This window comes from Enterococcus sp. AZ103, from assembly GCF_051714685.1.
GTDB lineage: Bacteria > Bacillota > Bacilli > Lactobacillales > Enterococcaceae > Enterococcus_A > Enterococcus_A alishanensis.
Genome location: NZ_JBIOSI010000002.1, coordinates 115,344 through 172,218, shown reverse-complemented (window position 1 = coordinate 172,218; position 56,875 = coordinate 115,344). Strand labels below are relative to the sequence as shown.

Genomic DNA, 56,875 nt, shown 5'->3' with positions numbered 1-56,875 from the left:
GATGTTTTAGGTGATTTAGTAGAAGTTGAAATGCATTATGATTATTTCCGTCCTGAAGTACCAGAAAATACACTGGCATTCAGTCAGATTAATAGTTATCTATATGGTCATGGCTGTCATACAATTGATCAGGTATTGTCATTTTTCGGTGAGCCGGATGATATTACGTATGATGTTCGTCAATTATTGGGGCCAAATCGGATGAATGATTATTTTGACTTAGATTTATTTTATGGCAAGATGAAGGTTTCTGTGAAATCCAGTTATTTTAGATTGAAGGAGCGCCCAAGTTTTGTTGTATATGGCAAAAAAGGTGTCTTTGAAAAAGTCACAAAAGATCGTCAGGAAGAAGATTTGAAACATTTTTATATGCCGACTAATGCTGATTTCGGCTTAGATTTTCCTGAACATTATGGTACCCTTACTTATATGGATGAACAAGGGCAATACCACGAAGAAAAAGTTGTCTCTGAGGTGGGGGATTACAGCCGTATTTATGAAGGCGTTTATCAGTCTATTGTTAATGGCGCTGATAAAATTGTGAAAGACCATGAAACGATTAGCCAACTTGAAATTTTGGAAACTGGAATTGAAAAGATGTTAGCTAAAAACAAACAGGAGGTTGAATAGCATGAAATTAGCAATTGTTGGATCAGGGATGATTGTGCATACCTTTTTGGAAATGGCGCAAGAATTACCAAATACAGAATTAGTAGCTTTAGTTGGACGAGCAGCCAGCCTTGAAAAGTTGGAAAAAATGAAAGCTGACAACAATATTCAAAAAATTTATACGGATTATGGCGAGAGTTTGAAGGATCCTGAGATTGATACAGTTTACGTTGCTTTACCTAATAATATGCACTTTCAAACAGCAAAAGAGGCTCTGATTGCTGGGAAAAATGTCATTTGTGAAAAACCATTTACTTTGACTTTGGCGGAGTTTTTAGAGTTGAAAGATCTTGCTGCAGAAAAAGACTTGGTGTTAGTTGAAGCAATTACCAATCAATATTTGGAAAATTATCAAGCTATTAAAGACAGTATCAAAGATTTAGGTGATCTGAAAATCATCGAATCTAACTATTCTCAGTATTCTTCTCGTTATGATCGGTTTAAACAAGGTGAAATTTTACCAGCCTTCGATCCCAATATGGGTGGCGGTGCTTTGATGGACTTAAATATTTACAACATTCATTTTGTAGCTGGTATTTTAGGTCGTCCAGAAAAGGTGGAATATTTAGCCAATGTCGAGCGAGACATCGATACTTCTGGTATTTTGCTGCTGGATTATGGTGAAACCAAAGCAGTTTGTATTGGCGCCAAAGATTCTAGTGGGAAAATTTCTTCGATGGTTCAAGGTACGAAGGGTTATGTACGAGTGGAAGGTGCAACTAATACCGTACCTGAAGTTGAAATTGCTGGTGAAATTCAAAATTTTAATACACATCAGCATCGGATGTTTAACGAATTTGTGGCTTTTGAAAAAATGATTCGTGAACATGACATGACAGAAGTCAATAAACAATTAGCCCATTCAGAAATCGTTATGGAGATTCTACAAGCGGCTAAAGATTCAATTTAATAAGACTTATCTTCCAGTGAGATTATTTCACTGGATTTTTTTTGTTTAAAAGTATCGTGTTGGTTGACAAATTAAAGCAATAGTTAACAATTACTCGATTGTTTTACTGAAAAACTCTTCGTATACTTATAGCGAGGAGTGATTCAGATGGATAATCAAATCGGACGACAAATATTTGAGCTGCGAAAAGAGCAACAAATTACTCAGCAACAATTAGCGGAATTTTTGAATGTGACTAAAGCAAGTGTTTCAAAATGGGAAAACGGACAAAGCTATCCTGATATTACCTTGTTACCGTTGATTGCTTCGTATTTCAACCAATCAATTGATAATTTACTAGGCTATTCTCAGTTAAGTAAAAAAGAGATCGAAAATATTTACCGACGTTTAAAAAAAGAGCTGTCAAAAAAACCTAATGAAACTTTACAACGAATTCGTCAAATGATAAAACGTTATTGGTCTTGTTACGATTTTGTCTTTTCGATGGCGTCATTGTTGATGAATCATTTAAGTGTATTAGATGAAGATTCAGCAGAAATTGAAGGGGAATGTCTGAGCTATTTGTTACATGTTTTTAAAAATACGGATGAGTTGACCATCAAAAATCAGGCAAAAATGTTGTTAGGTAGCATCTGGATAGAAAGAGGGGAAACCAGTAAAGTTTTTGAATTATTTGGTGACAAAGCTCCTACCATTAATGCCGATGAGATGATAATTGCGGCTGCATTACAAAGGGAAAGTCGTTTTGCAGAAGCCGAAAGTGTTTTACAAATTACCTTGTACCAATATTTGATTATTCAATTAAACATTTTTGGTAGTTATTTGTCTTTGCCTAACTTGTCTAAAGAGAGAATCAATCAGACGATTGGCTTTGCTGAAGGATTAATAGAGACTTTTAAGATTGAAACCTTTCATCCCATGATTGTATTGATGTTGAGATTGTCTTTGGCTCAAATGTTCGTAGCTGAACAACCAGAAAAAACTTTAAATCAGCTAGAAAAATTTGCGGAACTGTTTGAACAAACGAATTTTCCTATTCATTTAAAAGGGAATGGATACTTTAATAAAGTGGATGTTTGGTTTGATGATTTACTGCTGGGAGATCAGACACCACGGGATACGATGCTAGTAAAAGAAGATTTGATTCAAGGAGTTATTGCTAATCCAAGTTTTGAATCCTTAGCGGAGCAACCCCGATTTAAAGCTGTCATAGAAATTTTGTTAAGAGGTGAAAAAAATGACAAATCTAAATGAGTATTTACCGTTTTTAATTCCGTTGCTCATCTTGCAGTTATTACTAGCTTTAATTGCCTTGATTAAAGTAGTTAAGCAACCAAGTTTTCGTTATGGTAACCGATTATTATGGGGGATCGTTGTTCTATTTATTTCGATCTTCGGCCCGATTATATACTTTATGATTGGAAAAGAGGAGAAAAATGAATAGCTTGGTAATCCGTGATTTAAGCAAGCAATTTCACGGCAAGAAAGTCTTAGATCATATGGATTTGACGATACCTCAAGGAACTGTTTTTGGTTTTGTCGGGGAAAATGGTGCTGGTAAAACGACAACCATGAGAATTATTTTAGGTTTAATGAAAAATGACGGTGGTAAGATTGAGATCTTTGGCAAGAAAGTTCATTTTGGGCAAAACCAAAGCAATCAAGAAATTGGTTATTTACCAGATGTTCCCGAGTTTTATGATTATTTAACGGCTCCAGAATATTTAAAACTTTGTGGGAAAATCACAGGTATTAAAAACAGAGAATTAAAACGACGAATCGCTCAGACCTTAGCCTTGGTGGATTTAGTAGATAATCATCTAATAAGCGGCTTTTCTCGCGGTATGAAGCAACGTTTAGGACTAGCCCAAGCATTACTGAATCGGCCTAAAATTTTGATTTGTGATGAACCGACTTCAGCGTTAGATCCTTTAGGACGAAAAAAAATATTAGAAATTCTAGGTAACTTACCAGATACAACTGTTATTTTTTCAACTCATATATTAAGTGATGTTGAAAAAATTTGTCAGCAAGTAGCCATTTTAGATAAAGGCAAAATAGTCCTAACTGGTGATATTCAAAAGCTCAAACAACAATTTTCGAGTACTAATTATCAGTTAGTATTTGCTACTGAACATGAAGCAAATACAATTGCAGAAAAACTTCAGTTGAATCAAATAATATTTCAACAAGAAAAAAAATCATTAACCATTCCATTAATCTCTGAAAAAACGAAAGAACAATTGTTAAGTAGCTTGTCTAACAGCGGGATTTTACCACAAAAGATGGATTTAATGGCACCTACCTTAGAAGATGTATTTTTGGAGGTAATTAAAAATGATTAGACAAACATTTATTTGGCTAAAAAAAGAGAGTATTGAATCCTATCGTACGAAAAAGCTAATCATTATTTTATTGGTGTTTGCGATACTAGGGATCATGAATCCTCTATTGGCAAAATTGATGCCTGATATTATGAAAACTGCCATGCCCGCCAATATGCAAATTAATTTACCAGAACCAACAGCACTTGATGCTTGGACTCAATTTTTTAAAAATCTGACGCAAATGGGTTTAATCGTCTTTATTTTAAGTTTTGGTGATGTGATGTCTAAAGAAATTGGTAGTAGTAAATTGATTCCGTTAGTAACCAAAGGGTTAAGAAGAGGGAGTGTCTTAATCGGAAAGTACCTGTTTCTGATTATTTTATGGACAGTTGCTATCAGCTTGAATTTTTTAATTTCGTGGGGATATACGGTATATTATTTTTCCACTGAATTAGTTAAAAATTTATTTCCCAGTGTTCTAGCAATTTGGTTATTTGGCATTTTATTGATTAGTATTTTGTTGTTAGGCTCGACCATGTTCAGCAAATGGAATAGTTTGTTTGTTTTATTACTGAGTTTGGGTGTGATGTTGATCTTAAATTTTTGGCCTGCATTCAAATCAGGCAATCCCTTAAGTTTAGCTAGCCATAATATGGCCATATTAACCGGAAAAGTTGATTTGAGTGATTTTTATTGGAGTATTGTTTGGTGTCTGATGATTAGTTTAATCTCAGTTATATTAGCTGGATGGACTTTTCGAAAGAAAAATTTAGGAAGAAATTAAGCTTGGTGATGGACCAGGCTTTTTTTTGTAAAGAAAAATTAAATTTAAATTAGTCTTTTATCATTTAAGTACTTCTGTTATAATTCTAATCACATTAAAGAAGGAGTGAAAGAGATTATGACAATTTATAATTTTTCTGCTGGCCCAGCTGTTTTACCAAAACCCGTACTGGAAACTGCCCAATCCGAAATGTTGGATTACAAAGGTAGTGGTATGTCGGTGATGGAGTTGAGTCATCGGTCCTCCTGGTTTCAAGCTATTATCGATGATGCTGAAAATTTGTTGCGAGATTTAATGAAAATTCCAGAAAATTACCAAGTTTTATTTTTACAAGGGGGAGCAAGCTTACAATTTACGAAAATCCCTTTGAATTTCGCTCAAAATAAAAAAGCTCTTTATGTAAATACAGGTTCTTGGTCAAAAAAAGCGATTCAAGCTGCTGAAGCATTAGACAATGTTACAGTTGAAGTAATTGCTTCATCGGAAGATCAAAACTTTACTTATATTCCAGAAATACCTGCAAATGTAGATCAGAATGCAGCTTATGTGCACATTACCACTAATAATACAATTGAAGGTACAGCTTACCAAAGTATTCCTAATTTTGGCAAAGTACCAGTTGTAGCTGATATGTCATCAAATATATTGGCTAATGATTACAATGTAGAAGATTTTGGCGTGATTTATGCTGGTGCGCAAAAAAATATTGGGCCTGCAGGATTAACGGTGGTCATTATCCGTGATGATTTATTAGGTGAAAGTGATATCTCAGCGCCGATGTTAGATTATACTTTATTAGCTAAAAATGATTCATTATATAATACACCTCCGACGTACGCTATTTATGTTGCCAAATTGGTTTTTGAATGGTTACAAGAACAAGGTGGCGTTGCTGGTATCACTGCCCAAGATCAAGCCAAATCAAAACTTTTATATGATGCGATTGAAGCATCAGAATTATTTAAGAGTCCAGTTCGCGCTGACAGCCGCTCATTAACCAATATTCCTTTTGTGACTGGTAATGATGAATTGGATAAAAAATTCAATCAAGAAGCCTTAGCTTATGGCTTTGAAAATCTAAAAGGTCATCGCTCAGTCGGTGGTATGCGGGCAAGCTTATACAATGCTTTTCCGGTAGAAGGTGTCAATGAACTTGTGACATTTATGGAAAAATTCGAAGCTGAAAACGGAGGGAAATAGATGTATCATATTCAAACATTTAATGCGATTGCTTCAGAAGGTCTGGAGCGTTTTGAAAAAGAAAATTATGGAATCAACGATTGTGAAAAACCAGAGGGGATTATTTTAAGAAGTAAAAAGTTACACGATTATGATTTTCCCGATTCAGTTGTGGCGATTGCTCGCGCTGGAGCTGGTACTAATAATATTCCTGTTAAAGAATGTACCGAAAAAGGAATCGTAGTTTTTAACACACCGGGTGCCAATGCCAATGCCGTCAAAGAATTAGTGATTGCGTCTCTATTACTTTCAGTTCGTCCAATGGTAAAAGGGATTGAATGGATTCAAACACTAAGTGGATCTGATGTTGAAGAACAAGCCGAAGCAAATAAAAAACAATTTGCTGGTCACGAATTAGAAGGAAAAAAATTAGGCGTAATTGGTTTAGGAGCAATCGGGGCAATGGTGGCTAATGATGCTTATCGCTTAGGAATGGAAGTTACCGGTTATGATCCTTATGTGTCAGTTGATACAGCTTGGAGCATTTCAAGAAGAGTGAAACGGGCACAAAGTATTAAAGAAGTGTTGGCAAATTGTGATTTTATCACTGTCCACGTGCCTTTAAACGAAAACACTCGCCATATGATCGGCGCTCAAGAAATTGCTCAAATGAAAGAAACGGCACATTTATATAACTTTGCTCGTGGCGAAATTATTGATACTGATGCGATTTTAGATGCAGTTAACGAAGACCGGATTGCTGGATTTACGACTGATTTTGCAGAAGAAAAATTATTACATCATGAAAAAATTACCGTGCTGCCCCATTTAGGTGCATCAACTGAAGAAGCTGAAATCAACTGTGCCAAGATGGCAGCGCGAACGTTGAAACGCTTCTTAGAAACAGGTATTATCAAACGTTCAGTCAATTTTCCTAATGTTGAAATGGCTTTTGAATCACCTTACCGGATTACTGTAGTCAATAAAAACGTACCTAATATGTTAGGCTTAATTGCTTCTGACATTGCTGATTTAGATGTTAACATTGATAATATGGTGAATCGCGGGAAAGATGATTTTGCTTATACTTTAGTGGATGTCGATGAACAGGACGAAGCGAAAATCGAAGCGATTGAGAAAAAATTAAAAGAACATCCTGGTATCGTCCACGTACGGACAATCAAGCAAGAAGGAGTGGTTTTATAATGGTCAGAGTCGAACCTTTTAAAGCCATTCGTCCAGCTGAAAAGTTAGCGGATCAGGTAGCGTGTTTACCTTATGACGTCTTAAATTCTAATGAAGCTAGAGAATTGGCTAAAGATAATCCTTATAGTTATTTTCATATTGATAAAGCTGAAATTGATTTGCCTGAAAATTTGTCGCCCTATGATGAAAAAGTTTATCAAAAGGCCGCTGACAATTTAGCTGATTTTTTAACCAAAGAGTGGTTGAAAAAAGACCAGCAAGATTATTTTTATTTGTATCAGCTGACTATGAATGGTCGTAGTCAAACTGGGATTGTTGCTGCTACAGCTATCGATGATTATACTTCTGGTAAAATAAAAAAACATGAATTTACCCGTCATGAAAAAGAAATTGATCGCATGAACCATATCCGTGCCACCGATGCGAATACTAGCCCGATTTTCTTAAGTTATCGTCAAAAAGCTGATATTCAAGACTTATTAAAAGATTGGCAAGCTAATCACACACCGATTTATGATTTTACCAGTTTCCATGATGTGAATCATAAGGTTTGGCAAATTGACGATCCTGCCACGATTGAAAAACTAAAAAATGATTTTAAAGAAGTTGAGGCATTATATATCGCAGATGGGCATCATCGGACCGAATCAGCTGTAAAAATTGGTTTGGAAAAAAGAGCTCAGGGAAAAAATTCACCTGAAAGTGAACGCTTCTTATCAATTATCTTTCCAGATGATGAATTAGCTATTTTAGAATACAATCGTGTTTTAAAGGTTGCTCCACCAGAAAATTTCTGGTCAACGATTGAGCAATATTTTACAGTCACTAAAAACGGCGTAAAAAAACCAGTACAAGCTGGCGATATTTCCTACTATGATGGACAAGATTGGTATACTTTGACCATCAAAACAGAATTAGTTGCAGACGATCCAGTGGAAGGCTTAGATGTTGCGTATTTACAAGCCCATGTGTTTCAAGAAATTTTTGACATTCAAGACATTCGGACTGATAAACGAATTGATTTTGTTGGTGGGATTCGTGGAACGGATGAGCTAGAAAAACTAGTTGATGCTGGTGAGTTTCAGTTGGCTTTTTCAATGTATCCGACAGCTATGTCTGATTTACTAGCAGTGGCAGACGCTGGAAAAATCATGCCTCCAAAATCAACATGGTTTGAGCCAAAATTATTAAGTGGTCTATTTTTACATGATTTAGAAACGAAATAACAGTAAAGCGATGAGATTTCTCGTCGCTTTTTTGTATGTAAAGCTATTTTTATATCAGAGAAAGCCCGATGTAAGGGGATTTAGCTAGTAATCTACAAAATCGAATGCTATGGTTTTGTCAATCGAAGGGAGCGATCAGATGGAAATTGGAACCAGATTAAAACAAGCGCGTGTGGAAGCAAAGTTCACCCAAGAAAAATTAGCTGAAAAAATACAAGTTACGCGACAAACGATTTCAAGTTGGGAAAATCAGCGGAGTTATCCAGACATTAGTAGTATTGTGCAGTTAAGTGAAATCTATAACATTTCTTTGGATATTTTATTAATTACAGTAGAGTGGCAAATCATGTTGGCACGGGGAATGATTATTGTCGTTCTGATGATTCCAGCGATTTTGATTTTCAAGAAGTTGGGGTAAATTCTCACCGCATTTTCTTTATCTTATCATCTCAAATTGACTAAAAAACAAGGCTATCATATATTCTAATTGAGAGAATAATATAGAGGAATGGAGTTTTGAAAATGATGCGTTACATGAAGCAGCGACAGCAGTTGGTCGATTTTGGTAAAAAAATGATGACTGAAGGATTGACCACTGGTACTGGCGGTAATCTGTCAATTGTTGTGCCAGACGAAGCAGCGATGTTAATTACCCCTAGTGGGATTGCCTATAATGAGACAAAAATAGAGGATATCGTATTGATGGATCTTTTTGGCAATGTTTTAGAAGGAGAATGTAAGCCATCTAGTGAGTATCATATGCATGCTATTTTTTATCAAAATAATCCTGAAATAAAAAGTGTCGTTCATACCCATTCAGATTATGCGACGGCGGTTGCTTGTTTGCAACAGGATATTGAACCGTTCCATTATATTATTGCTTCTGTAGGAGATCGCGTGCGATGTAGTGGCTACCAAACGTTTGGCACACAAGCTTTAGCTGAAGAAGCTTATCGGGTGATGGGAAATAATAAAGGCATTTTACTAGGAAATCATGGCGTTTTAGCAGTGGGAAACAGTTGCAGTGAAGCTTTTTCTGTCGCAAAAGATATTGAATTTTTGGCAAAATTAAAAATCCGTGCCCAATCAATTGGTCGGCCTGTATTATTAAGCCCAGAAGATATTGCGATTACACAAGAAAAATTTGCCAACTATGGTCAACCAAAAAAAGAATTTTCAAAACTATAAGCATAAGAGATGAAGCGAAAAACTTCATCTCTATTTTTTTGCAAAAACTACTTTACAAATATATTATCTATGTTACAATTATATTACAAAAACATTACAAGAGGTGATCACGATGAAAAAAATTTTTTTAGTTTGTGTATTGAGTTTGGCATTTCCCGTAGCTGCAATGGCTGATACTACAGAATCTGTTACTAATTCTAGCATTCAACAGGAGCAAAAAGGATATGGTGCAATTGTTACAGACAAAGATGAAATAAATAGTGAAACTAGCAGTAGCAATAGTCTTGAAAAAGAAAAAACAGCAACGACTGATTCAACTGCGACTGATGCAGTAAAAGAGCAGATCGAAGAAACGACTCAATCTGCGCAATCGGAAAAATCTGAATCATCTACCACTTCTAGTGAAGAAAATGCTAAAAAAGATGATGTTAAAGATGTGGAAGATTATACACCAGCTTACATTCGAGAATTATTAACCGATTCAGCTTATCCGATTGATGCTAAAGAATTAGCTGGTTATTCTGATGAACAGTTGGCAAATGCTATGAAATTATTTGAACGTTACAATCAAGATGTTACTGGAATGGATATGGGCGGCTATGTCAGAGTATTACGAATGGTTTATAAAGACCATGTGATTTCTTGGGAGGCGGCCGAAAAAGCTTTAACTTTCAATCCTAATCAATATCAAACAATCGATGAATTATTGGCAAATGTCGATCAGTTATACGATTATGTTCAAGTACTTTATCCAGAAAACACCTTTTTCTCTCTGAAAAATCTATCGAAAACTGAATGGATCCATATTTTAAATTATTTGGCAGATTCAGGAATAGACATGAAACAATTTGGTGGTGGTTCTAGTGTCTTTTCTGGTGTAGCTTGGTGGATTCAAGATTCTTCTGAAGGTAATGCACCTTATGATAACGGTCCAAAGAAAACTGAAGAAGTGAAAAATCTTGCAACAACAGCTAAACCAGCGACTACTCAGGCTGAATTACCAAAAACTGGCACAAGAAACAACGTTTTCTTAACGGTTGCTGGCGTATTCATTTTGGGGCTAGCGGTCTTTGGTATTAGAAAAGTCCGTCATTAAAATAGTAAAAGCCAGCTGGTTAGCAGCTGGCTTTTTTTGCATAAATTGACTAAAGTTGTCTGGGAGCGTATATTTTTAAAAAGAACTTTTTTTGGAGGCTGAAAATGACAAATTATCAAGCACATTTTTTGATGGATGATGAAGCCATTAAAGATTTCGTTGTCAGTGAATTGCAACTTTTTCCTGATAAAAAAACTTTAGAGGTTGCTGAAATTGGCGATGGCAATATTAACTATGTTCATCAAGTAATAGATCAAGCAACTAAAAAAACAGTTGTGGTGAAGCAGGCCGATAAGTTTTTAAGAGCATCAGGTCGCCCATTAGATTTAGCTCGCAATCGAATTGAAGCTGATATTTTAAAAATTCAAGGAGAGTTGGCGCCACAATTTGTACCAGCAGTTTTCAACTATCACGAAAAAATGGCAGCTTTGACGATGGAAGATATCTCAGATTATCAAAATATGCGTTATCAAATGATTGAAAAAAACATATTTCCTAAATTTAGCCAAGAGATCAGTCAGTTTTTAGCTGAAGTTTTGTTGCCGACCACCGATTTGGTCTTAGCACGAGATGAGAAAAAACAGCGGGTGAAAGCTTTTACCAATATCGAAATGAGTGATATCTCTGAAGATTTGGTCTTAATTGAACCTTATTGGGATTATAAAAAGCGGAATATTATCACAGCAGGTAACGAAGATTTTGTGATGGAAAACTTGTATCAAAACGATGCATTGCAGGTTGAAGTTGCATACTTACGAAATCAATTTATGAATAATAGCCAGGCACTGATTCATGGTGATTTGCATACGGGTTCGATTTTTATTAATCATACAGGTATTAAAGTAATTGATCCTGAGTTTGCTTTTTATGGACCGATGGGCTATGACATTGGTAATGTATTGGCACATTTAGTCTTTCCGCTGATTTTAAATCAGATGGATGGTCATTTTGATCAAGATTTTGATCATTGGTTGACGCAATCAATTGAAAAAGTCTTTGATTTGACCTTTGAAAAAATAGCAAATACTTACGATGATCAGGTAAAACTACCGATGTATCTTTTACCAGGTTTCAAGGAACAATATTTGGCTGAAGTGATGGCAGACAGTTTAGGTTACGCCGGTACCGAAATCATTCGTCGCGTCGTGGGTGATACTAAGGTAAAAGAATTGAGTTTATTACCAGAAAAGGCTAGAATTCCAGCAGAAAGAATTTTAATTCAGTTTGCTACTGATTTAATTATGAACCGTGATAAAATTACTCATGGACAAGAAATCAGTGCAATCTTTACAAAGAGGGAAAAAGATGAAACGACAAGATAACGGTATGCCGACTTTATTACAATATGAAAATGTTGCGTGGTATGAGAATGGTGTAGTTAAAATTTTAGATAGGCGAGTATATCCACGAGAAATTAATTTTGTTACTTGTCAAACTTATCAAGATATCGCACAAGCCATCACTGACATGGTGACACAAAGTGCTGGACCTTACACTGCGGCTGGAATGGGAATGGCTCTAGCAAGTTTTCAAAGTCAAGAACTGACAGCTGAAGAAAGAATCGCTTTTTTGAAAAAGGCCAGCGAAACAATTGCCAACGCCAGACCAACAACTGCGAATCGCATGCGGGTTATTACCGAAAAAGCATTAGAGTTAGCCAAACAAACTTTAGCTGAAGGTCAAGATCCGACTGAAGCAATTTTCCAGCAAACGATTGACTCACTAAATCGTCGCTATTTCACGATGAACAAAGTGGCAGAGCATTTAATTAAAAAAATTCCCAATAACGGAACTGTTTTAACCCAATGTTACGGTGAAACGATTGTCGGTATGTTGTTAAGAGCCGCTAAAAATACAGGCAAAAACTTAAAATTTTACTGTGCAGAAACACGCCCCTATTTACAAGGTGCTCGTTTAACGGCTTCTTGTTGCGCCGAGCTAGGCTTCGATACCACAGTTATTTCTGATAATATGATTGCTTACCTAATGACTCACGAGAAAATCGATTTGTTTACATCAGCTGCTGATACGATTGCCTTAGATGGGCATATTGCTAATAAAGTTGGTACTTATCAGATTGCTATTTTAGCTAATCGGTTTGGTATTCCTTACTTTGTAACGGGGATTCCAGATGAAGATAAAAAAGATCATCATGATATCAAAATTGAAATGCGGGATCCGCAACAAGTGCTAGAATTAAATGGTATTAAACATACTTTAGCTGGTGTAAAAGCGATTTACCCATCTTTTGACGTAACGCCACCAGAACTAATTGGCGCTGTGGTAACAGATCTAGGATTCTTTTCGCCCTATGATTTGGCCAGCTATTATGAAGAAAAACCAGAGAATGATTTTTATTAATCCAATTATTTTTGACTTGATGAACTTTTGCTATTCATCAAGTCTTTTTTTAGTTATGATAATGGCGGAGGGATGAATGTGGGGAAAGTACTGGGATTTATTAAGCAAAATTGTTTGTTTAGTGGGGCATTTTTATTAGCAATAATCGCCAGTTTCATCGGTCGTTTCAGTCTGAACTTTGTTGATTGGAAAGTTATTTTGACCTTGTTTGGCTTAATGTTGGTGATTCAAGGCTTTGAAGTGTTAGGTGTTTTACGTTTTTTTGCTGAAAAATTGTTAGATTATTCAAATAGTAATCGTCAACTAATTCAATTATTAGTTTTATTGTCATTAGTTGGCTCAATGTTTTTAACTAATGATGTTGCCGTTTTGACTTTGCTACCGATTTATTTGAAATTATATATTGAACTGAAGCACTTTAAAGGCGGTATTTTTGGCGCTGTTTTGATTGTTGTTGCGGCGAACTTGGGTAGTAGTTTTTTCCCATTTGGTAATCCGCAGAATTTGTATTTATATCATTATTACCATGTGCCATTAGGGCAGTTTTTATTATGGATGGCTGGATTATTAGCGCTTAGTTGTCTTTTTTTATTTTTACTAACTTTGCGAATCCCCAAAGAAACATTGCCTAAAATTGTTGCTGAAAATGATACGATTGATAAAAAGGGTGTTTTACTGTTTAGTCTTTTGATGGGTGCCATGATTTTGGTCGTTTTAGGTCTGTTACCGGATCTGTGGACGGTTATTGGATTGATTTTAGTGGTATTTTGCTATCAAAAAGACTTATTAAAGCGGGTCGATTATTTGCTATTACTCACTTTTGTCTGTTTTTTTATAATTGTAGGAAACATCGCTGAAGCAGCAGTTGTGAGGGATATTTTAGCCCAACTTTTATCATCAGCAAAACGAGTTTACTTAATCGCTATCGCTCTGAGTCAAGTGATTTCAAATGTGCCGGCAGCCTTCTTAATGGCGCCATTTACCCAGTACCATCAAGCTTTAATCCTCGGTGTAAACGTTGGCGGTTTAGGCACGTTGATTGCTTCCTTAGCCAATTTAATTGGTTTAAACATCATTAAATTGTACACTCCAGAACAACAAAAAAGTTTCATTAAAATTTTTACTTTAGTGAATTTTTCTTTACTAATTGCAATCGGCTGCATTATTTTATTTTTTATCCATTAAAAAGTGGCGAAATAAACTGAAAAATAAATAAAATTCTCATGAAGACTCCTCCACAATTCAGATAAAACGTTTACAAAGGTGTTACAATCCATCTGAGGGGGAATAATCATGAAAGACAATACAAAATACATCCACGGCTACCCAGTATTCGATGAAACTACGGGAGCATCTTCAATACCGATTTACCAATGTTCAACATTTAAACAAGAATCTATTAGAGATAGTCAACCTTATACTTATTCACGCTTTGGCAACCCAACTCGACACGCTTTAGAAGAAGGGATTGCGGCGATTGAAGATGGACGTTTTGCGACAGCATATGCATCTGGTATGGCGGCCATTTCAGCTGTCTTACTAAGTTTCAGTCAAGGTGATCACATTGTGATGTGCAAAAGTATCTACGGTGGGACGTTCCAATTAGTCAACGAAGTGATGAATCGTTTCGGCATTGAAGTTACCTTTGTCGATGAAACAGACTTAGCTGAATGGGAACATGCCATTCGACCAAACACGCGGGCCCTTTATTTAGAAACCCCATCAAATCCATTATTAAGTGTGACTGATATTCATGGTGTTGTAGCCATCGCGAAAGATCATCACTTAATGACGATTATTGACAATACTTTTATGACGCCACAATTCCAAAAACCATTGGCTTTAGGTGTCGATGTCGTGATTCACTCTGCAACTAAATTTATTAACGGTCATTCTGATGTTGTCGCTGGGTTAGTCATCACAAACGATGAAGAATTTGCGAACCAAATTGTCCTACAACAAAAGGTTTTAGGTGGTATTTTAAGTGTTGAAGACTGTTGGTTAATTATGCGAGGTATGAAAACTTTAGGAATTCGCATGAATCAAAGTGTATCCAGCGCAGAAAAAATTGCCGAAGTATTAGAAAATCATCCGGCTGTTAAAAAAGTTCATTATCCAGGCTTAAAGAGTCATCCAGGCTATGAAATTCAAAAACACCAAGCAACGAGTGGCGGAGCAGTAATGTCCTTTGAATTAGAAAATCAAGAAGCCGTTTATACTTTTGCGGATCATTTAAAAATTCCGATCGCTGCTGTAAGTCTTGGCGGTGTAGAATCGATTCTATCTTATCCTGTCACCATGAGTCATGCTTGTGTACCGAAGGAAGAACGAGAAAAACAAGGCGTTACCGATGGTCTATTACGTCTATCTGTCGGGATTGAAGATACGGAAGATTTAGTTGAGGATTTGATGCAAGCATTAAGCTATGTGAAAATTTCAGAAAAAGTTTAATATTTTAAGCAGTAATTGACAGATTTATCTGTTAAATTGCTGCTTTTTTGCTACAATAGAAAGAAAAAAAGGAAGTGTTGGTATGGGGAAAGAACAAGAAGTCTACGATTTGTTGGATTCAAACGGAATAACTTACGATGTGATTGAACACCAAGCAGTATTTACGGTGGATGAGATTGATTTTGATATTCCTGATGGGACCGAAGTAAAAAACTTACTGCTAAAAGCGAAGAAAAAAGAAAACTATTATTTTGTCATTTGTCCAGGAGAAAAACGAGTAAATCTTAAAGCGTTAACGAAAAAGTTAGACGAAAAAAATCTTTCTTTTGCTTCAGCAGACAGACTATTAGAATTATTGGATTTGACGCCAGGATCTGTCTCGCCATTGGCACTATATAAAGATAAAGAACATAAAATTAAATTAGTGATTGATGAAAGTATCGATCGTAACAAAAATATAGGTTTTCATCCCAACGTAAATACGGCTACGATTGTAATTAATTTCCAAGAATTTTTGAAATATTTAAAAGTAATCGGTGTGGAACCTCACTATGTGGAAGTGCCATCACCAGAATAAAAATAGCGAAATGACCGCCAAGATTAGATGAAATTCTAATTCTTGACGGTCTTTTTTTATAAATGAATCCTAATTGTCACGGTTGATATTTTTTTATTAGTTTTTATGTCACGTAAATGATTGGTACATTTAAAAAAATTCTCGACTCAATACTACTCAATAGATTTTTAAATCCACGACATTTTGAAAAGTTATTATTTAAAAAGGGAAGCATGTAGAATTTACCGATGTCGTGGATTTTTTAATCTGTTGCGTATGGCTGGCAGAGAAGGGAAAAATAGGAGTCAAAAGTAGTAAAAAGCATCCTTTAACTGCTGCTAAAAGCTCGATTTGCCATTAAGTGAGGCGCACCCGGATGAAATGGACTTCTTGACTTTGTATCGTCTGTACAATCCAAATCAATTTGCCTTCAATCATCATTACAGTCAAAGTGGGACTGAGCGTGATTGGGTTGTGGGACTTGGCTGGAAATATGAGCTTGTAGCATTTTATGGGAAATAATTTTTATAGATAATCAAAAAAATAGACAGAGACAAAAATCAAATGATTTTCGTTTCTGTCCATTTTTTATTTCATTCCTAGCCGACGTCTAATTCCTGCCACACGGCTACCTAATAATTGATCGGCTGTCCGTGTTTTTAAAGCCAATAAGATATAAACCAAGGCACCTACTGCTGCGGTAATCAAAATAATAATCATCGATTGAACTTTGGAATCTGAACTTAAAACTAAGCTTAAACCAAAACGAACGACAAATGCTACAACCGCCATGATTAAAGCCATTCCGAAAGTTTTTATCACACCTTTGGCAGTCGCTTTAAAATCAAATTGACTGCGGACATGGATTTGGTCGATAATAAACATATTTCCCACCAATAAACCAACAAAAGTTGCAATTAACGGACCGTAGGATTTAAATAAGAAGATTAACGGTACTTGCGTGATTAGTTTAACTAAGACGGCAATTCCTAATAAACGCATGGTTACTTTGTTGCCATCCATTCCTTGAAGCATCGTTGAAGTAACGATGAAAAGCCCCATTAAAATTCCCGAGATACAAGAAGCAATTAATAAATTTGAACCTAGCTGATCCGGCCAATAAAATAGTGTATTTAGTGGATACGATAAGACAATCATCCCTAAGGTTGCCGGCGCCATAACAAAGAAAAATAACTGTAGATTATTCGAAACTAAATGAGACAGTCCCGCTTTATCTTTTTGGGTAAATTTTTCTGTAATTAAAGGTAGACCAGCTGTAGCTAATGCTGTACCCAAAGCAATTACTACCATCGATAATTTATCTGGATTGGCAGATACTAATGCAAATAAACTAGTTAGTTCTCGTGGAGAATAATTGGTAAACAGAGCCATTGTATTTTCAAAAGTGTATTGGTCAATGATTTTAAAGATACTCGTTCCACTACCGATAACAATAAAAGGAACCGCTTGTAAAACCATTTGCCAAACCAATTGACGACCGGAAAAAGAAATTTTATTGTCACTCTCTAAAATTTCTTGACGATAAGCCCGACGATTTTTAAATAAACTATAAAGTAAAACAGCAAAAGCGCAAATAACCCCGATAAAAGCAGCGAAGGTTGATTGGACAACAGCTGAACGATAGTCACCACTACCGATTTTCATGATTAGGTATGTTGCAGCTAACAGATAGACTACCCGAGCAATTTGTTCAACAATTTGTGATAACGCATAGGGTTTCATGTTGCTATTGCCTTGGAAAAATCCTCGTAAAACACTCATTGAAGGAAAAATCAGTAAGACAACACTCAAAGAGCGCATCACTGGAATCAAATCTTGATTTCCTTCAGCTAATATCGGTGCTCCAAAATACATCAGTAAGGTACAGATAACACCCGCGACCATCATTAAGCGCAAAGTGTAAAAAAGTAAATCACGACTTAATTTATATTCATTCATGGAATTATAACGAGCGGTTTGTTTAGCTACCGCAGCAGGAATTCCGGCAGTTGATATCATTAAGAATAAAGCATAAATATTATAGCCTTTAGAAAATAGCGCGTTGGCGACATCTGCGTCAGACCCTAGCCAAATGATCCAAGGAATCATATAAACTGCACCAAGTAAGCGCGATGTAATATTTCCAAACGTCAACCAAGCAGTACTTTGGACCATTTGTCCTTGGGCTGAAGTTGGTTTTTGTGTTTTTTTTGAATTGGTGGGGGCTTTTTCCTCTTTTTGTCGACGAGCAGCACGAGAATTTGTTTTTTCACTTTGCTGAGCTTTTTCTAATTGTTCTTGAAAGGCTTGCGGATCATAAATTTTCGTCTCATCGAAATTATTTTCTTCAGTCATATAAACCAGCTTTCTAAAAAGATTCCTATCTATTTTAACTTTTTCTGACAGTACTTACAATAGAGGATCAAATGAACAAAGAAAATATTTAAGAGTTTGTTCTCTTTACAAAACGAACGTATGTTTGTATTCTGTTATTGAGGTGATGAATATGAATTTTAAATATGAGCTGGAGCCTCGGGGAGATTATGCTTTTATCGATATGAAATCTTTTTACGGTGCGAAACGTTCCTAACTGAAAAGGTTAGGCACACAAGTTCTTCTTGTGGAGAACTGATGATTTGAGGAGTGAAACGATGGCGTAACGTCCTGAAGCGCTCCCTCTAATACTCCGATTGGCAATTCTTTAGGTTAGAATAAGGATTGTCAAGAGCTCGGTAAAGTCGGCTGAGAGTTACCGCAATTGCGTTGATGCAATCGAAAGCTGTCCAGCGGTGGATAGTGTAACCTATAGGCCGGGAGTCCATAAATTACTCATGGTGAGAATGTACAATTGTACTGACAAACTCGCGAATGTACGAATCTATAGGATTGGGTGCAGAAATGTATCTTACCCGCACAAAATTTATATTGTGACACAGGGTGCGATTTGCGGTTTAGTAAGAATCGTAGATATGAATAACCGTGCAGTGTTAAAGGCACTGGAAAGTCGCAGGTTCAGAGTGAGCACCTAAAAGTAAATGTATGGATAAAATCATTGGAACGTTGAAAGCTAGTGACGTGGAGGACTAACCTCCCTTGAAGCGGTTGAGTCGAAGAATAATAAGCTCATTCACACTAGTGAGAGTAGTGGCACAGTACCTGTGAAACAGTGATAACAAGCTGTGGAGGGATAGCCACGAGTCAATTAGTTTTACTAGCAGTTATGATGCAATCCATAGAATCGAGTATGACAAAATAAACACCGACACCCGAAGGGAGGCGGTGCTATGGAAAACGTATCAGCATCACATTCAATCCGTCATATGGAATATTATGGCATGATTGATAGTTTTGACAATCTATACAAAGAAAGTAGCGATAATCACATTTTCAATAACCTTATGGAAATTGTAACCTCGCCGAAAAATATCTTGTTAGCGTATAGAAATGTTAAAGGAAACTCTGGGAGTGTATCTCCAGGCGTTGATAACAAAAACATTGATGATTTAAAAGAAATACCTAATGCGGATTTTATCAAAATCGTGCAAACCAAATTTTCAGAATACAAACCACAACCAGTTAAAAGAGTAGATATCCCAAAACCAAACGGGAAAACTCGCCCACTTGGTATTCCAACTATCTGGGACAGAATTGTACAACAATGTCTATTACAAGTCTTAGAGCCTGTTATGGAAGCAAAATTTCATGATAAGAATTATGGTTTCCGACCTAATCGATCGGTGCACCATGCATTCGCTCAAGCAGTACGCCTAGCACAAGTGTCTAAGCTTACTTTTGTTGTAGATATAGATATTGAGGGATTCTTTGACAATGTTAACCATTCAAAGCTCATCAAACAGCTCTGGACATTAGGAGTTCAAGATAGGTGGCTTTTAGGTATTGTCAGGGCAATGCTTAAAGCGCCCATCATTCATAAGGACGGGCGAATTGAACACCCTAAGAAAGGAACTCCACAAGGTGGAATACTTTCTCCCCTTCTCGCGAATGTTGTGTTAAATGAATTAGACTGGTGGATATCATCACAATGGGAAACTCATCCTACAAGGCATAATTACGATTGGTATCATGCTGATAAGGATTACTGGAATAAGGGTAACAAATATCGAGCATTACGTGGTTCGAAGCTAAAAGAGATTTTTATCGTAAGATACGCCGACGACTTCAAAATCTTTTGCAGAAAACGTAGCGATGCAGACAATATATTTATAGCTACCAAATCGTGGCTAAAAGAACGTCTGAAACTCGATATTAGTACAGAAAAATCAAAAGTGGTTAATCTGAAAAAACAGAAATCTGAGTTCCTTGGTTTCACTATGAAGTTGGTTCGCAAAAGAAAGACCTTTGTCATAGAAACTCACATGTGCCCTAAAGCCATGGAAAAAGTATCAGACAATCTAGCAAAACAAATAAAGGTAATTCAACACACCCCCACCAAAGAGGAGTTGCAAAAACAACTAGTTAAGTACAACTCGATGGTGATAGGGATTCATCAATATTATAAAAAGGCTACCCACATTAGTGTGGATTGCCCGAAAATTAATCAACGTATAATGATTATCATTAAAAATCGATTGGACGTTAAGAAAATTGGACACTCGCCTAGTGATTTCGTTAAGAAAAACTATGCACGTTCGAAGCAGTTAAGGTGGATTAATGGTTATCCTATGATTCCTATAGGATTTGTTAAACATAGCCATACATCATTGCCCAAGATGGGAGTCTGCAAGTACACGCCCGAAGGACGTGTGCTAATACACAAGTATCTTACCTTTCCAATAGATATTATCAACCAACTTATGAATATAAATAACCCAGATGAAAGTATTGAATTTAGGGATAATCGTGTCTCTAAGTACTCCTCACAACGAGGCAGATGCCGAGTAACAAAAGAGTTCTTAGAGCTAGCAGATATTTACTGTCACCGTATTATACCCAAAAATCTTGGTGGAAAAGATGACTTCCAAAATTTAGTTATCATTCATCGGAACATTCATCAACTTATTCATGAGGAGGACAACACGAGCGCCTCAATCTTTGTAAGCAAAATGAGGATTACAAGCACTCAACTAGAGATAATCAACCGGTTCCGGAAAAAAGCTAAAAATTGTGAATTGTCGCTGAATCTATAGCTGTATGATATCTGTTAGTAGACATTGATGGAACGCCGTATGCGGTGAAAGTCGCACGTACGGTGTGGAGCGGGGGAAAATCCGGAGATTACATCAAAAGATTACCTATCGCTATCCAGCTGTGAGGCAGTGGCTCGCGGAGAAGATCCATTGAAGGCTTTGTTAGTTGTTATGAGTCACACAGACAATACGTCCGGTTTAATTTTAGCTAGTAGTCCGATGGCAAAAAAAGAATTTGGGATTACTAATGTTACAAGAGCTTGGGAGCTGCCATCGGTTGAGGAAAATCCTAAAGTTGCTAAATTAATTAAGGCTCCGCCACGCATGCGGTATTATATTGAGCAAAATCTGATTATTCAAGACATCGTTAGAAAATATGCGGCGGAAGAAGATATTTTATGGTATTCGATTGATGAAGGCGTCGTAGATTTAACTGCTTCATTGAATTATTTTCAGCCAGATGAAAAAACTCGGGCCGAAAAACTCAATAAATTATCCAGAAAAATTCAACGTGATATTTATCATAAAACTGGAATTTATTCAACTATTGGTATGTCCAATAGCAACCCACTATTAGCAAAGTTAGCCTTAGACAATGAAGCCAAAGAAGCAGAAAATATGCGTGCTTTATGGAATTATGAAGATGTCACTGAGAAAGTCTGGAATATCCCCGAAATGACTGATTTTTGGGGGATTGGTCGACGAATGAAAAAGAACTTGCATTTAATGGGGATCACTAATATTCGAGAACTAGCTAATGCGGATCCTGGCTCATTATCTAGCCGCCATGGCGTTATTGGTTTACAGCTGTATCATCATGCTAACGGAATTGACCGTACAAAATTACAAGATCGGTATATTCCTAAAGGTGAAAATATTGGTAATAGCCAAATTTTACCGAGGGATTATCAAGGATCTGAGATGCCGCTAGTCATTCGAGAAATGGCTGAACAAGTAGGGATCCGCTTAAGACGAAGAAAAGCCAAAACACAAACTGTGCATTTATTTATTGGCTATAGTCGCGATGAAGCTGCTTCTGGTTTTAGCCGGCAAACGAAAATTACTCCAACTAACAACACTAAAGAATTAGCTGATGCACTGCTATTTTTATTTAATAAGTTTTATCAAAAAGGTGTTTTCGTACGTCAAATTGGTGTCACTTTTGGTCATTTGGTTTATCAAAATGGCAGTCAGTTAAATTTATTTGAAGAGCCAGAAATTCAGATAAAGCAAGAAAAGATCGATCAAGTTACTGATCGGATTCGCGAAAAATATGGATTTGTGAGTATTGTAAGAGCCAGTAGTAAACTAGAAAATGCAAGAAGTATCAAACGGGCTGGTTTAGTTGGTGGACATAATGGAGGAGCTGGCGGACTGGATGGATTGTAAATGACAAAGTATTTCATTTTTGATTGATTTTGAATAGCTAAAGTTGTGATGCTTTTTTATGACTGCTATAATAATTAAATCTTTTCAAGTTAATATTTTTAATAAAAATGACTTGTATATGCTATTTTTAATAGGTCATTGAAAAAAGTATTTATCAATATTCATTAAGGAGTGAAAAATAATCAATAAAAAAATCAAAGCTTTAGCCATTATTTGCGCTGCTGCAACGATGGTCAGTTGTCTGGTTCAGTTACTGATTGTCTTGGGTTTTCCGTTGGGAGAATTTGTTTTAGGAGGGGAATATATTGTTTCACCGAGTTCGAAAATAATGATTCATCTAACCTTTTCAGTTGTTTGGGGTATCGTTGTCGCAAGCTATTTATCCTACGGTGGTATATTGCCACTAAAAACAAAAAAACTGACGCAGTTGATTATTTGGTTGAATACCTTATTTGTAAGCTATGCAATTATTTGGAATTTCTTTTTGACAACAAGTATAAAAGAAACACTCCTGATGGGTCCACTAACATTAATAACTGCCGTATGCAGTTGGGCTCTGATCTTTTTAAAAAGCGAAAGATCCTTGTGTTTTAAGAAATCCTATTAGAAAGGGGAATTTTCGTGTCTGAGAGGCCACTATTAGAGCAATCATTGTCACCAGAAGAATTTCAGGATTATTATTTTTTAAAAGAAGAATTAGTTGCTTTTCTACGGAATCATCAATTACCAACTTCTGGCAGCAAAGAATTGTTAAATCAGCGAATTGTTGCTTTCTTAACTGATGGAACGATCTTGAAAACAGCATCGAAAAACAAAAATCAGCAACAAATAACTGAAATTTCACTAGAATCATTGATTGAAGAAAACATTATTTGTTCTGAAGTCCATCGGAAATTTTTCAAAGAAACTATTGGACCGAATTTTACCTTCAAAGTGGCTTTTCAAAATTGGTTGAAAGCAAATGCCGGTAAGACTTATGCTAGCGCAATTGAAGCCTATCAGGAAATAATCCATCAAAAACCAATTCGTAAAAAGATTGATGGTCAATTTGAATACAATACGTATATTCGTGATTTTTTTGAAGATCAAAAAGATAAAACACTAACTGAGGCTATAATATGTTGGAAATATAAAAAAAGTTTACCAGGACACAATCGTTATGAAACGTCAGATTTAAATAGTTTAATTTAGAGACTTTATGGAAAAACATAAAGTCTTTTTTTATTGATTAAAATATTCTAATAATATATACTAATCGTATTAGTTTAGAGAGAAGTGATGAAATGAAGCAATCAATTTTTAAAAATCTGCGCCAAATTACTTTTATGCCGATAATTTTTCCCGTCAATTGTTATGTTTATGAAACGAAAAATTCATTAATTGTAATCGATATGGGAATGAAAGGTTTCGTGAAGGAAATTGAAGAAATCAAAAGAGCAACCAATAAACCGGTTGAAATGTTATTACTGACCCATGCCCATGGCGACCATATCAATGGTATTCCACAGTTTAAAAAAAGTTTTCCTGAAGTTCCTATTGGGATTTCAAAAAGAGATTATCGTTTATTAAAGGGAGATTTTTCGTTAGATACTGATGAGATGCCTGGCAAAATTAAAGGCGGTTATCCTAAAGTTGAAATGCCAATCGATTTTACATTTGATGATGGAGAACAACTGGCAGATATTCTTGTGATAGCGACACCAGGACATACGCCTGGATCAGTTACTTTCTTGACACCAGAAGGATTTGCGATTGCCGGGGATGCTTTTCAATCAAGGGGACGACTCGCCGTTTCAGGGGATCGGGTGAACTCTTTTCCTTTTCCAGCTTTCGCAACTTGGAGTAAAGAAACTGCTTTAAATAGTGCTAAGAAAATTCAACATTTAGATCTGCAACTTTTAGCGGTTGGTCATGGGGACATGTTAGAAAATCCCGATAAAGCTATTGAGCAGACGGTCAAAGAATTTGAGGTGAAAATAAATGGAAAGAAAAATTGATCGAACAGATATTGTCAGAGAAGGTATGCAACTTTTAAATCAAGCAGAACTTGACGGTGTCACGTTAAAAGCTTTGGCAGAACGGTTGGGGATTAAGTCTCCGTCACTTTATAACCATTTTAAAAATCGGGAAGAATTGTTAGGTATTCTGGCTGAAGCTAGTTTAGCAAATTTCTATCAGGCATTATTCAGTGCAAAGAATACTGAAGAACCAATAAAGAATATTCGCTTGATGGCAGACGCTTATTTAACTTTTGCGTTGGATTATCCTAGTCAATATATCTTGGTGCAAAATCCTAATTATTGGCGTAGTAAAGAAGCAGTCGAAATTTCAAATCAGATTGTTTCTTTAGTCCAAGACGAGTTACAGAATTTCTCCTTATCACCAGAAAAAGAAATTCATTTTGTCCGTTTGTTGCGGGCATATCTAGATGGTTTTTCCATTTTTTCCAATCGAGAAGCCTTTAAACTTCCAGTTAGTATTGAGAAAAGTTTTATCTTCGGTTTGGATTTAATTATAACTGGCCTAGTTGAGGAGCGTGAGAAATAATAAATATAATTGAAATTTTGATTGTTAGTGTCCGTTTCTTATTAGAAATTTTTACTGTTGGAGGTTTAATTTTCGGAAGTTTTCGTGCGGATAAATTAAGTGGGAAAATTATCTATTTGAGTTTGGCAGTATTCATTGTAGCGGTTTGGATGCTTTTTGGTGCGCCCAAGTCAACTTACCATCTAGCGGGAATCAATAAAATTTTATTAGAGAGTGGCATTTTTTTAATTGGTGGTGTGGCTTATTCGTGGATTTTTAATAAAGAAATTGGCTATGTTTATTTTACTGTAGTTGTAATTGATACAGTTTTGCTGCATTTTCTTAAGCTATAAAACAGACTTCAGAAAAAAATAGTTTGACAGACGATATTTGATTCGGTATAGTTCATTTTAGATACCAATGGTATGTAAGAGGTGATTATTTGCCAAGAGGACGAAATCCAGAAGAAACAAAACGAAAAATTTTGGCAGTTGCAGAAGGTCTTTTTTTAGAAAAAGGGTATGACAATACTTCTATTCAAGATATTGTTGATGGTTTAGGTGGCATGACAAAAGGAGTGATTTACCATCATTTCAAGTCAAAGTTTGATATTTTACAACAAATCGTCGAAGTAAATGCGCCTGATCCTGCCGAGCACATTTGGATAGGAGAAAATGGATTAGAGAAATTGCAAAATGCATTTAAAGAAGCTTTTACCAATTTCCGCAGACAAGAATTAGCTTATTCTGGTGCTATTATTGTAAGAAGTCCAAGATTATTGGGGGAACAATATTTAGAGATGTTTGAATTTTCTGTTCCTCGATTAAAAGAAATGGTGGATGAAGGTGTAGCGGATGGTTCAATCGTTACAGATTTTCCTGAAGAATTAGCTGAATTAATTGTCTTAACTTTAAATGTTTGGGTTGGTTTCCAAATGTTTACCTTGTCTAAAGAAGAATTAAAGCGTAAATTGGCTTTCATTAAGCTTACTTTTGATGGCTTAGGTGTACCAATTATCTCAGATGAATTATTAATGACAACCTATGATTTATTCGATTATTTAAAAAAAAATGACTGAGAATTCAGTTATTTTTTTAACACTATACATACCAGTGGTATCTATAGTGTTTATATTTTAAAATAATACATACCGATAGTATGTAAAATGAAGGATGATAAGATGCACAACTTGGTAGAAGTAAGAGATATAAGAAAGGATTATAACGGAAATGAGGTGTTGAAAGGAATTGATTTAACTGCATATCCAGGAGAGGTTTTGGTGGTTCTTGGAAAAAATGGTGCTGGAAAATCAACATTGTTTAAACTAATTGCCGGTTTAGCTGAACAAACTAGTGGTGAAATTCAACTTAATCAAAATAATATTGGCTTTAGTATTAATGAACCTGTATTTTATGAACAATTAAGTGGTTGGGATAATCTAGCGATTCATTGTCAATACTATAATGTTTCCGAAGAGAAAATCGGCTATTGGCTGAAAAAAGTTGGACTATCGGTAGAAAATCAGCAACCAGTCAAAAATTATTCATTAGGGATGCGACAAAGACTGGTCATTTCTCGATGTTTAATTCATAATCCAGATATTCTGTTAATTGATGAACCCCTAAATGGATTGGATCCTAAAGGAATTAAAGATTTTCGTGAACTATTGCAAGAATTAAAAGAACAAAATAAAACGATTATTATCTCTAGCCATATTTTGTCTGAAGTTCAATCCATCGCAAATCGGATTGTCGTTTTATATGAAGGGAAAATGGTTTTACAAACACTTGCAAAAGATTTTTCGACAGAAAGTCCAACAGTCTTTGAGAATAAAATGATTAATTGGATGGAGGGAATTTAAATGTTTAAATTGATGAAATTAGAAATGAAGAAGAATGATTTTAAATCATATTTTTTAGCATCTGGCATCATTTTGGTTGTCACTCTCATGTTTGCGTATTTTTTTGCAGCTATTCCACTAATTGATCCGTCAGTAAGAGAAGGCTCTCCTGAAGTTACAACCTTAAGTTTTAAGTTAATGATGGTTTTTATTTTAAATACGGCTGCGTTTACTTGTTTGAGCACCACCATGTTGGGAAAAATTGTGATGGCAGCTTATCAAGAAAAAAATGGTTATTTAACCTTGAGTTATCCAATCCAACGAAAGAAAATTTTGGTTAGTAAAATTTGGTTAGTTATATTATTAAATACCATTTGGACAATTGTGAGTATTACAGTGGTGGATATTATCTTTTTAGGAACCCAAAGCTGGTTGCCATTTTCAAATGAGCCTGTGACTGTTGGGTTACTTGTAGATCAGATTCCACTAATTTTTACAGCTGTTTTTTTAGTTACTTCAATCAGTTTACTGGCATTAGCGATCGGCTGGTGGCGGAATTCATTACCGGCAGCATTATTTTCAGGCTTGTTATTAGTTTGTGTCCCGAGTAATTTGTCTTCCCTCCAGAATATTTTTTTAATTATAGTTGTGGCAGCGATCTACACACTTGCTGCAGTGATCGCTTATCATTTAATGGTAAACAAAGTTAAAAGGATGGAGGTCTAATAATGCGACAGAAAAATTTGATTTTTTTGGTTCTGAGCCAAGTGTTCTCGGTGTTGGGAACGATGATTGTTCAATTCACATTGTCCTTATATGTTTTAGATTTAACAAAATCAGCTTTAACTTTTAGTGTTATTACAGCTTTGTCTATGATTGGTCGATTGGTTAGCCTGCCTTTTTGTGGTATTTTGGCTGATCGCTTACCTAAAAAAAGATTGATGATTTTAATGGATAGTTGTTATTTGGTTTTAACGTTAGGTTTACTAGTAGTGATATTTTATCAGCAATCTTTGGTTTTGATCGGCGGTTTAACAGTCTTGATTGGGATTGTTTCTGCTTTTGAAACACCAGTGGTTCAATCAACTATTCCCTTAGTTGCTGACGAAGCAGCTATTCCAAAAGTTAATAGTGTGATCAGTTCAGTGGGGATGTTAGGAAATTTACTGGCGCCGGTTTTAGCAGGTATGATTTATCGTTTTGATCGTGTAAATCTGATTTATTTTTTATGTATCTTGTTATTTTGTTTAGCTCTAATTTGTGAATTCAGTTTAACCATACCTTATTTAAAAAGACCTATGACAACCTCTGTTTTTAAAATGGTAAAAGACGATTCAAAAGAAGTAATCAATTATTTGAAACAATACCGAGTGATTTGGCATATTTGCTTGATTGCTTTTGCTTTAAATTTCTTTTTGTCTTCCTTTATTCAAGTGGTAATTCCTTATTTTAGTCGAATTCATTTGCAAATTAGCAACCAAGAATACGGCATCATGAACGGCATTTTTGCCTTAGGTAGTTTGATTGGTACGATTATTTTTGGGTTATTGGCAAACAAAATAAATATCCAGTTTATATCGAATTTCTTATTTCAAGCAGGAATATTAATTTTATTGTTAATTGGTCCTTTTAAATTTATTTCAAACCCTGCAATCGCCTTTTGGACGATGGTTATCTTAATGGCTCTTATGTTGGCCTTAGTTTCTTTAATCTCCATGCAAATGCTGGTCTACGTTCAAACCCGCGTGAGACAAGAATTATTGGGAAGAATGATGTCTTTAGTTTTAATTGTAAGTACTTTAGCGATGCCTCTAGGACAGTTATTGTATGGTTGGTTGAGCCAAGTGATGGCAGTAGAGAATATGTTTTATATTGTTATAATTATTAGTCTTTTAACCTGCTTAATGGCATTTTTAGCTGGAAGAGCTTTTCGAGTTAAACAAAAAGTAATTCATGTAGAATAAGTTTTAAAATGAGGCCGGTAAATCCTGCCTTTTTTTATTCAACGCCACTATGGTAAAAAGTCGTAATAATTTTGGCCATTTCTTCTGGTGATTCAGGCTTTGCTTGTTCTAACCATTGGGATACAGCGTTTAAAAATCCACCTGCTTTAAAAGCTAATTGATAGGGCTGTTTATTTATTGGAAAGTCACTTGATTGAAAAACAGACTCAAAAAGATGGTTATAGCTAGTAAAACTAGTTAGCAGGAAATCAAATAAATCATTTTTTTTAAGTATTTGTAGTAGTTGCCACTGATCTTTTAGAAAATAAAAATGTTGGCAAATGATTTTTTCTTCGTCTGTAATACCAAGGTTCTTTATCTCTTGAAAATGAACGAGCAAAAGTTGAGTAAGATGGTCATGGATGATGTCTTTTTTAGAGCGATAATGTCGATAAAAAGTGCGCCGATCTAATTGCGCTTTTTCAGCAATCTGTTTAATCGTAATTGATTCATAAGTTTGTTCTTCCATCAAATTATATAATGCTTGCCAAAGCCACATTTTTGATTGGCTAATCTGTTTATTTTTTTTCATTGGATTCCTGCCTCATATTGAATAATTTGTAGCACTTTTTAAAAAGAATTGAATTCCTTATTTTCATCAGTATATAATCATTCCATAAATGTCACAAGTGTGACAAAAGGAGACTTATATGGAATTACGAAGATTTGGTGGAACGGAATTAAAATTGTCACCATTAGGTTTAGGAACTTGGCAGTTTTCTAATAATGTAGGAATCGGTGCGCGATTTTGGAAAGATCTTTCCTACGAAAAAATGAAAGAAATTGTACAATTTAGTTTGGATCAGGGAATTAATTGGTTAGATACTGCCGAAGCTTATGGGAATGGTACATCAGAAAAAAATATTGGGAAAATATTATCAGAACTAGAGCAAAAGCCTTACTTAGCCGATAAATGGTGGCCCTTCATGCGATCAGCTAAATCAATTGGTCAAACAATTGATCAAAGATTAGAACTGCTTCAAATAAATCAGATTAGTCTTCATCAAATTCATCATCCTACTTCTTTTTCATCAATTGAAAGACAAATGGATCAAATGTGTCAATTGATCCAAAAAAATAAGATTCAATATGTAGGCGTTAGTAATTTTTCAGCCAATCAGATGAAAAAAGCCGAAAAATATTTACGGAATGCAGGAGCAAAATTAGTGTCCAACCAAGTGCGCTATAATTTAATTGATCGCAGAATTGAAGATAATGGTGTCTTGGCTTTGGCAAAAGAACTTAATGTCTCGATTATTGCCTACTCTCCATTACACCAAGGATTATTAACTGGAAAATATCATGATAATCCCCAGCAGCTAAAACAATTATTTTGGTTAAAAAAATTCCAATATGGTTTAACTGAAAAAAATCTCAAGAAAACCCAGCTATTAGTTGATCATTTAGTGGAACTAGGCCAAAAACATCAGAAAACTCCTGCTCAAATTGCATTGAATTGGCTTATTAATGTTCAGGGAGAGACAGTTTTTGCGATTCCAGGAGCTAGCAGTTTAGGACAGGTTAAACAAAATGTCGCAGCTGCGAATTTCAGATTGTCTCAGTCAGAAATTTCTTCCCTCAACGGCTTCAAATAATTCTCTATTCAAAAAAAAACTCCCTTAGATAACTAATGATCTAAGGGAGTTATGTTAATCGTTTAGTGGAACTAATGCATCAATTTCCACTTTGAAATCGGGATGAACCAACCCTGCGACGATAACTAAAGTCATCGTGGGTTTATTTTCTCCATAAAAAGCAGTTAATTTTTCTCTAACGGCGTTTAAGTATTGACTATGGGTTAAATAGACATTCATCTTGCCGATATTTTTGCGGGATGCTTGATTTTCAGAGATAATTAGTGCAATTTTTTCTAACACAATGTCTAGCTGTTCTTCGATTGAATCAGGAATAAAATTGTCCTTTTGAGGTGTCTGGCCTGAGATTATTAATAACGGTTCCCTAATGATTTTACTATCAGTATAAATTGCCATAAAAATCCTCCTTTTTTTGAAATTATAGCACAAATGAAGCGGTTTATTTATGGTAGACTGATAACAGGACATTCCACGAGGAGGAGCTACATGAAAAGAAATTCAACAATCAAATGGAAAATCCCAGCAAATGTTGAAAGAGTTTGGGAGATTGTTACGAATAATCAAGATGTTCGTTGGCGTAGTGACGTAGAACATTTAGAAATTATTTCTGAAAATGTTTTTATTGAGCATTTTAAAGGTGGCGGTCAGACGAAGTTCACTATCGTCGCAAAAGAAGCCAATCAACTTTATGCGTTTCAAATGGGAAATAAATTTTTTCAAGGGGAATGGGTCGGTCGTTTTGAAGAAGTTTCTTCTGAAGAGACCGTTTTGAATTTTAGTGAGCAGCTTGACATAAAAAATCCAATTATCTATGTTTTATCGTTTTTCATGATGAATTTAAAGAAAATGCAGCGAACCTATATGGAGGATTTACAAAGGCGGGTTGCTGATGAAAATTGATGAGATCGTCATTCATTTACAAGAACAAGCTTCGGAAAAATATAAAAATAATGTAATTAAATTGGGCACTCCCGCTGAAAACACAATCGGCGTTGCTACGACTGATTTAAGGAAAATAGCACGTAAACTACCAAAAGAGCCTGAATTTTTATTAGAGTTATGGGATACAGGTTACCACGAGTGCAAAATATTGTCTGTCTTGGCGCTGAGACCGAAAGACGTGACTGAAGAGATGGTTGAGAAGCTTATGACAGAGATTGTCTCTTGGGACTTGTGTGATTTATTTTGTAAAAATATTTTAATTAAAAAAGATTTTGACCAATATATCCAACGCTGGGTTAGTGAGGAAGGTTTATATTATAAAAGGGCAGCCTTTACTTTAATCGCTAGTACATCTGTTCATGCCACTTTATCGGAAGAGGAAATCCAGAAATATTTACAATTGATTCAAGCACAATCAAACGATGACCGTATACTAGTGAAAAAATCGGTTTCTTGGGCGTTAAGAGAGTTAGGCAAAACAAACGAAACAGCAAAAGAACTAAGTATTTTGACTGCTGAAGAATTGCTTGCTTCTGAAAACAAAGCGCAACAATGGATTGGCAAAGATGCCCTAAAAGAATTGGTAACATTGGTCAAAGTCAGTGGACGGCAGCGATTAATTTCTGACAAATCCAAGATGGGACGAGTAGCAAAATAGCTTGATTTTTAATTAAAAGTCTCAATATTGCCGTACAAAAGGTGGCGTATATGAGGCGATAAATTCTTCTATCTCAGTTAAGGAATCAGAGAAAAGAATTTTTTTACGGTCTTCAGCGAAAAGAAAATTTTTATCTACCATATTGTCGTAAGTTTTAGCAAGAAAATCATAAAACCCGTCAACATTAAATAAGATACAAGGGTGCGGATTTTGACCAATCCGACCCCATGAAATCATTTCAGTGATTTCCTCTAATGTGCCAGGACCACCAGGTAAGGCGATGAACACTTCAGCTAACTGAAACATTTGCTCTTTGCGGGCAATCATATCAGGAACTTCGTACATTTTAGTCAAATTAGGATGAGCCAGTTCTCGTTCTTTCAAAAATGTTGGAATTACGCCAATGGCTTTTCCGCCAGATTGAAGGACAGTATCAGCTACAATACCCATTAGACCGGCTTTCCCACCGCCAAAAATTAAAGTATGCCCGTTTTCAGCAATCCATTTACCTAAACGCACTGCTGATTCTTGAAAAATTTCTTGATTTCCTTTATTTGCACCACAATAGACTGTAATATTCATTATTTAAACTCCTTTTTGATAGGTTCAAGTAAATTATACCAAAATCTAAGTCAAGAACAAAAGAATTATTCGAAAGTACTAATTATCTATTACTACTTATTTTCAAAAAAGATAAAAGTATCTCACTAAAAAGCAATTATTAATTTAAATTGAAGGAGTAGATTCAACTATGAAGATATCAGAAATGAAAAATCTAGGTCCTGTAGCTGAAGAAAAATTAATGGCTGTAGGGATTAACGATAGTCAAGCACTAAAAAAAGTAGGTACCGAAACAGCATTTTTAAAAGTGCGTCACCTTGTAGATGAAGGTGCTTGTTTACATTTTCTTTATGGTTTAGAAGCAGCTATTCTAGATATTCCCAAAAAAGAATTAACCCACCAACGAAAAAAAAGTTTGAAAGAATTTTTTAATGAATTAAAGTGATGGAGATAATTATTCAATTTTTGATCAGAATAAAATGTAAAAAAGATTTTACATTTTATTTTGATTCAGCTATACTAATTTTTGTAAAACATGTTTTACATTTGAGGTGAAATAATGCAAAACTCGATTCGTCAAAGGCGAAAACAGTTAAAAATATCGCAAGAAGAATTAGCGAAATTGACTGAGGTAACTAGACAAACGATTTTAGCAGTCGAAAATGATAAGTATGACCCGTCATTAAGATTGGCATTCTTATTAGCGGATGAATTAAACACGACGGTGGATGATTTATTCGAATTTAATCGGGAAATGGGGAAGAAAGATGACTTCTGAAAACTATTTAAAATTTTTAGCAGTAACAAATTGCGTGAATTATGGGATGTATTGTACCGCAGCCTTTATTCTTTTGAATTATAATGACCGCAGTTTAAGGTTGGGCACGTTGATTGCACTGGTGATTGTTTTCACGGTAACTTCTTTTATTCAAATTCGTTATCCTGCGAGTAAAGGAATATCCACTACTAGAACAGGAAATAAAGATCCTATGAAACAAAGTATTTTATATTGGGCGAAAGATGAACGTGAATTAATGAGTGCTTTGAAAACTACTGCTCATGGTTATGTCTATTCAGCCAAATTTCTTATGATTGTACCTTTTCTTATTTTATTTTTTGCTTTAACGAAATTGCCACTGGTTCAGCTGTTAAATCTTATTTTACTTATATTTTTCTTGTTTTGGGCTTTCTTAAATGTCAAATATGTTACAGATTTTAAGAATTATAGTCAAGAAGGGTAGATAGTTGTTACTTTTGTATTCCATCTGCTAAGATAAATGAAAAGGCGTACTTTAATTAAATAGTAAGAACGATTTTCATGAATACGGAGAAAATATGAAAAAAAATATATTAGTGATTGGTGCTTCCGGCAGTCTTGGTTTTGAAATTTGTCGTAGTCTTCACAAAGTCTTTGACGAAAAAGTCACAGTTTTAGTTGGCGACTATCGAAAAGAACGAGGACCCAAGACTGTTGAACGCTTAGAAAAATTAGAAATCGCAGCCAAATTTATTTACACAGATTTTTCTGAATACAAAAGCTTAGATGATGCAATTAACCAACCACTAGACTGTGTGATAGTGGCCGTAAAACAAAATAAACCAGTCTTGCAGGAATTGTGTTCCATTTACAGTATTCCTTGTATCGATTTGACAGCTTATGGAAGTTTTACTAACTTTGTTGAGAATGTCTTACCGAATAATGGTGCGCCCTCAATCATGATGGCAGGTTTTTTTCCGGGATTATCTGGGGTACTAGTCCATTCAGCTGTTAGCGATTTTAGTGAGATTCAACAAGTAAAAGTTAATTTGGTCCAAAATAAAAATGCCCAAGTTGGTCTGTCTGGAATTGAAGACATGTTGAAGATTATTCACCAACCTGTGGGGGATGCCGCTCATGGCTTTCGAGAAGTAGAGACGATTAATATTAAACAACGGACATTTAAAATAAGAAAAATTGCCCATGATGAAGGAGCAGTTTTGGATGAGAAATTGGGAATCGGACTACCAACTTATCAAACAGGCTGGAATCAAAATGGTTTTAATCATTTGGTTAGTTTTCTGTTGGAGTATGGCTTAGCTGAGCCTTTGTTAAAGATTGCCAAAAAATTAAAGTTAAAATTTAATGCACGACATAATGATGAGCGGGTTTATTTAGAAGTAGAGGCTTCCGGTATCAAATTTCAAGAACAGACTACAGAAAAAATTCAAATTGAAGCCACTTCAGATTATGGAATAACCGCCGATTTTTGCGCGCTGGTAGCCAAAAAAATATTAAATAATCGTGCGATCAAAGGAGTAAAGTATCCTTTTCAATTTATGGGTCTTGAAGTTTTAGATCAATTAGCTCAATTAGGACAGCTGAAAAAAATTATTCCCGCTTAAAAAAAGGGGGAAATGAGCATTCGAATCATTATCGGAATTGTTATATCATTAGCAGTGTTAATCATTTTGTACCGACAATTATTACAACAATCAAAAATGCCGACTGGTTTTTTAGGAAAGATTATGATGAAGCTTTGGAATCGTGTCTACTTACCAATGGTTTATTGGAGTACCAATGAAATAAAGGATAGAAAGGTCACGGCTATTTTGGATGTAGGTATTGGCAATGGTGCGTCGACCGAATATTTAAATCGATTATTTACTCCAACTAAAACGATTGGGATTGATATTTCTGATACTGCAATCGCCCTTGCTCAAGAAAAATATACGCATCCAACATTATCTTTTTCGGTAGATGATGTATTAGCAACCGACTTTGTAGCTGAAAGCTTTGATTTAATTTGTGCCTTTCAAAATCATTTTCACTGGAATGATCTTTTTGCAGGTTTATCAGAACTGAAACGAGTGTTAAAAAAAGACGGCTTAATTTTAATTGCTTGTGAGCAAACTAAAATTAAGTATTATTTGCCGGAATTAACCGATGATAAATTTCAAGCTGAGTTAAATCAAATCGGTTTAGTTTTAAAAAGTAGCCAATATAAAAATGGTTGGACAGCTTATCATATTTGTAATAAAACGTAGAAATTCACGACAGAAATGTTGTGTTTTTTTGTTATACTTAGAAAATGGAGGTGGATAATGTCTGAACAATTATTTATTATTCTTTTGTTGGTAGCGGTAGCAATTATTATTATAACGATGACTTTCTAAGTCGTTTACGTCTACGTAAGATGGTGAAAAATAGTTGGGGGAAAATCCCAAGAGTGACTAATTTTGATCAAGAAAATAGTCTAAAACAAGCATTTTTAGAAGCGAAAAAATATCATCAAACAGATAGTGAAGTCGATGATATTACTTGGTATGACTTAGATATGATTCGACTTTTTGAAGAATTGAACCACACCTATTCAAGTATTGGCGCCGAAGCCTTATATCAACGTTTACGAGGATTCGATTTTAACCAAGAAGATCAGCTGTAAGTGGAAGAATTAATCGCACTTTATGAAAAAGATCCCCAACTAAGAGAAGATATTGAATATGCTTTTGCCAGTTTAGGGAAAAGAGACAATAATTTTGTCGTCAATTATTTGTCACAAAATTATAGCCAACGTCTAGGAAGATTGTGGCAGTTTATTGGGTTAGGGTTATTGCCGATTGTTGGTATTCTATTAGTGATAGGGGGAATGAAGTTCGGGATATTTATTACGATTGGTGTACTTTGTTTTAACTTACTTTATTATCTTGCTAAGAAACAAGAGGTGGAAACTGAATTAAACAGTATGGCTTATTTGGTTCAGTCAATTGCAGTGGCTAAAAAAATTGCTAAATTAAAGACTCCGCGAAAAGAAGAGTTGGCAGCAGCACTAAAGCCGTTAGTGTCGATTTTAAAGTTTGGTTTTTCTTTTCGAATTAAAAGCAATACTGAAGCTGAAATGCTATTTGAATATGTGAATATCATTTTTATGTTGCCGTTTATTTCTTATCATTTTATATTTGAAAAGGTGATGAAAAATAGTGATGCAGCAATTACTTTGTGGAAAATTTTAGGGGAATTCGAGGTTGCCGCAGCTGTTTTAAATTATCGAAGCTTGCTGCCAGTTAGTTGTCAGCCGACTTTTAAAAAGGGCGGGATCAAGGGCGAGACAGTGTATCATCCTTTGATTTCCGAACCGGTCGCAAACCTTGTTGACTGGGAAAAGAATACATTGGTTACTGGATCAAACGCCTCTGGTAAATCAACTTATGTCAAATCAATTGCAATCAATACTATTTTGGCTCAGACGATTTATACATGTTGCGCCGAAGAATTTACTTTACAAAGGGGACATGTACTAACGTCAATGGCGGTGGAAGATGATTTATTTGCTGGTGACAGTTATTTTGTGGCAGAAATTAAATCAGTTAAACGGGTGTTAGCAAAAGTACAAACAAGGGAACATTGTTATTGCTTTATTGATGAAATTTTAAAAGGAACTAATACGATCGAACGAATTTCTGCTTCTTCTAGTATTGTTAAATGGCTAAGCCAATATTCTTCACTAGTTTACGTGGCTACCCACGATATTGAGTTGACGGAAATTTTGCGAAATTATTGTCAAAATGTTCATTTTGAGGAACAAGTGACTGAGGAAGATGGTGTGACTTTTGATTACTCTTTAAGAGCTGGACCGGCAAAAACAAGAAATGCGATTCGGTTACTAAAAGTCTTAAACTACCCAACTGAAATAGTCGAGAAAGCACAAAAAGAAGCCGTCGAATTTGATCTGAATCGTCAGTGGACAATCTTTGAATGAAACGATTTTTAATGAAATTATTTAACTTAAATTAATAATAAACTGTAAGATTGTTTTTTCATAAATAGTATGGTAAAGTCTTTCAGGTAAGGTATTTTGATATGTGATTAACAGGTTATATATTTGGCTTCTTGTTACACGTCATTTTTCATTACAAATAAATGCACTTGATGTGTAATTTGGAGGTATTCGTTATGAACAACGGTACAGTAAAATGGTTTAACTCAGAAAAAGGCTATGGTTTCGTGACTGATGAAAATGGACAAGATTATTTCGCACATTTCTCAGCTATCCAAGGCGACGGTTTCAAAACTTTGGAAGAAGGCCAAGCAGTAACTTTTGATGTTGAAGAAGGTCAACGTGGCCCTCAAGCAACTAACATTGTTAAAGCTTAAATAAAAAATATAACTAGGGGATTGACTAATCAATCTCCTAGTTTTTTTATGCCATACTTTTCTCTTTTAAAATAGCTGCTTCTTTAATAAAATATCCTTCATCTTTTTTTTCTAATAAGCCTTCATCAATAAAATGATTAAGTATTCGAAATAAATGTCGATAACTTAATCCAACCGATCCTGCCACATCTCTTAAATTATCCTGAAAATAATTTTTATAGGCATTTTCTAAAATATAATAAGCCAAACGTGCTTCTCCTGAGTAGACTGCTGACGCAAAATAATTATGGGAATTTTCATTTAATTTTTTTGCCAATTCTTCTGCCAGCGCATTAATAAACTGCAAATTGTTCCTAAGAATCTGATAATTCTGTTTGATCGGAATGGCGATACAGATGCACTCGGAAATGGAAACAATTGTAGAGGTCGCTGTTTTTTGGTGAGTCATTAGTTCTACGTCACCTATTAATCCAGCTGAAATATAATAGCCTAAGATGAGATTTTTTCCATTGCTGGCAAAATTACAAACTTTTGCCCGACCAGAAACCATCAAGAGAAAGTGGTTTATTTCTTCATCTTCAGTTACAATCCGTTCCCTCGGATTAAAGATAAAAATCTGACAATCTTTCAGCTCTTGAGACTTTAGTTGCCATTTTTGTAAGATTGGTAAGTATTCTTCAGTTAATTCATTACGATTCATCCAATCACCTCATAAAAAGTATGACATATGTCCTACCTCAAGTAAAACATTTTCTCGTATATTATTTGTAGGGAAGGTGATAAAAATGAATCAAATAATCATACTAATAATTATTTTAGTTGCCTTAATGATGATCGAAAAAGGCTTAAATGAAAGAAAAATCCGTCAGATTCAAAAACAAGTACAAGCAAATCAACTAAATGAATCCAAAAGACAAAAATATTTGGCTCGAAAATATTTTACTAGTAAAGCTTAAAATTTCTACAGTTGTAATTTTTCGAAAAAAAGTTTGTGTAAAGCCTGGAATCACTTGCCAGTAGAGCAAGTCATCCACTGTCATTTTTTCTTCTTTTTGTGTTATATTTATTATGTAGAGGACAAAGAGGAGGTAAGCGTATGGCTAATTTACGACTATTTGAAACACCGATCCAAGCGACTGCAAAGCTAAATCGTGTTTTTCCAGTTTTGGATCAAATTTTAAAAGAGTATTGCAAGTCAGTCTCTTTTTGGAAAGTTTATACTGTGAACCACACCACCGTTATTTTGGTGGAAAACAATGTAGAGCGGGTCGTTGTTTTAGCAAATCAAAAGACCCCAATTTCAAAGGAAGAAATTGCTTTTATTCAAGGCAAATTAATGGATGAAACAAAAGACACTTCAATCATCTATATTCCTGAAGATATAAAAGCTCAGTATGAAGAGGCTTATAAAACCAATTACAAGTCGATTATTATTTTGAAACAGTATATTATATAAGTTGCGGTGTCTTGCAATACTTATTAGATAAAAAAATTGATGAACTCATATTTTTTGAGTCCATCAATTTTTTTATTTTGCAATAATACGACGCATTTGAGGCAGTTTAATCATCCAAGCAATTAGTAGACAAGAAAGAATTTTATCAATAAAGTTCCCGGCGACAGCTCCCCAGTAAACAGAAGAAATCATTTCTTTTCCTGAAGCACGTAAAGCCATAATTACCACATCCGTACCTGAGCCGGTGAATCCGCCAAACAAAGCTAAACGGATCGGTGCGCCAATCATTGGGGCAATAAAGGACAAAAGAATTCCAGCTAACAAAGCCTTTTTATAAGTAAAACCATTTTTTGCACATAAGGCAACAACAATTGCTACAGCAATGTTTACTAATGCAAAAGGAATCGACAAGGGACCGCTAATTAAACCCATTAATAAATTAGTTGTAACACCGGTGATTATTCCATAACTCATTCCATAAGTGGCAGCAATAAAAATTGTACCAACTGTATCTAAAAAAAGTAGAGGAATACTCATCATTGAGACGGCCTCACCTAAAACAACATTGATAGTGACTGCTAATGCACAAAAAATTATAATTTTCGTTTTGTTCATAATTTAATCCTCCAAAAATTTTGCTAGATTTTCATGAAAATCTTCTTGATGATTTTCTTCATACCATGTAGGAACTTCAAAATTTTTTAGGGAGATATTTTCCTGCTGACAAAGCGAGAAAAATTCTTCCATCAAGACGCCTCTTTGTCCGCTAATTGAGCAATTTGGACTTTCATGAATTCCGATTACACCAAGACATTGATAATCTTCAGCTAAATATAGCTTAACTTGTTCGATAATGGGTAAAAGTAATTCACGGCATTTTTCACGAAATCCCAATAATTTTGCATATTCTTCATAAGTCATAGGAGGTCTATTTCCACCTAGAAAAATAAATTCAGGGCAAGGAAGTTGAATAACTGCAATTCCTTGATCTAAAATTTCTAAAATAAACGGAAAGGCTCCCCGAGCGCGTTCCCAGCCATGAATCACGGCATTTTGATTTAAAATACAGTGGGAAGCAATAACAAATTGTTTTTGTGGTTTAATAAATAACTCCCCCAATCTAAAATATTCTTTATTCAGTTAAAAATTTAATTTAACCTGGAGTAAGAGGTTCTTTTCTTAGAAAACTCTAAGCATACGAAAGGATTTCAACTTGTATTTAAGAATTTCATCTAAAAACCTCCTAAAAAATAGAATAAACTGACACATCAAGTATATCCTGTTTTATTTTTTTGACAATAAGAAAAAAATAATTTGCTCATTTTTTCACTAATTGTGAGGAAAGCCAGTATTAAAAGCATAAAAATAGGAATAAAGGCTATTAAAAAAACACTGAAAGTATAACATTTCAGTGTTTTTCTTTAGAAATATTGTCTGGAATTAACTTGGAAAATAATCATGTTTATTGGAGACTTTGGGGAATTGATGGCGCTGTTCTTTTTGCACCATTAAGAAATAGAGCAAAGAAGCAATAATTGTGGAACTAAGAATAATTTTTTTCATAAAAAAGCCTCCTTCATAACGTGGAAGGTAGGAATTGAACCTACATCTGTTAGATCTGAGACCTGCAGTGCTACCAAGTCATCCACTCATTTATCTTAGCTGAAATACTTTAAAGAAATCAAAAGGAAACAAGTAAAATTTGTGAAGAGTGGTAAAGATTTACTTAAACTAAGGACGAAAATTTTCTTAAAATCATCCGTTGTCATCAGTGATGAAATTTCTATTGGCTTTTATTGGTAAAAAAGTTATCATAGCAAAAGGAAGGAAAGAAACCGATGTATTTGTTGATTTTATCTGTATTGATACTAGTGAGTATTGGTGCACTTATTTATTATTTTAAAACTAAAAATAAACCGGAAAAGATTATTCCAGTAAGAAGGCCTAGTTTTGTAGTAACTCTTCCTAAAGATAATTCTACTAAAAATTTTTATGTGAGTTTTGAATTATCTCGTAACATGTTAAAAACTTATCGAAAGCATCTTCAACAAAGAGATTTCAATTATTTTCAAGAGCAGACACCACAAATGCTTCATGCTTTGAGGCGAGTAAAAAAATACTTAAAGGCCCCTGAAAATCTCAAAACAACGCCAGAAGAAGAGCAATTGTATGAGCTAGGCGACTATCTTTTCGAAAATAAAGTGCAATTATTAGAGGAATTATATCACCAATTATCAAAAGCCTATCAAACTGGGGAAATTAGTCACCAGCAAGCGGTCATTACGATGCTAAACTTGGTTAATAAGATTGTGATGCAGTGGAATAAAGTTTTAGTAGAGCCAGTTGAATTTTTTCAAAAAAAGCCTTGACCTTCTCGTTGCGTCAAGGCTTATTCTTTATTTATCAGGAGGAATGAGTCATGTATACAATTAAAGAAATTGCTGATTTAAGCGGTGTTAGTCCACGAACGTTACGCTTTTATCAAGAGCAAGAAATACTAATGCCAGCAGCTTTTTCCGAAAGTGGCTATCGTTTATATGGTGAAGAAGAAGTTGATCGTCTAGCTTTGATTTTATTGTATCGCTCCTTTGACTTATCCATAAAAACAATTCGGCAAATGCTCAATCAACCTGACGATAAAAACAAAAGAGTGCTGATGGATCAAAAAGAACAGTTGTTGGCAAAACGGGCCCAGTTGGATCAACTTGTTGCTTTAATTGATGCCAATCTCAATCAGCCAAAAGGAGGAAATAAAGTGGCTAATAAAAATGATTTTGAAATGCTAAGAGAACAAGCGATTAAAGAAAATGAAGCGCAATACGGTAATGAAATTCGTGAAAAATATGGTGAAACAATCATCAACGAAACCAATCAAAAATTTAGAAAAATGTCACAAGAGGAAGTTGACAATATCCAAGAAACTGAAGGAAGATTGTTAAAGAATCTTAGTGAATACTTAACAAAGCCAACAAAAGAACTAGCGGAGCTAATCTTTGCTGATCATAAAAAATGGCTGGGTAGTTATTTACCTCATTATGAGTTGAAAATTCATCAAGGAATTGCTGCTATGTATTTAATCGATGAACGATTCACCGCATATTACGATCAAAAAAGCGGTACGGGTGCAACAGAGGCTTTAGTAAAAATTATTGAAGCACAATAAATAAAGATAACACTTTCTAAGAAATTAGAAGGTGTTTTTTTCTTTAAAGGAAGATTAAAAGAAATTTAAAATATTTGTGTTTTTTTTCACAAAATCTATTGAAATCAGAAAATAGGTATGCTATTCTTTGTTCAAGGAGATGATGACAAATGAGAACAGTTACAAATGCAGTCGAATTAAGAGATGCACTAAGATGTGAACGTGGGAGTATTGCTGTTAATAACAGTTTTGCAAAAGTATTGCGTCCGTTTGCAGAATTTCAAAAAAACAATGTAAGTAACAAGGTTTCTGGCGATGAAATCTCTGAAAAATTAGATTTACCAGTCTTTATGAAATTAACTTTAGACCCAGAATTATTGGAAACACTTTTTAATCGTTACGCTTTTATTTTAAACGAAGACGATACGGTGGAAATTTTATCAGAAAGTGCAGCAGTTTAATTTTTTTAAATTTATTTGTGAAAAAAGTATCAAAGAATTAGTTATCAAATTTAACTGCTATAATAAATTAAAATATCATATCATATAAGATTGTTGATCTTTTTCTTTCTTTTTACTATACAAAACGCCTATGTTTTGTATAAAATAAAGAAAAGAATAGGAGGGATCAACATGAGAGAAGTTTATCAAAAGATTTTGGTAGCCGTTGATGGATCCGAGCAGGCCCATAATGCTTTTTTGGAAGCGTTATCAGTAACCCGCAGAAATAGTGGAAAATTATTTCTTTTATCTGTAGCAGATACAAGTCATTTAGCTGGCGAGCCGTATGCTGTGAATTATGCGATTGATGCTGCAAAGAAAGCAGCTGATGGAGTAGTGGAAAATCTAAAAGAAAAAATTCCTGAGGATGTTGATTACACGATAATAGAAGCAGAAGGTAATCCGAAATTGAAGATCATTGAAGCTGCTGAAGAATTGAAAATTGATTTAATTATGATGGGAACCACAGGAACCGGTACTTTTTCAAGGTTGTTAGTTGGGTCTACAACTTCCTATGTTGTCAACAATGCACCATGTAATGTGATGGTGGTGCGATAAAAAAAGTAAGCCAATTGACTTACTTTATACACCAGAATAACTTAAATTTTTAAAATCTTGCATCAACTGAGTCTGTCCGATGACACCATATTTTCGGACGATTCGTTGATGCTTTTTGTTAGTGGTAAAGGCAACGGCAATGTGACTATCGATACTAACATCTGCTAGAAAGTTTAAAGAATGATGAGCAATCAAAAAGTCTTGTTGGTCGATTCGGAAATAAACCAAAGGTTGGCTATCGAAACGGATAATTTTTATTTTGGTAACAATTCCTTGATAAGTTTTCATTCTTAAACCTCCTAACCATGAGTGCCTGTAAAAATCAATTCGCCATCTCTTCTTTCAAACTGAAAATAAATGATCTGTTGATCTACATGAACTGTGAAATAATCGCGCTTTTCTTGATCCATTTTGGCAGTAATATCACTTAAAATTAGGGGAAGCGCCGCATTTGTACCAACTAGAGAGTCATAGGTTTGATAAAATTTGTTAACTGAATCATTACTAAGCATAGACATTTTTCTCACCTCATAAATATTATACGAACATTTGTTCTCTTTGTAAAGTGAAATCATTCAAAAAAAATGGTAGAATAAAATAAAAAAAGGAGGACTCGCGATGACTGATGAATATCGTAATATTTTAGTAGCAGTTGATGCTTCACCTCAGGCTAAACAGGCTTTTGCTGAAGCCATTAATATCGCCAAACGTAATCATGGACGAATGACACTAATGACAGTGATAGATACAAGTAGTTTTCGAGGGACAACCGGAGCAAATTCAGTTGCATTACTTGATGAAGTGAGGCAACAAGCTCAAGAATTGATTCGTCAATTAGAAGCTGAGGTCAGTATAAAAGAAAGCCAAGTACCAATTTCTTCAAAAGTAATTGCTGGATCTCCCAAAAGAGAAATTGTTAGTTTGGCAAGTCAGATTAATGCAGATTTAATCGTGATGGGAGCAACCGGATTAGGAGCTATCTCACAAGTATTAGTAGGGTCAACGACAGCCTATGTGGTTAATCAAGCAAGTTGTAATGTCATGGTTATAAAATAAAATTTCAACGCTTTTCATAGTGAAAAGCGTTTTTTATATGTTAAAAATTGCTATAATAGTAAAAAATTGCTGAGAGGATCATAAAAATAATGACACAAACGAAAATTGCAGTAGTTGAAGATGAAAAAGATATACGTGAATTATTATTTGAAGAGTTAACTAAGCAAGGCTATCAAGTTTTAACGGCAGAAGATGGCTGGCAAGCGGAAGAATTATTTAAAAATGAAAAAGAGTTGAGCTTAGTAATTTTAGATTTGATGATGCCTGGAAAAGATGGCATTAGCCTAATGCAAGAATTACGAAAGAATAACACGGTACCGATCTTAATTTTATCAGCCAAAAATACAGAATTTGATAAAGTTGTTGGTTTAGAACATGGGGCAGATGATTATTTAACTAAACCTTTCTCGGTCTTTGAATTACTGGCCCGTGTGAAGTCAATGCTTCGGCGCAATGATCAATATAACCATGTGGCAAATAGAGCAACTGATTCGAACGATTTAGGTTTTGAATTATTACCAGAAGCTTTCTCAATTCGAAAAAATCAACAGGAGATTCAATTAACAAAAAAGGAATTCGATTTATTACAGCTTTTTGTTGATCATCCAAAGAAAATATTTACCAAATATCAATTGTATCAAGAGGTTTGGGATGACGAATTTCTGAATGATGACAATGTTTTAAATGTGACGATTCGACGCTTAAGAAAAAAAATCGAAGACGATCCTTCAAATCCTAAATATGTTGTCACAGTGTGGGGGATCGGTTATAAGTTAGGAGATAGTCAATGATTTTCTTACTACTCAGCGGAATTATTCTGCTAAGCTTAACTATTTATTTCTATTATAAATTCCGGCAATCACAAAAAGATCTAAAAGCAGTAGTTTTTGAGGTGAAAAATAGCCATGAGCATCCCAATCGCACGCTTACCTATGGGACTTCGGATAAAAATATTCAAGAACTTTTAAATAGTTTTAATACTTTTGTTGAAGATCATCGCCAATTCCAAAAAGAGTTTAATCAATTAGATAGCGCTATGAAAAATACGACAACCAATCTTTCTCATGACTTAAAGACTCCTTTAACAGTTATTTCAGGCTATACGGAAGTGCTAAAATCTAATTTAGCAGAATTAGATCAAGGAGAAATTAGCCAAAAGCTTGATAAAATCGGTCGTCAAGCCGACAAACTGACTAAGACCATTAACGGTTATTTTGATTTAAATAAGTTACAAGCTGGAGAAATGAAGCTTACAAATGAAAAACTCGATTTGGTGGAGCTTTTACGTGAAGAAATTTTAAGCTATTATGAAAAAATTGATTCTTTACAGTTGGAACTAGTGCTTGAACTTCCTGAGGAAACGATTTTTGTCTTAGGAGATAAATTGGCTTTTCATCGTATTTTTGGCAACTTAATTAGTAATGCCATAAAGTATGGGGAGGCGGGTCATTACTTGTCGATAAAAGTGTGGCAAACAACTGAACAGGTACTAGTAGAAGTCATGGATAAAGGCAAGGGAATTATGGAAGAGAATCAAGAAAAAATTTTTGAACGAATGATTACTTTAGAAGATGCAACTGATAAGAATTACAGTGGTAGTGGCTTAGGGCTAGCAATTACAAAGAAATTAGTTGAAAGCATGCAGGGGAAAATTACTGTGTATAGTCAACCTTATGTAAGAACCTCTTTTACTGTGAAATTTCCAAAAACACGATGAAAGGAACGTTTCAGAATAAAGTAAGAAATATGTCATAAGTTTCAAGCTTTATTTCGCTAAGATAGATTCAAGCAAGAGATGAGGGGGAAACAAAATGAAACAAGCATTTCAAATTACTGAGCTTTCTTATACGATGAAACAACAAAAAATTTTAGATAATATTAGTCTAACTGTCGATCAAGGCACAATTTATGGATTTTTAGGTCCCAATGGCGCAGGAAAAACGACTTTAATGAAAATGTTACTAAATCTTTTACATCCAGATACTGGTAGCATTGAGGTATTAAATCAAGCAGTAAACGAAAAATCTTATGAATATCTACGTTACATCGGTAGTATTATTGAAATCCCGGTATTTTATGACAAATTAACGGTAGTTGAAAATCTAATGTTGCAGGCTGAATATTTAGGTATCTATGACCAAAAGAAAATTGAGGAAAAACTAAAACTAGTCGATTTATATGCCGTTAAAGACAAAAGAGCGAAAGAACTTTCTTTAGGAATGAAACAGCGTTTAGCTATCGCTAGAGCGTTAATTAATGAACCAGAGCTCTTAATTTTAGACGAACCAATCAACGGATTAGACCCTTTTGGAATTAAAGAAATTCGGGAGCTACTCTTACAAATCAATCGTGAATTTGGCACAACAATCTTTATTTCTAGTCATATTATTTCAGAAATTGAATCGCTGTGTGACGTAATCGGATTTATTGATCACGGTCGACTAGTAAAACAAATGAGTTTACAGGAAATTGCAGAAGAATCAAAAAAATATATTGAAATTCAGGTAGATCAGCTGGAAAAAACAGCCTCATTATTAGATGAAGAATTGGCCATTACTAATTTTAAAGTGATTGATGAGCAAACCATTCGAGTATACGATAGTCACATTACGCAGCAGCACATCATGGAAACCTTAATTCATCACCAAGTTCAGCTTTTTAGTATTAAAGAACAAACAGGCGATTTGGAAGATTATTTTTTAAGATTAATGAATCAAGGGGAGAAAAAATGATGCGATTAATGAGATTAGAATTAAAAAGAGTACCGCTAATGAAATATATTGTGGGGATTGCCATTACAACAATCGCTAGTTTTATCTTTATTGTCTCACCATTATTTTTCTTAGAGCCAAGTGAAATAAGTTTATTGTATCCAAATGGGGATTCATACCTAGAAATGAGTGGTATTTTCATTCGTTTGATCTGTACGATTTTTGTAGGAATTTTAGTGGCGAATATTATTACAAAAGAATATGAACGAGGAACAATTGCAAATTTATTTTTATATCCGATTGCTAAAAAGAAGATTTTAATGAGTAAATTAAGCTTAGTTATTCTGCTAGCATTTATTCTTGATTTTGCTAGCCAAATTATTTTGACTTTTGCTATGACCATCTTCGTCAATCAAACACAATTTATAGATGGCACTGTAAGTAATCAAAAAATATTAGACTTTTTGATAGTTTCTGCTATTTTAATGGTTGCCACGATAGCGACAAGTATGACTTGTTTATGGGTGGGCTTGAAGACCAAATCAAGTACAGCAACAATTGTCACAGCAGTTGTGATCGGCCTAGTGGTAAATGGTAATTTGGGATCGACTGGCAATCGTCTATCTTCTAATGTCTTAGCGATGGTCATTTTTTCGCTGATTGGTTGTGGCATTGTTCTACTTAGTATTAAAAATGTTAATCGTGAAGCCGTCTAAAAAACGTTGATAAGGAATGCAGCCTCCATAAAAGAATTATCTTTTGGAGGCTGTATAACGTATCAACGTTTTTTTAGGTTGTTTTTCCTTGAATTAATTTTACTGGTAAGGAATAATTTTGTTCTAATTCTTTTTCAGGATTTTCAATTCGTTGTAGCATTAAATCTACTAATAAATCTGCAAAATCACTCATTGGTTGTGCGATCGTAGAAAGAACTGGGAAATAATTTTGAATAAATTTTGTTCCATCATAGCCGATAATTCTCATTTCCTCTGGAATTTTAATGGCTAATTCTTGGCAGATATTATGGACTAAAATGGCAGTCAAATCGTCGGTACAAAAAATGCTATCAATTTCCTCTTGAGAAAGAATTTTTTTTATCTCAATATTTTTTAAGGCGCTAGATCGTGCTTTGGTATGAAATTGAAAAATTTGCGGTGCTAGATTTTTCTCTTCAATAAATTTTAAATAACCTTGTAAACGATCATTGGTAGGGGAATCTGATTCTTGTGAACCTGTTAAAATCGCAATGTTTCGTCCACCGTGCAAGTAAAGATTTTCCGTTGCTAAGTAGCCACCTTGAAAATTATCACTACTAACAATTGGAATCCCAGCCGCTAAAAAGCGATCGAAAGAAACAATCGGCAATTCGATATTTTCATATTCTTGAATACCTAAATTATGCGCTCCAGCAATAATTCCGTCGACTTTATTTGCAGCCAACATGTTTAAATAATTACGCTCTTTTTCTTTATTATTTGCACTATCACATAAGATTGTCTTGTAGCCTAGCTCAAATAATTTTGATTCGATTTTTTCAACCAATTCGCCATAAAATGGATTTGCAACAGTTGGGAAAATGACGCCGATGAGTTGCGTATTTTTTCCTTGTAGAGAGCGGGCTAAAGAATTCGGCTGATAATTTAGCTCCTTCATGGCAACATTTACTTTATCAATTGTTTTTTTGCTGAGTGAGCCATAATTATTAATCACGCGAGAAACTGTTGTCGGCGAAACACCGGCTTTTTTTGCTACGTCTGTTAATTTAATTGCCATAATGACTCCTTATTTCATTGAACGGAGTGTCCAAAAATTTCCGGAAAAAGTTCCTTGTTTTGCTGATAATAACAAATCAGTTGTTGTTTGTGTTGGAAAAACACGAGCTGTCGCCACTTGTTTGCCACCATTTACAAAAATTTCAATCAAACTTGTATCAACGAATATCTGTAACTCCAACGGACCTTTATCAATTGTAAAGCGCCGTTCTTGACCATATTCTTCCGCAAAAGGAATACCAACTTTTTCACGATTTATGGTCATTGTACCATTTTGAGTGTCAAAAAGGAGGGTAAATCCATGTCCTGTTTCATCTGCAAATAAAGTTAATTCCCCTTGAGTCTGTTCGTTAATGACTAAATTCAGTTCATATTGTGATAAAACATTTTTCTTTAAAAAAACTGCTTTGGAAGATAACGATCCAGCTAGAGGAGTATTTTCTAATCTTAACTCTTTCATTTCGGCAACAGGTTTTTGTACAAGTTGCTGGTTTTCCACTGAGATTTCTTTAATCATACTTAAAACATGCGCCCAACCATCTTGATCAGAAGGATAGGAAATCTCAGGTAATCCAACCCAGCTAACTGACAAAGCACGTCCATCAGGTGCATTATAGGCTTGTGTTGCATAGACATCAAAACCTTCATCCAGGTTTTTCAAGTCACTCGTATTGGTTAATTGATTATTTTCACTATCAAATGCGTCAGCAATCACATAGGTATTTGGATAAATATTTTGATAATTTAGTTGCTCGTGATCAATTCCTTGCGGACAAAATAGCAATACTGCATGATCATCAGTAAAAATTAAGTTGGGACACTCAATCATAAAACCCATTTCTTTATCAGTAAAATTCAGCTCACCAAGTAGCTGCCAATTCATTAAATCATCAGAACGATAGGTTAGGATTTTACCATTTAAATCGGCATCTTGGGCCCCTAGCAAAATATAATAGCTTTCTTCATTTAGAAAAATTTGCGGATCACGAAAATGATCATTATACCCAGGTTCTTGTAAAATCAAAGGCTGCTCAATTTTCTTGATTTGATTTTCTTGATTAAGCCAAGCGCCCATTTGATAGCTTGAGCGTTGCCATTGATTATCACGAACATTACCGGTGTAGACTAAAAATAATTGATCATCGATCGCTATTCCAGAACCAGAATAAACCCCATGACTATCATATGGATTGTCAGGAACTAATGCTAAGTCTTCATTCTGCCAATCAACTAAATTATCAGATGTTACATGATACCATGATTTCAAACCATGAACTGGTCCCATCGGATAAGCTTGATAAAATAAATGCCATTTCCCATTAAAATAAGAGAAGCCGTTGGGATCATTTAATAAACCAGTGATTGGTTGGATATGATAATTTAAACGCCATTTTGATTGATGCACAGTCGTGGTTAATGTTTCTAAATAAGAATCTGACCATTGTTGATAAGGTAAGTAACGTAAATCAGTGGTCCATTTTTTTATTAAATCCATGATTTTTCTCCTTTTAAGTAAGCGTCTTCTTAATAGGTATCTTAATTGTAAACTGTAAAAATGTCAAACGTTAATCAATTTTAAATTCGTCTTCTAATCCTTTTAAACAAAGAAGCTATAATTATTTTAATATTTTCATAAAATATTTTTGATAAACGTTTGACAATTATCTGAAAAAATGTAATACTCTGGTTAAGAAAAACGGTTTCATTTTAAGGAGGATAATAAATGAATCACAAAAAGGTTGCAGAAGAGATTATTCAAGCTTTAGGAAAAGACAATGTCCAAGCCGCGGCGCATTGCGCAACACGCTTGCGTTTAGTTTTAAAAGATACCACTGCGATTGATCAAGAGGCATTAGATAATAATGATGATATTAAGGGGACATTTTTAGCGAATGGTCAGTATCAGATTATTATTGGCCCTGGGGATGTTGATTTTGTCTATAAAAATTTTGTCAAAATTGCCAATGTTGGCGAAGCTTCGACTGAAGATTTAAAAGCGGTTGCGGCTGATGGCAAAAAAATGAATCCTATTATGGCAGGAATAAAAGTATTATCAGATATTTTTGTGCCGATAGTACCAGCGTTAGTAGCTGGTGGTTTGTTAATGGCCATCAATAATGTATTAACGTCAGCTGGATTATTTGGTCCACAATCAGTTGTAGAAATGTTTCCAGCAGTAACTGATTTTGCTAGTATTATTAATTTAATGGCTTCCGCTCCTTTTGCCTTTTTACCAATTTTGGTTGGCTTCTCGGCAACTCGACGCTTCGGTGGTAATCCTTATCTAGGTGCTGCGATGGGGATGGTTATGGTTATGCCAGACTTAATTAATGGTTATGGGGTAGCAAATGCGATTGCCGACGGGACAATGAATTATTGGCATTTGCTTGGCTTAGATGTGGCACAAGCGGGTTATCAAGGTTCAGTCCTACCAGTCTTGGTAGTTGCTTGGATTTTAGCCACTTTAGAAAAATTCTTCCATAAGAAAATTCCTAATGCTTTTGATTTTACTTTTACTCCAATGCTGGCTCTTATTATCACAGGATTTTTAACTTTTATCATTGTTGGCCCAGTAATGCGTGGAGTTTCTGACGGTTTAACGAATGGCTTGGTTTGGTTATATGATACAACAGGTGCAGCTGGGTTAGGTATATTTGGTTTATTCTATTCACCGATTGTAATCACGGGTCTGCATCAAAGTTTTCCTGCGATTGAGACTACGTTATTGGCTGATGTCGCTAGAACAGGTGGGTCATTCATTTTCCCAGTCGCTTCAATGGCAAATGTGGCACAAGGTGGCGCAGCCTTAGCAATTTTCTTTTTGACTAAAAATCAAAAACAAAAATCATTGGCTTCTTCAGCAAGTATCTCTGCTTTATTAGGAATTACTGAACCAGCAATTTTCGGCGTGAACTTAAAATTAAAATTTCCATTTATTTGTGGCATGATTGCATCAGGAATCGCTTGTGCAGTTATTGGATTTTTCCATGTTTTATCAGTTGCGATGGGACCAGCTAGTGTCATCGGCTTTATTTCAATCGCACCAAAATCAATTCCGTTCTTTATGCTAGGAATTTTGATTAGTTTAAGTTGTGGTTTTGCTTTAACTTTCTTTTATGGTCGTAACAAAATGAACGATTTGGTAACCGATGAAGTAACGGATACAGCAGCGGTTGAAATCAATGAAAGTCCAGAAAAGAATGACTTACCAAAAGATGAAACCATTGCGGCAGTTGTTAGTGGTCAAGTTGTTGCATTAAAAGATGTAAATGATCCAGTCTTTTCGACTGAGATGATGGGACAAGGTGTGGCGATTAAACCTGATGATAATACGATTTATGCTCCAGTAGATGGTCAATTGACAGTGGCTTATGATTCACGTCATGCTTATGGTATGACTAGTGAAAAAGGGGCAGAAATCTTAATTCACATTGGTTTAGATACTGTTAATTTAAATGGAAAATATTTTACTAGCTCCCGTAAACAAGGCGAATTAGTTAAAAAAGGTGATATTTTAGGAACTTTTGATCGCGAAAAAATCCTTAACGAAGGTTATGACGATACTGTCATGCTTATTATTACAAATACGATGGCTTATGGAGAAGTTGCAGTAATAGATCATCAAACGGTAACTGCAGGAACAGACATCTTAGCAGTGAGTGAAGCTTATGAAGACTAATTGGTGGAAAAAAGCCGTCATTTATCAAATATATCCTCGCAGTTTTCAAGATAGCAATGGAGACGGCATCGGTGATTTAGCAGGTATCATCAGCCGATTAGATTACTTAAAGAAACTGGGGATTGATGCAATATGGCTTAGTCCAGTTTATCAGTCACCCAATGACGATAATGGATATGATATTAGTGATTATCAGAAAATTGGTTCGGAATATGGCACGATGGAAACGATGGATCTGTTAATCTCTGAAGCGAATAAGCGCAATATAAAAATTATAATGGATTTAGTGGTGAATCATACTTCGGATGAGCATCCATGGTTTCAATCAGCATTAAAAGGTCCTGAGAGTCCATACTATGATTTTTATGTCTGGCGCAACCAACCAAATCAAATAGTTTCAAATTTCGGTGGTTCGGCTTGGGAGTATGTACCACAATTGGATCAATATTATTTACATTTGCATTCAATTAAACAACCAGATCTAAATTGGGAAAATAAAAATATGCGTCAAGCAATTTGGGATATGATGAATTTTTGGTTAAATAAAGGGATTGGCGGCTTTCGTTTAGATGTGATTGATTTGATTGGAAAAGAACCAGATCAAGAAATTACCAAAAATGGTCCCCGTCTACATGAATTACTGCAAGAAATGAACCAAAAAACTTTTGGACACTATGATGTGGTGACTGTCGGAGAAACATGGGGTGCTACTCCTGAGATTGCTCAATTATACTCCGGTGAAGAACGCCAAGAGTTGTCAATGGTTTTTCAGTTTGAACAAATAGGTTTAGATAAACAAGCTGGAAAGCGTAAATGGGATTTAAAAAAATTAGATCCGCAAGAATTACATCAGGTTTTGTCGAAATGGCAAATCGAATTAGCTGGTAAAGGCTGGAATTCTTTATTTTGGAATAATCATGATTTGCCAAGAATCATTTCTCGTTGGGGTGATGATCAGAATTTTCGTATTCTAAGCGGGAAGATGCTGGCTATCTATTTACATTTCATGCAAGGAACGCCGTATATCTATCAAGGCGAAGAAATTGGCATGATTAATCATCCCGTCACTGATATTAGTGAAGTAGACGATATTGAAAGCCGGCGAATGTATCAAGAAAGATTGGCTGCAGGATACACTAATGCTGAACTACTAGACTCAATTAATGCTAAAGGCCGAGATAATGCGCGTCATCCAATGCAATGGGATAGTAGCTCTAATGCAGGATTCACGACGGGAACGCCATGGTTACCGGTTGGAGATGCAACAGAAATTAATGTCGCTGATAGTTTAGCAGATCCTGAATCATTATTTTATACTTATCAGAAATTGATTCAACTACGCAAAAGTGAAGAGACAATTATCTCAGGGAGCTATCAAGTTGTTGAAACTGGAAACCTCCAAGTTTTAGCCTATTTGAGGGAACTGAATAACGATAAAATTTTAGTTGTTGTTAATTTTTCTGCTGAAAAACAATCGTACAAATTAAATTTTAAACCTGAAGTACGCGAATGGTTGATCACTAATTATCAAGAGCAAATCAGTGAAGACTTGAAACCTTATGAAGCTTTTGCTGTTCGTATCAAGTAAATAAAAGACTATGCCTTTATTCGGCATAGTCTTTTGTTTAATCAACTTTCTTAAAATGATACATAACCGTCGCAAAGTCTTCTTTGATGCGGGGAATTAACATACCCGCATGATTTAATTCACTGCCACTAAATTGTTCACCTGATGCTAATTCCTGATAATTGGCATGATTGTCTAGATAAATCATTTTTACATAGTGAATCGGAACAGCAGGTTGTGCTAAACCATTAGAGTAGATTACTAATACTTCTGTTTGGTTCTTAAATAACCAAGCACTGGCAAAATTTTTATCAGGCGCTTGTAAACGATAAAACTCGCCGAATTGTAATAATTTTCGATGTTCTTTATAAAATGCAACTTGCTGACTTATTTCTATTAAATCAGTTTCTGTTTGTTTAGCTAAATCTAATTCATAACCAAAGTTACCGCTCATAGCAATCAATCCCCGGGTATTTAATGGTGTTATCCGTCCAACTTGATGATTTGGCACATCAGAAACATGGGCGCCTAACATGATTGGAGGATAAAGATAGCTATAACCATATTGAATAATTGACCGGCAAAGAGCGTCTGAGTTATCACTAGTCCAAGTTTGCGGCATATATGCCATCATGCCAGGATCGAAACGACCACCACCGCTGGAGCAATTTTCAAATAAAACCGATGGAAACTTTTGAGTTAATTTTGCTAAAATACGATAAAGTCCTAACACATAGCGATGGGAAAGCTCTTTTTGTTGTTCAGGAGGCAAGATAACATTTCCAATCTCAGTTAAATGACGGTTCATATCCCATTTTACATAATCAATTTTTGCTTCTTCTAAATGCTGACTAAGGACGTGGACCAGATAATCTTGAATCTCTTCACGACTTAAATCTAAAACCAATTGTCGCCGACCTTCAGTCATGGGATAATTCTGAACTTGCAAGGCCCAATCAGGATGAGCACGAAATAAATCACTGTTTTTTGAAATCATTTCTGGTTCAAACCATAGACCAAACTGCATCCCTAATGCATGAATTTTTTCAGATAAATCCTTCAATCCATGAGGTAACTTATTTAAATCAGTCTGCCAATCACCTAAAGAGCTGGAAGAATCATCTCGCTTACCAAACCAACCGTCATCTAAGACAAATAATTCGATTCCCAAATCTTTAGCTTTTTGTGCTTGTTCTAATAAAGCCGTTTCAGCAAATTCAAAATAATTGGCCTCCCAAGTATTTAATAAAATTGGACGTTCTTTGTTAATAAAACCGGTTGGAATTAACTCCTTTTGATAAATTTGATGGAAGGTTTGAGACATCTGGTTAAATCCTCGTTGACTATAATTCATAACAACTTCAGGCGTCTGGAATATAGCCTTTGGTTGTAGTTGCCATTCGAAATTATCTGGGTTGATTCCCATCTGTAAACGACTAGAGCCGTATTGCTCCACTTCTACTTGAGCCACAAAGTTACCGCTATAAACGAAGTGGAAAGCAAAAACTGGACCAGAAGTTTCAGTAGTTTCTGGATTTACTAAAGCCAAAAACGGCTGATGTTGTGGACTACTTGTTCCCCGACTACTTTCGATTTTTTGAATACCAGGATGTAATTTTTGCCGTGCAATATTGGCTTCACAAGTGTGAGAACCATTCAAGGTTACGAGTTCATAATCGGTACTGGGAAAATCAATTAAAAGGGAACCGGCATTTTCTAAATAAACAGTTTCGTATCCTTGATTCTCAAAATGAACATTTCGGGTAATAACTGGATAATTTTCATATAAATTATAAGTTAAAGTCATTAACAAATTTTGGTTGTGGTCCTTTAAGGTAATCGCTAGTGTAGTTACATTGTTCCCACGAAGACTGGGTAAACTAGGTAGTATTTTTTTTCCTTCAGTAATTTCATGAGTGTAATAGATAAAATTAGTGACGTTTTGCCCGAAGTGATTACGAATTTGATAATTGCTGATACGGTGGTCGCCATTTCCTTGAGAGCTTGTTTCTAATGGTAAAGCATTTAAAGAAAAAGTGCGTTCTTGGCTATCAGGGTTAGTAGCAAAACCACGGTCAATCATTTGTAATTGATTACTACCAGCATAGGAAGATAAGACTGGTCCGTAGTAACGATGGGTAATATATTTGTTTTTTTCTAAACCGATAATGTAACTAATCTCTGAGTTTTTCAAGTGGAAAAATCCTTTTTCTTGATCAAATATTATTGGCATATTAAGGCTCCTTTATTTATTATATACTAAGAGTAAAAGATAATCTGAGTGAAAACAAGAATAAGAAATTGAAGAGAGGGTAATAAATTGCAAAATTTCCAACGACGATTCAACTATTTAAATCACGAAAATTTACCATTGATAATAGGATTAGGTGTGGGTCAAGGGAGTCCCGATTATTTTTGGGATAGCAATCAACGGAAAGATCATCTGATTGTTTTTCAATTTACTCTATCTGGTTCAGGTAATTTTAAAAGTGGAGGACAAGTTTTTGCTCAACAGACTGGGGATTTTTTCTTGACTGAGATTCCCAGTAAAAGTAGTTATACTGGTGAAAATTGGCAATTTATCTATTTGGAATTAACACCAATTATGCGGCAATGGGTAGAACAATCTAGTGTAGTTGTAAAAACTGCCAGTATAGAATTCCAGAATAAATTATTTAGCATGGTCGAT

64 protein-coding genes and 1 pseudogene (2 of these 65 only partly in view) are annotated in these 56,875 nt (G+C 35.0%); 52 read left to right on the top strand and 13 right to left on the bottom strand.

Annotated elements, in window-relative coordinates:
* The 18 genes from ID741_RS15385 to ID741_RS15300 all read left to right on the top strand — a co-directional run.
* On the top strand, positions 1-630 hold the 3' portion of the coding sequence (locus ID741_RS15385; RefSeq protein WP_438720625.1) for a Gfo/Idh/MocA family oxidoreductase. 408 nt of this gene lie to the left of the window's left edge; the window shows 630 of its 1,038 coding nt (coding positions 409-1,038); the start codon falls outside the window, past its left edge; the stop codon is at positions 628-630.
* A 1-nt stretch (position 631) separates the two neighbouring features.
* A complete protein-coding gene (locus ID741_RS15380; RefSeq protein ID WP_438720624.1) occupies positions 632-1,579 on the top strand; it encodes a Gfo/Idh/MocA family protein in 948 nt (315 codons plus the stop codon).
* 147 nt (positions 1,580-1,726) lie between these two features.
* Complete coding sequence (locus ID741_RS15375; RefSeq protein ID WP_438720623.1) at positions 1,727-2,833, top strand: helix-turn-helix transcriptional regulator; 1,107 nt, start codon at positions 1,727-1,729, stop codon at positions 2,831-2,833.
* Positions 2,817-3,023 (top strand): PLD nuclease N-terminal domain-containing protein, encoded by a 207-nt coding sequence (locus ID741_RS15370; protein ID WP_438720622.1) that lies wholly within the window; start codon positions 2,817-2,819, stop codon positions 3,021-3,023. The genes ID741_RS15375 and ID741_RS15370 overlap by 17 nt, the downstream gene beginning before the upstream one ends.
* Entirely contained in the window at positions 3,016-3,924 is a 909-nt protein-coding gene (locus ID741_RS15365) for an ABC transporter ATP-binding protein (protein ID WP_438720621.1), read from the top strand. Before ID741_RS15370 ends, ID741_RS15365 begins: the two co-directional genes overlap by 8 nt.
* Positions 3,917-4,690, top strand: a complete 774-nt coding sequence (locus tag ID741_RS15360; protein ID WP_438720620.1) for an ABC transporter permease — start codon at positions 3,917-3,919, stop codon at positions 4,688-4,690. The genes ID741_RS15365 and ID741_RS15360 overlap by 8 nt, the downstream gene beginning before the upstream one ends.
* A 117-nt stretch (positions 4,691-4,807) precedes the next feature.
* On the top strand, positions 4,808-5,890 hold the full coding sequence (gene serC / locus ID741_RS15355) for a 3-phosphoserine/phosphohydroxythreonine transaminase (RefSeq protein ID WP_438720618.1): 1,083 nt from the start codon (positions 4,808-4,810) through the stop codon (positions 5,888-5,890).
* Entirely contained in the window at positions 5,891-7,075 is a 1,185-nt protein-coding gene (locus ID741_RS15350) for a 3-phosphoglycerate dehydrogenase family protein (protein ID WP_438720616.1), read from the top strand.
* Positions 7,075-8,301, top strand: coding sequence for a DUF1015 domain-containing protein (locus tag ID741_RS15345; RefSeq protein ID WP_438720614.1), 1,227 nt, complete (start codon positions 7,075-7,077; stop codon positions 8,299-8,301). The genes ID741_RS15350 and ID741_RS15345 overlap by 1 nt, the downstream gene beginning before the upstream one ends.
* Before the next feature lie 139 nt (positions 8,302-8,440).
* Entirely contained in the window at positions 8,441-8,719 is a 279-nt protein-coding gene (locus tag ID741_RS15340) for a helix-turn-helix domain-containing protein (protein ID WP_438720612.1), read from the top strand.
* 104 nt (positions 8,720-8,823) lie between these two features.
* A complete protein-coding gene (locus ID741_RS15335) occupies positions 8,824-9,489 on the top strand; it encodes a class II aldolase/adducin family protein (RefSeq protein ID WP_438720610.1) in 666 nt (221 codons plus the stop codon).
* Positions 9,490-9,601: 112 nt separating this feature from the next.
* Positions 9,602-10,585 (top strand): LPXTG cell wall anchor domain-containing protein, encoded by a 984-nt coding sequence (locus tag ID741_RS15330; RefSeq protein ID WP_438720608.1) that lies wholly within the window; start codon positions 9,602-9,604, stop codon positions 10,583-10,585.
* Positions 10,586-10,689: 104 nt separating this feature from the next.
* Positions 10,690-11,907, top strand: a complete 1,218-nt coding sequence (mtnK, locus tag ID741_RS15325) for an S-methyl-5-thioribose kinase (protein ID WP_438720606.1) — start codon at positions 10,690-10,692, stop codon at positions 11,905-11,907.
* Complete coding sequence (locus ID741_RS15320; protein ID WP_438720604.1) at positions 11,891-12,946, top strand: S-methyl-5-thioribose-1-phosphate isomerase; 1,056 nt, start codon at positions 11,891-11,893, stop codon at positions 12,944-12,946. Before mtnK ends, ID741_RS15320 begins: the two co-directional genes overlap by 17 nt.
* Before the next feature lie 78 nt (positions 12,947-13,024).
* A complete protein-coding gene (locus ID741_RS15315) occupies positions 13,025-14,131 on the top strand; it encodes an SLC13 family permease (RefSeq protein ID WP_438720602.1) in 1,107 nt (368 codons plus the stop codon).
* A gap of 108 nt (positions 14,132-14,239) precedes the next feature.
* Positions 14,240-15,397, top strand: coding sequence for a trans-sulfuration enzyme family protein (locus ID741_RS15310; RefSeq protein WP_438720600.1), 1,158 nt, complete (start codon positions 14,240-14,242; stop codon positions 15,395-15,397).
* Between the two features lie 82 nt (positions 15,398-15,479).
* A complete protein-coding gene (locus ID741_RS15305; RefSeq protein WP_438720598.1) occupies positions 15,480-15,974 on the top strand; it encodes a YbaK/EbsC family protein in 495 nt (164 codons plus the stop codon).
* Positions 15,975-16,334: 360 nt separating this feature from the next.
* A complete protein-coding gene (locus ID741_RS15300) occupies positions 16,335-16,475 on the top strand; it encodes a hypothetical protein (protein ID WP_438720596.1) in 141 nt (46 codons plus the stop codon).
* Positions 16,476-16,541: 66 nt separating this feature from the next.
* Here ID741_RS15300 and ID741_RS15295 read toward each other — a convergent pair whose 3' ends face one another.
* On the bottom strand, positions 16,542-18,308 hold the full coding sequence (locus ID741_RS15295) for a putative polysaccharide biosynthesis protein (protein ID WP_438720594.1): 1,767 nt from the start codon (positions 18,306-18,308) through the stop codon (positions 16,542-16,544).
* A gap of 929 nt (positions 18,309-19,237) precedes the next feature.
* Between ID741_RS15295 and ltrA the strand changes: the two genes are divergently transcribed.
* The 10 genes from ltrA to ID741_RS15245 all read left to right on the top strand — a co-directional run bounded on the left by ltrA (position 19,238) and on the right by ID741_RS15245 (position 28,819).
* Positions 19,238-21,100, top strand: a complete 1,863-nt coding sequence (gene ltrA, locus ID741_RS15290) for a group II intron reverse transcriptase/maturase (protein WP_438720592.1) — start codon at positions 19,238-19,240, stop codon at positions 21,098-21,100.
* A gap of 129 nt (positions 21,101-21,229) precedes the next feature.
* On the top strand, positions 21,230-22,489 hold the full coding sequence (locus ID741_RS15285; RefSeq protein ID WP_438720590.1) for a DinB/UmuC family translesion DNA polymerase: 1,260 nt from the start codon (positions 21,230-21,232) through the stop codon (positions 22,487-22,489).
* 621 nt (positions 22,490-23,110) lie between these two features.
* Positions 23,111-23,680, top strand: a complete 570-nt coding sequence (locus tag ID741_RS15280; RefSeq protein WP_438720588.1) for a DUF6434 domain-containing protein — start codon at positions 23,111-23,113, stop codon at positions 23,678-23,680.
* Between the two features lie 92 nt (positions 23,681-23,772).
* Positions 23,773-24,486, top strand: coding sequence for an MBL fold metallo-hydrolase (locus ID741_RS15275; protein WP_438720586.1), 714 nt, complete (start codon positions 23,773-23,775; stop codon positions 24,484-24,486).
* The gene (locus ID741_RS15270) at positions 24,470-25,036 is read left to right on the top strand and encodes a TetR/AcrR family transcriptional regulator (protein ID WP_438720584.1); all 567 of its coding nucleotides are present in this window, start codon (positions 24,470-24,472) and stop codon (positions 25,034-25,036) included. Before ID741_RS15275 ends, ID741_RS15270 begins: the two co-directional genes overlap by 17 nt.
* 17 nt (positions 25,037-25,053) lie before the next feature.
* Complete coding sequence (locus tag ID741_RS15265; RefSeq protein WP_438720582.1) at positions 25,054-25,368, top strand: DUF2568 domain-containing protein; 315 nt, start codon at positions 25,054-25,056, stop codon at positions 25,366-25,368.
* Between the two features lie 89 nt (positions 25,369-25,457).
* A complete protein-coding gene (locus ID741_RS15260) occupies positions 25,458-26,093 on the top strand; it encodes a TetR/AcrR family transcriptional regulator (RefSeq protein WP_438720581.1) in 636 nt (211 codons plus the stop codon).
* A gap of 102 nt (positions 26,094-26,195) precedes the next feature.
* Positions 26,196-26,876: an ABC transporter ATP-binding protein gene (locus tag ID741_RS15255; RefSeq protein WP_438720580.1), complete on the top strand. Its 681-nt coding sequence runs from the start codon at positions 26,196-26,198 to the stop codon at positions 26,874-26,876.
* Positions 26,877-27,581 (top strand): hypothetical protein, encoded by a 705-nt coding sequence (locus ID741_RS15250; protein WP_438720579.1) that lies wholly within the window; start codon positions 26,877-26,879, stop codon positions 27,579-27,581.
* A 2-nt stretch (positions 27,582-27,583) separates the two neighbouring features.
* Entirely contained in the window at positions 27,584-28,819 is a 1,236-nt protein-coding gene (locus ID741_RS15245; RefSeq protein ID WP_218325844.1) for an MFS transporter, read from the top strand.
* A 34-nt stretch (positions 28,820-28,853) separates the two neighbouring features.
* On the opposite strand, the gene ID741_RS15240 is transcribed toward ID741_RS15245, so the two are convergent.
* Positions 28,854-29,390, bottom strand: a complete 537-nt coding sequence (locus ID741_RS15240) for a TetR/AcrR family transcriptional regulator (protein WP_438720578.1) — start codon at positions 29,388-29,390, stop codon at positions 28,854-28,856.
* Positions 29,391-29,508: 118 nt separating this feature from the next.
* On the opposite strand from ID741_RS15240, the gene ID741_RS15235 reads away from it, so the two are divergent.
* Complete coding sequence (locus ID741_RS15235) at positions 29,509-30,453, top strand: aldo/keto reductase (protein WP_438720577.1); 945 nt, start codon at positions 29,509-29,511, stop codon at positions 30,451-30,453.
* Between the two features lie 54 nt (positions 30,454-30,507).
* Here the strand turns inward: ID741_RS15235 and ID741_RS15230 are convergent, their stop codons facing one another.
* Positions 30,508-30,849, bottom strand: coding sequence for a RidA family protein (locus ID741_RS15230; RefSeq protein ID WP_438720576.1), 342 nt, complete (start codon positions 30,847-30,849; stop codon positions 30,508-30,510).
* Between the two features lie 90 nt (positions 30,850-30,939).
* On the opposite strand from ID741_RS15230, the gene ID741_RS15225 reads away from it, so the two are divergent.
* Both ID741_RS15225 and ID741_RS15220 read left to right on the top strand, forming a co-directional pair.
* Entirely contained in the window at positions 30,940-31,353 is a 414-nt protein-coding gene (locus tag ID741_RS15225; protein ID WP_218325848.1) for an SRPBCC family protein, read from the top strand.
* Positions 31,343-32,053, top strand: a complete 711-nt coding sequence (locus tag ID741_RS15220; protein ID WP_438720575.1) for a DNA alkylation repair protein — start codon at positions 31,343-31,345, stop codon at positions 32,051-32,053. The genes ID741_RS15225 and ID741_RS15220 overlap by 11 nt, the downstream gene beginning before the upstream one ends.
* Positions 32,054-32,074: 21 nt before the next feature.
* Here ID741_RS15220 and ID741_RS15215 read toward each other — a convergent pair whose 3' ends face one another.
* On the bottom strand, positions 32,075-32,635 hold the full coding sequence (locus tag ID741_RS15215) for a TIGR00730 family Rossman fold protein (protein ID WP_438720574.1): 561 nt from the start codon (positions 32,633-32,635) through the stop codon (positions 32,075-32,077).
* A gap of 169 nt (positions 32,636-32,804) precedes the next feature.
* Between ID741_RS15215 and ID741_RS15210 the strand changes: the two genes are divergently transcribed.
* The 7 genes and pseudogenes from ID741_RS15210 to ID741_RS15180 all read left to right on the top strand — a co-directional run bounded on the left by ID741_RS15210 (position 32,805) and on the right by ID741_RS15180 (position 37,745).
* Positions 32,805-33,059: a TfoX/Sxy family DNA transformation protein gene (locus tag ID741_RS15210; protein WP_438720573.1), complete on the top strand. Its 255-nt coding sequence runs from the start codon at positions 32,805-32,807 to the stop codon at positions 33,057-33,059.
* Positions 33,060-33,173: 114 nt separating this feature from the next.
* Positions 33,174-33,392, top strand: coding sequence for a helix-turn-helix transcriptional regulator (locus ID741_RS15205; protein ID WP_438720572.1), 219 nt, complete (start codon positions 33,174-33,176; stop codon positions 33,390-33,392).
* A complete protein-coding gene (locus tag ID741_RS15200) occupies positions 33,382-33,855 on the top strand; it encodes a hypothetical protein (RefSeq protein WP_438720571.1) in 474 nt (157 codons plus the stop codon). The genes ID741_RS15205 and ID741_RS15200 overlap by 11 nt, the downstream gene beginning before the upstream one ends.
* A gap of 94 nt (positions 33,856-33,949) precedes the next feature.
* Positions 33,950-34,996 carry a hypothetical protein gene (locus ID741_RS15195; RefSeq protein ID WP_438720570.1) on the top strand — a complete coding sequence of 349 codons (1,047 nt, stop codon included), beginning with the start codon at positions 33,950-33,952 and terminating at the stop codon, positions 34,994-34,996.
* 12 nt (positions 34,997-35,008) lie between these two features.
* Positions 35,009-35,638 carry a class I SAM-dependent methyltransferase gene (locus ID741_RS15190; protein ID WP_438720569.1) on the top strand — a complete coding sequence of 210 codons (630 nt, stop codon included), beginning with the start codon at positions 35,009-35,011 and terminating at the stop codon, positions 35,636-35,638.
* Between the two features lie 57 nt (positions 35,639-35,695).
* Positions 35,696-37,350 (top strand): annotated as a pseudogene (locus ID741_RS15185) (MutS-related protein).
* Positions 37,351-37,544: 194 nt separating this feature from the next.
* Entirely contained in the window at positions 37,545-37,745 is a 201-nt protein-coding gene (locus ID741_RS15180; protein ID WP_218325856.1) for a cold-shock protein, read from the top strand.
* A 46-nt stretch (positions 37,746-37,791) separates the two neighbouring features.
* On the opposite strand, the gene ID741_RS15175 is transcribed toward ID741_RS15180, so the two are convergent.
* Positions 37,792-38,445 (bottom strand): cyclic nucleotide-binding domain-containing protein, encoded by a 654-nt coding sequence (locus ID741_RS15175; protein ID WP_218325857.1) that lies wholly within the window; start codon positions 38,443-38,445, stop codon positions 37,792-37,794.
* 85 nt (positions 38,446-38,530) lie between these two features.
* Between ID741_RS15175 and ID741_RS15170 the strand changes: the two genes are divergently transcribed.
* Positions 38,531-38,701: a hypothetical protein gene (locus ID741_RS15170; protein WP_438720568.1), complete on the top strand. Its 171-nt coding sequence runs from the start codon at positions 38,531-38,533 to the stop codon at positions 38,699-38,701.
* A gap of 140 nt (positions 38,702-38,841) precedes the next feature.
* Positions 38,842-39,201: a DUF1827 family protein gene (locus ID741_RS15165; RefSeq protein WP_218325859.1), complete on the top strand. Its 360-nt coding sequence runs from the start codon at positions 38,842-38,844 to the stop codon at positions 39,199-39,201.
* Positions 39,202-39,273: 72 nt separating this feature from the next.
* Here ID741_RS15165 and ID741_RS15160 read toward each other — a convergent pair whose 3' ends face one another.
* The 3 genes from ID741_RS15160 to ID741_RS15150 all read right to left on the bottom strand — a co-directional run bounded on the left by ID741_RS15160 (position 39,274) and on the right by ID741_RS15150 (position 40,764).
* Positions 39,274-39,816 (bottom strand): CD3073 family putative ECF transporter S component, encoded by a 543-nt coding sequence (locus ID741_RS15160; RefSeq protein WP_246601446.1) that lies wholly within the window; start codon positions 39,814-39,816, stop codon positions 39,274-39,276.
* A 3-nt stretch (positions 39,817-39,819) separates the two neighbouring features.
* Positions 39,820-40,320, bottom strand: coding sequence for a CD3072 family TudS-related putative desulfidase (locus ID741_RS15155; RefSeq protein WP_246601447.1), 501 nt, complete (start codon positions 40,318-40,320; stop codon positions 39,820-39,822).
* 321 nt (positions 40,321-40,641) lie between these two features.
* Positions 40,642-40,764 carry a hypothetical protein gene (locus ID741_RS15150; RefSeq protein WP_281419020.1) on the bottom strand — a complete coding sequence of 41 codons (123 nt, stop codon included), beginning with the start codon at positions 40,762-40,764 and terminating at the stop codon, positions 40,642-40,644.
* A 275-nt stretch (positions 40,765-41,039) separates the two neighbouring features.
* Between ID741_RS15150 and ID741_RS15145 the strand changes: the two genes are divergently transcribed.
* The 4 genes from ID741_RS15145 (at position 41,040) to ID741_RS15130 (ending at position 43,401) form a co-directional block, all read left to right on the top strand.
* Positions 41,040-41,570 (top strand): hypothetical protein, encoded by a 531-nt coding sequence (locus tag ID741_RS15145; protein WP_438720567.1) that lies wholly within the window; start codon positions 41,040-41,042, stop codon positions 41,568-41,570.
* Positions 41,571-41,620: 50 nt separating this feature from the next.
* Positions 41,621-42,364 carry a MerR family transcriptional regulator gene (locus ID741_RS15140; RefSeq protein WP_218325861.1) on the top strand — a complete coding sequence of 248 codons (744 nt, stop codon included), beginning with the start codon at positions 41,621-41,623 and terminating at the stop codon, positions 42,362-42,364.
* Positions 42,365-42,513: 149 nt separating this feature from the next.
* Complete coding sequence (locus ID741_RS15135; protein ID WP_218325862.1) at positions 42,514-42,804, top strand: hypothetical protein; 291 nt, start codon at positions 42,514-42,516, stop codon at positions 42,802-42,804.
* Positions 42,805-42,975: 171 nt separating this feature from the next.
* Positions 42,976-43,401, top strand: coding sequence for a universal stress protein (locus ID741_RS15130; protein ID WP_438720566.1), 426 nt, complete (start codon positions 42,976-42,978; stop codon positions 43,399-43,401).
* Between the two features lie 24 nt (positions 43,402-43,425).
* Here the strand turns inward: ID741_RS15130 and ID741_RS15125 are convergent, their stop codons facing one another.
* Positions 43,426-43,689 carry a hypothetical protein gene (locus ID741_RS15125; protein WP_218325864.1) on the bottom strand — a complete coding sequence of 88 codons (264 nt, stop codon included), beginning with the start codon at positions 43,687-43,689 and terminating at the stop codon, positions 43,426-43,428.
* A gap of 11 nt (positions 43,690-43,700) precedes the next feature.
* Entirely contained in the window at positions 43,701-43,919 is a 219-nt protein-coding gene (locus ID741_RS15120; RefSeq protein ID WP_218325865.1) for a DUF5960 family protein, read from the bottom strand.
* 100 nt (positions 43,920-44,019) lie between these two features.
* Between ID741_RS15120 and ID741_RS15115 the strand changes: the two genes are divergently transcribed.
* The 5 genes from ID741_RS15115 to ID741_RS15095 all read left to right on the top strand — a co-directional run bounded on the left by ID741_RS15115 (position 44,020) and on the right by ID741_RS15095 (position 47,884).
* Positions 44,020-44,457: a universal stress protein gene (locus ID741_RS15115; RefSeq protein ID WP_218325866.1), complete on the top strand. Its 438-nt coding sequence runs from the start codon at positions 44,020-44,022 to the stop codon at positions 44,455-44,457.
* A gap of 89 nt (positions 44,458-44,546) precedes the next feature.
* Positions 44,547-45,248 (top strand): response regulator transcription factor, encoded by a 702-nt coding sequence (locus ID741_RS15110; RefSeq protein ID WP_438720564.1) that lies wholly within the window; start codon positions 44,547-44,549, stop codon positions 45,246-45,248.
* Positions 45,245-46,174 (top strand): sensor histidine kinase, encoded by a 930-nt coding sequence (locus ID741_RS15105; RefSeq protein ID WP_438720563.1) that lies wholly within the window; start codon positions 45,245-45,247, stop codon positions 46,172-46,174. The genes ID741_RS15110 and ID741_RS15105 overlap by 4 nt, the downstream gene beginning before the upstream one ends.
* A gap of 94 nt (positions 46,175-46,268) precedes the next feature.
* Positions 46,269-47,189 (top strand): ABC transporter ATP-binding protein, encoded by a 921-nt coding sequence (locus tag ID741_RS15100; RefSeq protein ID WP_218325869.1) that lies wholly within the window; start codon positions 46,269-46,271, stop codon positions 47,187-47,189.
* Positions 47,189-47,884, top strand: coding sequence for an ABC transporter permease (locus ID741_RS15095; protein WP_218325870.1), 696 nt, complete (start codon positions 47,189-47,191; stop codon positions 47,882-47,884). The genes ID741_RS15100 and ID741_RS15095 overlap by 1 nt, the downstream gene beginning before the upstream one ends.
* A gap of 73 nt (positions 47,885-47,957) precedes the next feature.
* On the opposite strand, the gene ID741_RS15090 is transcribed toward ID741_RS15095, so the two are convergent.
* Both ID741_RS15090 and ID741_RS15085 read right to left on the bottom strand, forming a co-directional pair.
* Entirely contained in the window at positions 47,958-48,941 is a 984-nt protein-coding gene (locus ID741_RS15090; protein WP_438720562.1) for a LacI family DNA-binding transcriptional regulator, read from the bottom strand.
* Positions 48,942-48,950: 9 nt separating this feature from the next.
* Positions 48,951-50,435: a sucrose-6-phosphate hydrolase gene (locus ID741_RS15085; RefSeq protein WP_438720561.1), complete on the bottom strand. Its 1,485-nt coding sequence runs from the start codon at positions 50,433-50,435 to the stop codon at positions 48,951-48,953.
* Positions 50,436-50,663: 228 nt separating this feature from the next.
* Between ID741_RS15085 and ID741_RS15080 the strand changes: the two genes are divergently transcribed.
* Positions 50,664-52,619: a sucrose-specific PTS transporter subunit IIBC gene (locus tag ID741_RS15080; RefSeq protein ID WP_438720560.1), complete on the top strand. Its 1,956-nt coding sequence runs from the start codon at positions 50,664-50,666 to the stop codon at positions 52,617-52,619.
* On the top strand, positions 52,609-54,207 hold the full coding sequence (locus ID741_RS15075) for a glycoside hydrolase family 13 protein (protein ID WP_218325874.1): 1,599 nt from the start codon (positions 52,609-52,611) through the stop codon (positions 54,205-54,207). The genes ID741_RS15080 and ID741_RS15075 overlap by 11 nt, the downstream gene beginning before the upstream one ends.
* A gap of 37 nt (positions 54,208-54,244) precedes the next feature.
* Here the strand turns inward: ID741_RS15075 and ID741_RS15070 are convergent, their stop codons facing one another.
* Positions 54,245-56,419, bottom strand: coding sequence for an alpha-galactosidase (locus ID741_RS15070; RefSeq protein ID WP_438720558.1), 2,175 nt, complete (start codon positions 56,417-56,419; stop codon positions 54,245-54,247).
* Between the two features lie 87 nt (positions 56,420-56,506).
* Between ID741_RS15070 and ID741_RS15065 the strand changes: the two genes are divergently transcribed.
* Positions 56,507-56,875: the beginning of an AraC family transcriptional regulator gene (locus ID741_RS15065; protein WP_438720557.1), read on the top strand. The gene runs 432 nt beyond the window's last position; only the first 369 of its 801 coding nucleotides appear in the window; the start codon lies at positions 56,507-56,509; its stop codon lies beyond the right edge, outside the window.

Excerpts from the sequence above, each read along its gene's own strand:
- ID741_RS15305 (WP_438720598.1), top strand. The coding sequence starts at position 15,480 with ATGGGGAAAGAACAAGAAGTCTACGATTTGTTGGATTCAAACGGAATA.
- ID741_RS15135 (WP_218325862.1), top strand. The coding sequence starts at position 42,514 with ATGAGAACAGTTACAAATGCAGTCGAATTAAGAGATGCACTAAGATGT.
- ID741_RS15250 (WP_438720579.1), top strand. The coding sequence starts at position 26,877 with ATGTTTAAATTGATGAAATTAGAAATGAAGAAGAATGATTTTAAATCA.
- ID741_RS15205 (WP_438720572.1), top strand. The coding sequence starts at position 33,174 with ATGCAAAACTCGATTCGTCAAAGGCGAAAACAGTTAAAAATATCGCAA.
- ID741_RS15175 (WP_218325857.1), bottom strand. The coding sequence starts at position 38,445 with ATGAATCGTAATGAATTAACTGAAGAATACTTACCAATCTTACAAAAA.
- ID741_RS15360 (WP_438720620.1), top strand. The coding sequence starts at position 3,917 with ATGATTAGACAAACATTTATTTGGCTAAAAAAAGAGAGTATTGAATCC.
- ID741_RS15180 (WP_218325856.1), top strand. The coding sequence starts at position 37,545 with ATGAACAACGGTACAGTAAAATGGTTTAACTCAGAAAAAGGCTATGGT.
- ID741_RS15310 (WP_438720600.1), top strand. The coding sequence starts at position 14,240 with ATGAAAGACAATACAAAATACATCCACGGCTACCCAGTATTCGATGAA.
- ID741_RS15245 (WP_218325844.1), top strand. The coding sequence starts at position 27,584 with ATGCGACAGAAAAATTTGATTTTTTTGGTTCTGAGCCAAGTGTTCTCG.
- ID741_RS15350 (WP_438720616.1), top strand. The coding sequence starts at position 5,891 with ATGTATCATATTCAAACATTTAATGCGATTGCTTCAGAAGGTCTGGAG.
- ID741_RS15370 (WP_438720622.1), top strand. The coding sequence starts at position 2,817 with ATGACAAATCTAAATGAGTATTTACCGTTTTTAATTCCGTTGCTCATC.
- ID741_RS15095 (WP_218325870.1), top strand. The coding sequence starts at position 47,189 with ATGCGATTAATGAGATTAGAATTAAAAAGAGTACCGCTAATGAAATAT.
- ID741_RS15320 (WP_438720604.1), top strand. The coding sequence starts at position 11,891 with ATGAAACGACAAGATAACGGTATGCCGACTTTATTACAATATGAAAAT.
- ID741_RS15080 (WP_438720560.1), top strand. The coding sequence starts at position 50,664 with ATGAATCACAAAAAGGTTGCAGAAGAGATTATTCAAGCTTTAGGAAAA.
- ID741_RS15380 (WP_438720624.1), top strand. The coding sequence starts at position 632 with ATGAAATTAGCAATTGTTGGATCAGGGATGATTGTGCATACCTTTTTG.
- ID741_RS15120 (WP_218325865.1), bottom strand. The coding sequence starts at position 43,919 with ATGTCTATGCTTAGTAATGATTCAGTTAACAAATTTTATCAAACCTAT.
- ID741_RS15195 (WP_438720570.1), top strand. The coding sequence starts at position 33,950 with ATGAAAAAAAATATATTAGTGATTGGTGCTTCCGGCAGTCTTGGTTTT.
- ID741_RS15075 (WP_218325874.1), top strand. The coding sequence starts at position 52,609 with ATGAAGACTAATTGGTGGAAAAAAGCCGTCATTTATCAAATATATCCT.
- ID741_RS15300 (WP_438720596.1), top strand. The coding sequence starts at position 16,335 with ATGGACTTCTTGACTTTGTATCGTCTGTACAATCCAAATCAATTTGCC.
- ID741_RS15145 (WP_438720567.1), top strand. The coding sequence starts at position 41,040 with ATGTATTTGTTGATTTTATCTGTATTGATACTAGTGAGTATTGGTGCA.
- ID741_RS15365 (WP_438720621.1), top strand. The coding sequence starts at position 3,016 with ATGAATAGCTTGGTAATCCGTGATTTAAGCAAGCAATTTCACGGCAAG.
- ID741_RS15130 (WP_438720566.1), top strand. The coding sequence starts at position 42,976 with ATGAGAGAAGTTTATCAAAAGATTTTGGTAGCCGTTGATGGATCCGAG.
- ID741_RS15340 (WP_438720612.1), top strand. The coding sequence starts at position 8,441 with ATGGAAATTGGAACCAGATTAAAACAAGCGCGTGTGGAAGCAAAGTTC.
- ID741_RS15150 (WP_281419020.1), bottom strand. The coding sequence starts at position 40,764 with ATGAAAAAAATTATTCTTAGTTCCACAATTATTGCTTCTTTGCTCTAT.
- ID741_RS15100 (WP_218325869.1), top strand. The coding sequence starts at position 46,269 with ATGAAACAAGCATTTCAAATTACTGAGCTTTCTTATACGATGAAACAA.
- ltrA (WP_438720592.1), top strand. The coding sequence starts at position 19,238 with ATGGAAAACGTATCAGCATCACATTCAATCCGTCATATGGAATATTAT.
- ID741_RS15335 (WP_438720610.1), top strand. The coding sequence starts at position 8,824 with ATGATGCGTTACATGAAGCAGCGACAGCAGTTGGTCGATTTTGGTAAA.
- ID741_RS15255 (WP_438720580.1), top strand. The coding sequence starts at position 26,196 with ATGCACAACTTGGTAGAAGTAAGAGATATAAGAAAGGATTATAACGGA.
- ID741_RS15330 (WP_438720608.1), top strand. The coding sequence starts at position 9,602 with ATGAAAAAAATTTTTTTAGTTTGTGTATTGAGTTTGGCATTTCCCGTA.
- ID741_RS15160 (WP_246601446.1), bottom strand. The coding sequence starts at position 39,816 with ATGAACAAAACGAAAATTATAATTTTTTGTGCATTAGCAGTCACTATC.
- ID741_RS15165 (WP_218325859.1), top strand. The coding sequence starts at position 38,842 with ATGGCTAATTTACGACTATTTGAAACACCGATCCAAGCGACTGCAAAG.
- ID741_RS15140 (WP_218325861.1), top strand. The coding sequence starts at position 41,621 with ATGTATACAATTAAAGAAATTGCTGATTTAAGCGGTGTTAGTCCACGA.
- serC (WP_438720618.1), top strand. The coding sequence starts at position 4,808 with ATGACAATTTATAATTTTTCTGCTGGCCCAGCTGTTTTACCAAAACCC.
- ID741_RS15345 (WP_438720614.1), top strand. The coding sequence starts at position 7,075 with ATGGTCAGAGTCGAACCTTTTAAAGCCATTCGTCCAGCTGAAAAGTTA.
- ID741_RS15295 (WP_438720594.1), bottom strand. The coding sequence starts at position 18,308 with ATGACTGAAGAAAATAATTTCGATGAGACGAAAATTTATGATCCGCAA.
- ID741_RS15220 (WP_438720575.1), top strand. The coding sequence starts at position 31,343 with ATGAAAATTGATGAGATCGTCATTCATTTACAAGAACAAGCTTCGGAA.
- ID741_RS15240 (WP_438720578.1), bottom strand. The coding sequence starts at position 29,390 with ATGAAAAAAAATAAACAGATTAGCCAATCAAAAATGTGGCTTTGGCAA.
- ID741_RS15115 (WP_218325866.1), top strand. The coding sequence starts at position 44,020 with ATGACTGATGAATATCGTAATATTTTAGTAGCAGTTGATGCTTCACCT.
- ID741_RS15375 (WP_438720623.1), top strand. The coding sequence starts at position 1,727 with ATGGATAATCAAATCGGACGACAAATATTTGAGCTGCGAAAAGAGCAA.
- ID741_RS15230 (WP_438720576.1), bottom strand. The coding sequence starts at position 30,849 with ATGGCAATTTATACTGATAGTAAAATCATTAGGGAACCGTTATTAATA.
- ID741_RS15085 (WP_438720561.1), bottom strand. The coding sequence starts at position 50,435 with ATGGATTTAATAAAAAAATGGACCACTGATTTACGTTACTTACCTTAT.
- ID741_RS15110 (WP_438720564.1), top strand. The coding sequence starts at position 44,547 with ATGACACAAACGAAAATTGCAGTAGTTGAAGATGAAAAAGATATACGT.
- ID741_RS15215 (WP_438720574.1), bottom strand. The coding sequence starts at position 32,635 with ATGAATATTACAGTCTATTGTGGTGCAAATAAAGGAAATCAAGAAATT.
- ID741_RS15070 (WP_438720558.1), bottom strand. The coding sequence starts at position 56,419 with ATGCCAATAATATTTGATCAAGAAAAAGGATTTTTCCACTTGAAAAAC.
- ID741_RS15125 (WP_218325864.1), bottom strand. The coding sequence starts at position 43,689 with ATGAAAACTTATCAAGGAATTGTTACCAAAATAAAAATTATCCGTTTC.
- ID741_RS15200 (WP_438720571.1), top strand. The coding sequence starts at position 33,382 with ATGACTTCTGAAAACTATTTAAAATTTTTAGCAGTAACAAATTGCGTG.
- mtnK (WP_438720606.1), top strand. The coding sequence starts at position 10,690 with ATGACAAATTATCAAGCACATTTTTTGATGGATGATGAAGCCATTAAA.
- ID741_RS15225 (WP_218325848.1), top strand. The coding sequence starts at position 30,940 with ATGAAAAGAAATTCAACAATCAAATGGAAAATCCCAGCAAATGTTGAA.
- ID741_RS15090 (WP_438720562.1), bottom strand. The coding sequence starts at position 48,941 with ATGGCAATTAAATTAACAGACGTAGCAAAAAAAGCCGGTGTTTCGCCG.
- ID741_RS15105 (WP_438720563.1), top strand. The coding sequence starts at position 45,245 with ATGATTTTCTTACTACTCAGCGGAATTATTCTGCTAAGCTTAACTATT.
- ID741_RS15170 (WP_438720568.1), top strand. The coding sequence starts at position 38,531 with ATGAATCAAATAATCATACTAATAATTATTTTAGTTGCCTTAATGATG.
- ID741_RS15210 (WP_438720573.1), top strand. The coding sequence starts at position 32,805 with ATGAAGATATCAGAAATGAAAAATCTAGGTCCTGTAGCTGAAGAAAAA.
- ID741_RS15270 (WP_438720584.1), top strand. The coding sequence starts at position 24,470 with ATGGAAAGAAAAATTGATCGAACAGATATTGTCAGAGAAGGTATGCAA.
- ID741_RS15235 (WP_438720577.1), top strand. The coding sequence starts at position 29,509 with ATGGAATTACGAAGATTTGGTGGAACGGAATTAAAATTGTCACCATTA.
- ID741_RS15275 (WP_438720586.1), top strand. The coding sequence starts at position 23,773 with ATGAAGCAATCAATTTTTAAAAATCTGCGCCAAATTACTTTTATGCCG.
- ID741_RS15190 (WP_438720569.1), top strand. The coding sequence starts at position 35,009 with ATGAGCATTCGAATCATTATCGGAATTGTTATATCATTAGCAGTGTTA.